The following is a 57671-nucleotide window of genomic DNA, read 5'->3' on the forward strand; positions in this document are numbered from 1 at the left end:
ACCAAGACGTCGCAGATGCCGATTTGGTCTTTATACAATGCCTGCTGCGCGTAATCGGGGTTGATGAACTGGCGCGGATCGACGACGGTGAAAACGGCGCCGATTTCCAAAAGGCTGTCCAGCGGTTTGGCTTTCAATTCGTCGATGACGCTGGCGGCGTGCGCCAGTCCGCTTGCTTCAATCATCAGGCGGTCGGGCTTGGCATCGCGCAGCATTTTCTGCACGGTTACGCCCATTTGCGGGCCGGCGGTGCAACACAAACAGCCGCCGGCGATTTCTGCCACGGGGATGCCGTTGTCGCTCAATACCGCGCCGTCAATGCCGATTTCGCCGAACTCGTTGACGATGATGACCCATTTTTCGTTCGGGTCTTTCTGTTCCATCAGGCTTTTGAGCGCGGTGGTTTTTCCTGTTCCCAGAAAACCCGAAATCAGGTGGACTTTGGTTTTTTTCACTTCTGACATTTTTTACAGATTCCAGTTAAAACAACGTGTTCTTCTTTCAGTGCAAAGCCGCTTTCGGCAACGCCTGCGCACAATGCCGCCCACTCGTGGCTCAGGGTTTGCTCGTCCGCCGTGCCGCATTCGGTGCAGACCAAAATAAACGCGCTGTGGTGCGCTTCGGCTTCTTCGTGGTCGTGGCAATGGTCGTCGCACTCGTGCTGCGCGTGGCTGCACAAAATATAGCCGTTGACCGCCGCCACTTTGTGTAAAACGCCCTGCTCCGCCCAAAAATCAAGGGCGCGGTAGGCCGTCGGCGGCGCAACCACGCCCTCGCTTTGCTGCTGCATCTGCGACAAGACGTTGTAGGCTTTAATCACGCCGCTTTGCTGCAAAACGATATCGAGCACCTGCTCGCGCAAAGCGGTTACCTGTACGCCGTCACGGCGTGCCTGTTCGAGGATTTTTTGTTTGATTGCGTGTTTCATAAAGGCTTTCAGACGACCTTAAAATTCTGAATGGAAAGGATTATATTATAACGTGTTTCCGTTTGGTTCAAACTGCTGTTGTTTTCAGGAGCGAAAAACTTGGGAAAACCCTTGGAAATAACGAATAATAGCCCTCCTTCAAAATCCAAATACCTGAAAATAAACCTATCATTTTACCGAGAGGAATGACTCTTCCCCCTTTGTATCTGTTTAGAGGATTAAAAATTTCAAAACAAAGATCGTCTGAAGTTTCAGGCGACCTTTTTTTGTTGTTTTTCCAACTTATTCATACCAAAACGAAAATTTTTACTTGTACCAAATAATTTGTGTGTTAGTATCAAAACACTAAATTGTTGACAATACAGCCCGATCCCGACTACCGGTTTTGCCGTGTATAGCCGCTTTCGGAGCGGATATAAAAAGTCGGACGGCGATTGCCGACAAAACCAAAAACAAGTCGACCAAAGGAGAAATTATGAACCACGACACATCATATTCCGGCATGCACAAGCCGTCGTCGGACTTTGAAAGCCGTGAGGCGTATTTGGAACACGAGCTGCAAATCATGCAGCCCAAACGCTGGCGGCTCAATCTGCCGTTTCGCGATTACCGCTTCGAACCCGAAGACCTGATTCCTGCTGTGGCGGGAACGATTGGTAAGGTAGTGATGGTCAGCGCGGTGGCGGCGGCGTTTGCCGTGCCATTGGGGCTGCCCGACACCTTTCTGCCACAAAACGTCCGTTACGAGCTGTTGATTGCATCCGTCTTCATCCTGCTGCTTTCCGGCCTCTTTCTTCCCACTTCCAACTTACCCGGTACACACGGACCGTTGATTCCGCTGATTCCCGTCGTCGTTGCCGCGGGCGGACATCCGCTGGCTTTCGGTTTGTTGATTGGTGTATTCGGTTTCTTGTTGGGCATTACCAAGGGCGGCAGTCTGATGGCGAAACTGACGAGCAACGGTGTATGCGGCGGGTTGCTGCTGTATCTGGGCTTCGTCGGTACGACCGGACAGGTCAAGAAGCTCTTTGAATGGGCGGGCAGTTTCGACAAAAGCTATATTGCCTTTATCGTGATCATCGGCACCATCCTGCTATATGCGCTGCTTGAGCATTGGCGCAAGCGTTGGCTTGCCGTCCCATTGGGCTGCGTGCTGGCTGGATTTACCGCCTATCTTTTGGGTGCGCCGTTTTCCTTCCAAACCGCTCCTGGCCTGCCGCCCATGAGTCCTGCCTACTGGTGGGGTGAAAATACCGGCTGGATGATGGGTTTACCGACGATGGACAGCTTTTTGGTCGTATTCCCCTTTGCCGTACTCGCCGTTGCCATGTGGTCGCCTGATTTCTTAGGGCATCAAGTGTTCCAAAAAATCAGCTATCCCGAGCGATCCGAAAAAGCCTTGATGAACATCGACGACACCATGTTCACCTGTTCCGTCCGCCAAGTCGCAGGCTCTATATTGGGCGGCGCGAACTTTACATCTTCATGGGGAACCTACATCGTTCCCGCTTCCATCGCCAAACGACCGATTCCCGCAGGCGCGATACTGACTGCCTTGTTCTGTATCATTGCATCCGTCTGGGGCTATCCCATGGATTTGGCGATTTGGCAGCCTGTATTGAGCGTTGCGCTGATTGTCGGCGTCTATGTCCCGCTTTTGGAAGCAGGCATGGAAATGACGCGCAAGGGTAAAACTACCCAGTCTGCCGCCATCGTTGTGTTCTCCTCTGCGCTGGTCAATCCCGTTTTCGGCTGGTCGCTGACCATGCTTTTGGATAACTTGGGTTTAATCGGATGTAAAGAACGCAGCGCGGAACTCGGCTTTATGGGTCGCGTCGTCGTACCTACCGTCGGCTTTGTCATTCTCTGCGCAGCAATGGGCGCAGTAGGCATGCTGCCCGGTATTCCCGCCTTCCTCGAGCAGTTTAGAAATCTGCATTAACAAAGTAGTGCCAGCGTTTCAGACGACTTTTTTAGAACTAGAGGTCGTCTGAAAACCGCGAATTTCGGATAAATCGTATAATCGGCATTGGTTTGGGTTTTATAGTGGATTAAATTTAAATCAGGACAATGCGACGAAGCCGCAGACAGTACAGATAGTACGGCAAGGCGAGGCAACGCCGTACTGGTTTAAATTTAATCCACTATAAAATAAGCTTTGAAATAAAAGGTCGTCTGAAAAACTGATTTTCAGACGACCTTTCGTTATTTGAGATATTAAGACAATAGATTTGGTAACGCTATTTCAGAAAAAAGTTTTTAGAACGTGTTCATTGTCTCAGCCTCTGCTGTAAACTATCGGCATGAACAGAAAAACCTACCCAAGCGATATCAGTCGCGAGCAATTTGCGCCTCTCCTTCCCCTGCTGGAAAGTGCCCGTAAACGCACAGCGCCACGCCAGGTGGACTTGTACGATGTCTTTTGTGCCATTCTCTACCTGCAACGCACTGGCTGCTCCTGGCGCGCTTTGCCGGGCGACTTCCCCAAATGGCGCACCGTGCATTCCTACTTCCAGAGATGGACCGAACCACGCGAGAGTGGCATCAGCATCCTTGAGGAAGCATTAAAAAAATCAGGTAGTTGCGGAGCACCGCAAGCAGGGGCGCCATGAAGCAACTACTTTCCTGATTATTGATGCGCAGAGTGTGAAGAACACGGATACCGCCATGGAAAAAGGCTACGATGCGGGCAAGAAGGTTAGCGGTATCAAGCGACATATAGCGGTTGACACGCAAGGTTTGCCGCATGCCCTTGCGGTAACGACGGCGGATGTTACGGATAGAAAAGGCTGCCTGGTGGCATTGGAACGTGGGCGGGATAATCTTGGTGCGATACAAAAAATCCTTGCTGACGGTGGTTACACGGGTAAGGCATTTGCTTCGTCGGTACAGGAGTTGATTGGTGCGGAGGTAGAGATTGCCAAACGAAACGAATTGCACCGTTTTGCAGTATTGCCGAAGCGATGGGTAGTAGAGCGCAGCTTTTCCTGGTTGGAAAAGAACAGGCGGCTTTGGAAAAACTGCGAGCGTAAGTTGAGTACCAGTCTGCAAATGGTAGCTTTGGCTTTCTTGGGAGTCCTGCTACGAAGACTATGAACACGCTCTTAGCAACTTACCGGCTGGCTGGCTACGTCTTCCCCTTGTTTAGACACCAAAAGCTGGTCGACTTTCAGATTTTCGGTGTCGATGATTTCAAATTTATAGCCCGCGTAAACCAAAAAATCGGTGCGTTTCGGGATTTTGCGCAGGGAATACATCATAAAGCCGGCGATGGTTTCGTAGTTTTCCGAATTGGGAAATTCCTCAATGTCCAACGCGCGCATTACGTCGGCGAGCGGCGTGGCGCCGTCCACCAGCCAGGTATCTTCGGTGCGGCGGATAATTTGCGGCTCTTCTTCGGTATTGACCAGCTCACCCATGACGATGCTCATCACGTCTTTCAGTGTTACCACGCCGACCACCAGCGCATATTCGTTCACCACCACGGCAAAGTCTTCGCCGGAAGTTTTGAAGGTTTCCAAGACATCGTAAAGCGACAGCGTGTCTGGGATGAACAAGGCTTTGCGCAACACGCGCTTGTCGGTCAGGCGGACGTCTTTTTCTTTTAAAAACAAGGTCAGCAGCGTATGCGACTCGATGTAGCCGATGACGCGTTCCAAATCGCCGTCGCACACCAAGAATTTGTTGTGCGGTTTTTCCGACATCATTTCCAACACGGTATCGCTGCCGTCGTTTTTATCGAAATAGGCGATGTATTCGCGCGTGCTCATGGTGGAAGTTACCGTGCGCGCCTGCATGTCGAAAATATTTTCAATCAGGTAGTGTTCCTGCTCTTTCAACACGCCAGCCTGCGCGCCCGCATCGACCACGGCGTAAATGTCTTCCGAGGTCAGCTGCTCTTGGCGGACGGTGGAAATTTTGAAGAGTTTGAATATCGCGTTCGCCAGTCCGTCAAATGTCCAAACGAAAGGCTTTAGGATAAAAATCAAAAACATCATCGGCCGCACGATGCGCACCGCCACCGCTTCGGGATGGGTCATCGCTATGCGCTTGGGCATCAGGTCGGCAATCAGGATGAAGCTGCCCGTGACCAGTGCAAACGTCAGCAGCGACGCGGCCGTACTGCCCCAACTGCCCGCGTTTGCCAACAAACCGCCAAAATAAGGGCGCACCGCCGCTTCGCCGACGATACCGGCGAGAATGGCGACGGCGTTCAAACCGATTTGGACGACGGTGATGAAGCTGCCCGGCTGCTGCTGCATATTGAGCACATCCAGCGCGCGAGTGTCGCCGCCGTCTTTTGCCATCACTTGCAATTTGATTTTGCGCGCCGAGGCGAGCGCGAGTTCGGAACAGGAAACAAATGCGCTGATGACAATCAGCAGGCACAATAATAATAAGGCTTCGAGGATATTCATGAAAAACGGTGTGTATGGCAAACAGAAGACATTTTAGCATTAAAGGTCGTCTGAAAAATTCAGACAACCTTTTTGCCAGTCATACTTACCAATCGCGCGGGGCAACCAGTTCTTCGATGTCCGCATCTTCAAAGCCGTAGCTTTGGGCGATGTATTCCATATCGGTGGCAATCGTGTCTCTAGCGACAGTCTCGATTTCGCTGTCGTTTTCATCAAACTCTTCAGCCAATTCGTTGAAGCGTTCGGTAGCTGCGTGGGTTAGTTCGTATAGGGCGTCGAGATTTTCGGGCTGTTCGGTTTCGATTTGGCGGCACAGTTCAACCAGGATGTTTTCTCCTTTTTGCACGAGTTTGTGCGGGAAATAATCGTCGTCGTACATATCCTGCAAAAAGGTGTGGTTTGCCAATTCGGTGTTGTTCAGTTGATGACGTGTAGTCATGATTTTCCTTTTCTATTTAGCAGATGGATTTTAAAAAAAGGTCGTCTGAAAGCGCAGCTTCAACGAAGTTAAAACGGTTTTGAGGTTTTCAGACGACCTCTGTGGATTGTGGGCGGCAGATTAGCTTTTTCCTTCAAACATATGGCTTAACTTTTGGCGGTAAAGCGTTTGTTGACGCGCAGGCGTTCGCCGCGGCCGGCTTTTTTGATTTCCAGCCAGTCGGTGTAGATGGCGTGGATGAGGTGGTTTATGGTTTCAAAGCCGTATTGCTGCGGGTCGGTGCCTTGTGCGGCGAGTTGCTTCGATACGTCGCTCAAACGCGCCCAGCCTTGTTCGTCGGCGTGGGTATCGACTGCCTGCTGCACGGCGGGGATCACGCGGGTAACGGGCAGTTTGCTGCTTTTGGTGGCGGGTTCGGGTTTTGCGGGTGTTGGTTGCGCGGTGTCTGCCGCAGGGCTTGGCGCGGTGTTTTCGTTCTTGGCTGGGTTGGGTTGCTTGCCGCGCGTTTTGCGTTTTGGTGCGGCGTTGGGGTCGTCTGAAACGGTTTCTTCTGCTTGATGGCTTGCCACCGGGTTTTCAGACGACCTCTCTGCCGGCTTGTCGACGGATTTACGGCGGCGGACTTGGAGTTGGTTGTTGTCGGTGCGGTGTTCGAAGATGTCGAAGGATTTGATGAGGTCGGAGAGTTTGCCGTAGCCGTACAGCCTTGAGTCGAAATCGGGATTGATTTTGCTGATGTAGCTGCCGATGGGGCCGAGGTTTGCCCAGCCGAGGTCGTCGGCGTTTTCGCGCACGGCGCGTTTGAGCAGGGACAGCGCATCAGGGGCGGCGGCTGGGGTGTTTTTGCCGCTGTTCTTCTCTTTTTCTTGGCGTTGTTTTTCGGGACGGAAGATTTCGGTGTAGATGAATTTGTCGCAGGCTTTGCGGAAGGCTTCGGGCGTTTTCTTTTCGCCGAAACCGTACACGGTCAGCCCGCTTTCGCGCAGGCGGCTTGCCAGTCGGGTAAAGTCGGAATCGCTGGATACGATGCAGAAGCCGTCGAAATTGCCGCTGTATAGCAAATCCATCGCGTCGATGACCAGCGCCATATCGGTGGCGTTTTTACCTTTGGTGTAGGCGAATTGTTGGACGGGGATGATGGCGTGGGGCAGGAGGGCGGCTTTCCATTTGGAAAGGCCGTGGCTCCAGTCGCCGTAGATGCGCTTGACGCTGGCGATGCCGTATTTGGCAACTTCTTCAAGCAGGCGGTCGATGATGTCGGCGGGGGCGTTGTCGGCGTCGATGAGGACGGCGAGTTTTTTGTTGGCCAATGTGGTCATGGGGACTCCGTGGTATTCATGTCAGTCGAGGTCGTCTGAAAACCGGTTTTCAGACGACCTCGATCTTTTAAAGCATATCTTGTATGGCGGCGCGTTCTTCTTCCAGCTCCGCCAGTGTTGCGGCGATGCGTTGGCGGCTGAATTCATCCGACAAGTCCAAGCCTTGGACGATGCGGTAGCTGCCTGCGTCGCAAATGACGGGGAAACCGAAAATCAAACCTTCGGGGATGCCATAAGAGCCGTCGGAGGGGACGCCCATCGTTATCCATTTGCCGCTGCTGCCGAGCAGCCAGTCGCGCAGGTGGTAGATGGCGGCATTCGCGGCGGAGGCGGCGGACGACGAACCGCGCGCGGCGATGATGGCGGCACCGCGTCCGGCGATTTTCGGCATGAAGACTTCGGTGTTCCAATCGGGTTCGGTAATCATGTCTTTGACGGACTCGCCGTTGCTGGTGGCGTAGCGGTAGTCGGCGTACATGGTCGGGCTGTGGTTGCCCCAGACGCACATTTGCTCGATGGAAGGAATCGGGCGGTTGATTTTCTCGGCGACTTGGCTGACGGCGCGGTGGTGGTCGAGACGCATCAGGGCGGTGAAGTTTTCCGGCGGGATGTCGAGCGCGGATTTCATGGCGATGTAGGCGTTGGTGTTGGCAGGGTTGCCGACGACGAGGACTTTGACGTCGCGATGGGCAACTTTGTTCAATGCCGCGCCTTGTACTTTGAAAATTTCGGCATTGGCGTGCAACAGGTCGGCGCGTTCCATGCCTTGCGTACGCGGGCGCGCACCGATCAAGAGGGCGATGTCGGCATCTTTGAAGGCGATTTCGGGGTCGTCTGTGGCGAAGATGTCGGCAAGGAGCGGGAAAGCGCAATCCTGCATTTCCATAATCACGCCGCGCAATGCCTGCTGCGCCTGTGGCAGATCGAGCAGTTGCAGGATAACGGGTTGGTCGCGTCCGAGCATAATGCCGCCGGCGATACGGAACAGGGTCGCATAGGCAATTTGCCCTGCGGCGCCGGTAACGGCGATTTGGACGGGGGGCTTAAGCGTCATATTTTTCCTTTTGAAGTCGTTGTTTTACTTGGTTTGCGGATTATAACAGCATTGAGTATTAGAGAATGAAAAGGTCGTCTGAAACTGGGAATAGATTTTCAGACGACCTTGGATTCGGATTTCAAGTGCAACACTAGGGTACCAGTGGTTGGAACAGATTTAAGAATAAAACACTTGGCGTTTCGTAGCCAAGTGTTTTTCTCGGCCGGTGGTTCAACTCATCTTGAACCCTGCGTATCTCCCGATCGCTGATGTTTCGGAAATCGGTTTGTTTGGGGAAATATTGCCGGATGAGTCCATTGGTGTTCTCATTCAGCCCTTTCTCCCAAGAATGGTAAGGGCGGCAAAAATAGGTTTTCGCCTTCAAGGCTTTGGCTATTTTGGTGTGTTGGTAGAACTCTTTGCCGTTATCCATGGTGATGGTGTGGACTCTGGCTTTATATGCCTTTAATACCCTAATGGCCGCCCGGGCAGTGTCTTCGGCTTTTAAGTTCTTTAATTTGCAGATGATGGTGTAGCGGGTAGTGCGTTCGACCAAGGTCAATAACGCGCTTTTCTGATTTTTGCCGACGATGGTGTCGGCCTCCCAATCGCCGATGCGGGTTTTCTGGTCGACGATAGCAGGTCGGTTCTCTATGCCGACGCGGTCGGGCACTTTGCCTCTGGTCCATGTGCTGCCGTAGCGTTTGCGGTAGGGTTTGCTGCATATTCTGAGGTGTTGCCACAAAGTGCCGCCGTTGCTTTTGTCTTGGCGAAGGTAGCGGTAAATGGTGCTGTGATGGAGTGTGATCCCGTGGTGTTTATGCAGGTAGGCACATACTTGTTCGGGACTGAGTTTGCGGCGGATAAGGGTGTCGATGTGTTGAACCAGCTGCGAATCGAGCTTATAGGGTTTTCGCCGGTGCTGTTTGGTCAGCCGGCTTTGCTTCTGTGCTTTTTCGGCGCTGTATTGCTGTCCTTGGATGCAGTGCCGCTTGATTTCGCGGCTGATGGTGCTTTTGTGGCGGTTGAGCTGTTTGGCGATTTCGGCGATGGTGCAGTGGCGGGACAGGTATTGGATATGGTATCGTTCGTCTTGGGTCAGTTGTGTGTAGCTCATGGCAATCTTTCTTGCAGGAAAGGCCGTATGCTACCGCATACTGGCCTTTTTCTGTTATGGAAAGTTGCACTTCAAATGCGAATCCGCCGACCTTTTCGATTTTGGCAAATACTGAAATATTGCTTACGGCAGGAGTTTGCCCGGATTCATGATGTTGTGCGGATCAAGCTGGGCTTTGATGGCGCGCATCAGGGCGATTTCGGACGGGGTGCGGACGCTGGGGAGCCAGTGTTTCTTGATGGTGCCGATGCCGTGTTCCGCCGCGATGGTACCGTGGCAGGCGAGGATGTGTTCATAGACGATGCTGTTGACGGCATCTTCGTAGCAGTAAGCATCGTTGCTCAAGACGTCGGGCAGGAAGGTGTTGTAATGCAGGCTGCCATCGCCCAAATGTCCGAAGCAGACAATTTGTATACCCGGAAAACGGGTTTCTAAGGCGGGGGCGCATTGATGGACAAAGGTGGCGACTTGGGCAATTGGGACGGCGATGTCGTGTTTGATGCTGGTGCCGAGCTTGCGCTGGGAGGCAGAAATGTTTTCACGCAGCGTCCACAGATCGAGGCGCTCTTGTTCGGATTGCGCGATGATGCTGTTTTCTTGGCCGTTTTGATAGAGGAACTCGGCAAGTTTTTCGTCGAGCGCGGCATCGGGAACGGAATCGGTCAGTTCGAGCAGGACGTGCCAGTTTGCATCGGTCGGCTGTTTGAGATGACTGAACTCGGAAGACAATGCCAAAGCGTAGCGGCTGATCAGCTCGAAACTGGTCAGTCGTTCGGCAAAATGCCCTTGTACGGCTGTTAAAAGCTGTACGGCAGATTCGATGTCATCCAAACCTACCCACGCGGTGGCTGTGGTTTGCGGACGGGCGAAGAGTTTGAGCGTGGCGGCGGTGATAATGCCGAGCGTGCCTTCGCTGCCGATAAAGAGGTGGCGCAGGTCGTAGCCGGTGGTATTTTTGTGCAGCGGTTGGAGATGGGAAACAAGTTCTCCATTAGGTAGGACGACTTCCAAACCCAATACCAAGTCGCGCATACTGCCGTAGCGTAAAACGTTTAATCCGCCGGCGTTGCAGGCGATGTTGCCGCCGATTTCGCACGAGCCTTCGCTGGCAAGACTGAGGGGGAACAGTCTGCCTGCTTCGGCTGCCGCTTTTTGGACGTTTTGCAGGATTACGCCCGCCTCAACGGTGATGCTGTTGTCGGCAAGGTTGATTTCGCGGATGCGGTTGATTTTGGAAAGGTTGAGCAGTACGCCGCCGGAAGCTACCGCTGCGCCGCACAAACCGGTATTGCCGCCCTGTGGGGTAACGGGGATACGGTGTTCAAAACAAAACCGCATGATTTCTTGTACATTTTCTATGGAATGCGGTTGCAAGATGATGTCCGGTTCGGAAACAAAGCGGCGGCGCTGGTCGTTTAACAGGGCCGGAGTGGCTTCGAGGATTTCGGCGGGGGAAAGGAATTCAAGAAAACGGTCGTACAGATTGGGCATAACGGGCAGCAAGGATGGTTTATGTGTGTACGGAGGATTATATAGCGGATAAGGGAAGCGAAAAACGGTAAAGGTCGTCTGAAAAACAAAAAAGCAGGATACAATCCGTATCCTGCTTTTTTAACTGTAAAAATATTATTTTGCAGCAGAAGCGGCTTCAGTAGCGGCAGAGGCAGCTTCGGTAGCGGCAGAAGCAGCTTCAGTAGCAGCAGAAGCGGCTTCGGTAGCAGCGGCTTCGGTAGCAGAAGCAGCGGCTTCGGTAGCAGAAGCAGCAGCTTCAGTAGCAGCAGAGGCAGCTTCGGTAGCAGCAGATGCAGCTTCAGAAGCGGCAGAAGCAGCAGTGTCAGCAGCTTTGTCGCCACAAGCAGCCAGAGCCAAAGAGAACAAAGCAGCAGCGATCAGAGATTTTTTCATTTTGAGACCTTCTTTAAATCGATTTAAATAAAAACGGAACGATTGAAAACGGCATAAAGCCGTTCCCTTAGAGTAAAAATTCATTGCTGAATTTCCTGCATTATGCCCCACAGGATGGCTCGGCGCAACGATACAGACGAATTAGTAATCTTTTAGTAACTTCTAATCAATCCGGAATGGACGAAAGTTGTGGAAGAAACTAATCCACATAGATTGTTACCTAGGGTACATTTGAAATAAACTGTATAGTAAAATTTATTGATTTCATGTATTTATAATTAAATAATGCACAATCTGCCTCTATTTCTGATTTGTTTGAATAACCTGCATAAAACCATTATGCATAGAAATACAAGTTGTAAAAAAGTTACACAATTATAAAAATTATCAAAATTTACACTTCCGTCTGTCGCAGGTTAAATATTATTTATCTGAATTAACGATTGTTAATTTGTGAATATTAGGATAAATCTCCGTACATGACGGCGGTGTGTTAAAATGTTTTGGATTTGTTGGCAGAGGGTTGTCAATAAAGCCTGTTTTGATAAACGGTCATGATAAAGGATAAAGAATGGCTATTAAAAAAAATTCCGTGGTTTCGCTTCACTATGAAATGTACGATGCGGATAACCAACTGCTGGACAAAACCGAAGAACCCATCGCCTATCTGCACGGCGGATATGACGGCATTTTCCCTTTGGTGGAAGAAGCTTTGCACGAGAAAAACGTCGGTGATACCGTTGAAGTCGCGCTGTCTCCCGATGATGCGTTCGGCGAACAAGATCCCGGCCTGGTGCGTATCGAAGATGTCAGCGTATTCCCGGTTGAAGTGGAAGTCGGCATGATGTTCGAAGCCGATGATCCTGAAACCGGCGATGTCTTGGTTTATCGCGTAACCGATGTAGCAGACGGCAAAGCCGTAGTAGACGGCAACCATCCGCTTGCCGGCATGAAAATCTTGTTCAAAGCGACAGTTGACAGCGTGCGCGATGCGACTGAAGAAGAAATCGTACACGGCCACGTTCACGGTCCGCACGGTCATCATCACTAATTAATCTAATTTGAAACAATAAAAGGTCGTCTGAAAACAGGATTGGGTTTCTGTTTTCAGACGACCTTTTTATATCCTGCAAACCCATACCCAAATATAGATGAAACATTCCGACAACCATCAAAATTGAGCTGCCCCTATCGCCCAAAAATTTTGGGATAAGTCAAACTAAGCAGGGAAATTCTGGTCTGAACGGTTGTTTTCTCTGAATTATGGGAAACATTCAATCTTATTTATATTAAGATTCGGTTTATTGTAAACAGGCGAATTGTGTCATGAGCGAACATTTGGAAGAGCAGGCTGCAGGCTTGGGTATTGATTTGGGTTTCCACGACATCGGTGGAATTTATCATGCGGCCAAGCCCGAGGTTTTGGAAGGGATTATTAAGGCTTTGCAGCAGGACGGTTTTTCAGACGACCTTTATGCGGATACTTTGGTCGCGCATGAAAACGGTCGGGAATCTTTGCGACTGCCTGCTGAGTTTCATGGTGCGGCTGAAGTTTGCTTGGAAGACGAAGCGGGCGGACGGCAGGTTTTGCCGTTGAACTATGGCGAAGACGGCGTGCTTTGGGTTGCGCTGCCGGCTTTGGCTTGCGGCTATTACACTTTGTCTGCGGAAGCGGAAGGCGGCGTCCGCAAGGTGCGGCTGGTGGTTGCGCCGCAGTCGGTTTATCAGCCGAAAACGCTGGAACACGGTTTGCGCATGAACGGGCTGACCACGCATTTGTACAGCCTGCGTTCGCAACGGAACTGGGGCATTGGGGATTTTACCGATTTGCTGGATTTGATGGCGTTTGCGGCGGATAAGCAACTGGATTTCGTCGGCATCAATCCGCTGCATGCGCTTTTCAGTGCCAAGCCTGCTTTTGCCAGCCCGTACAGCCCGTCTTCGCGCGAATGGCTCAATCCGATTTATCTGGATGTGGAAAAGGTCGGCGCGTTTACTTACAACGAAAAGCTGAAAAACTGGCTCAAGCAGCCGAATATCTGCCAGCGCATTGCGGCGTTGCGGATTACGGAAACCGTCGCTTATACGGCGGTTTGGGCGTTCAAGCGCGATGCTTTGCAGAGGGCGTTTGACGCGTTTGAAAACGACGGATGCGAAGCCGCCGAACAAGAGCGGGCGGCATTTGACGCCTTTGTCGAAGAACGCGGCTGGGCTTTGGAAGGCTTCGGTTTGTTTGAGGCGTTGGATCAGTATTACAACCGCTCCGGTGAAGTGGGTTGGCTGTCTTGGCCGGCGGAGTTTCATGATCCGCATGGTGAGGCAGTTCAAAGATTTGCACAGGGCCATCGCCGCGAAATCCGTTTTTATATGTGGCTGCAATGGCTTTGCGCGGAGCAGTTGCGCGAAGTGAACGAGACGGCTGCGGCGCGCGGCGTGAAGCTGGGGATTTACGGCGATTTGGCGGTCGGCGTAGCACGCGGCAGCGCGGACACTTGGCTTAACCGCGCCGATTACTGCATGGATATGGCGGTCGGTGCGCCGCCCGATCCATTCAGCCCGACGGGACAAAACTGGGATTTGCCGCCGCTCAATCCGATGATGTTGAAGCACACGGGCTATGAGAAGTTCGTCCGCCTTTTGCGTGAAAATATGCGGCTTTACGGCATCTTGCGCATCGATCATGTGATGGCTTTGTGCCGTCTGTGGTGGGTTGCGGGCAAGACGGCGGACTTTGGCGCGTATGTGCATTACGACGCGGATGTGATGTTTGCCATCCTGGCTTTGGAAAGCCGGCGGAATCGATGCGTGGTCATCGGCGAGGATTTGGGAACGGTACCCGACCAAGCGCGGTATTTGCTGAACCGTTATCAGGTGTTTTCTTATAAGGTCGTGTATTTCAGCAAAGGCTGGCACGGCTTTGAATTACCCGAAGAATATCCCGAACAGGCGATTACGGTGGTCAGTACGCACGATGTCGCGCCCTTGGCAGGCTATTGGACGGGCAAGGATTTGGATTTGATGTTCCGCTTGGGTACGATTCCCGATGCGGAAACTTTTCAGACGACCTTGGAAGCGCGCGAACACGACAAGTCGGATTTGTTCGATAAATTGAAACACGCAGGCTGCCTGCCTGCCGACGCCGAGATGTCCTCTGAAATTGACGAAACGCTGTTAACCGCCTTGCACCGGTATGCCGCCATGAGCCGCAGCAAACTGTATGCGGTGCAGCTGGAAAACCTGCTGGGTATGAGCGACAACCTGAATGTGCCGGGCGTTTCCGAGGGTTATCCCAACTGGGCGCGCAAAATGCCCGTCGCGCTTGAAGATTTTCCCCACAACCGCCTGATGGGCGGCCAACTTGCCATGATTGGAGAGGTACGCATGAAGAAAAACAGCCGGATGAAGCCTTATCACGAGCTTGACCAAGTCGAACGCGACACGGTCGAAAGCCTGTTTCTTGCCACCCACAGCGATTTGTTCGCCTATTTGGGACGACACCGCCTTGCCGAAGGCGACGAGGTCGTGCGGACCCTGATTCCGAACGCTTCGGGCGTGGATATTGTCAACCGAGAAAGCGGCGAGGTGATTACGTCGTCTGAAAAAGTCGATGAACGCGGATTCTTCGTTGCCGTGCTGCCCGAAGGCGCGCCCGACTATGCTTTGAACGTCCGTTATACCGAAGATGCCGAGCCTGTGCGCGAAGAAGACCCATACCGCTTCGGCTCCGCCTTGAAAGACATGGATTCTTGGTTGCTGGCGGAAGGCAAACACCTGCGTCCGTATGAAACTTTAGGCGCACATTTTGCCGAAGTGGACGGCGTGAAAGGCGTGAGCTTTGCCGTATGGGCGCCGAACGCGCAGCGCGTTTCTGTCATCGGCGAATTCAACCACTGGGACGGCCGCCGCCACGTCATGCGTTTCCACCGCGACAACGGCATTTGGGACATCTTCATCCCCGCCGTCAAACTCAACGCCCTCTACAAATTTGAAATCCGCGATGCCAACGGCAATGTACGGCAAAAAACCGACCCGTATGCCTTCGGCGCAGAATTGCGTCCGAATACCGCGTCTGTCGTGCGCGGTTTGCCGGAAAAAGTGGACACACCCGACTTCCGCGCCCGCGCCAACGCCATTGATGCGCCCATCAGCATTTACGAAGTGCATTTGGGTTCGTGGAAACGCAATCCCGAAAACAACTTCTGGCTGACTTACGAACAGCTCGCCAAAGAATTGGTCGCATACGTCAAAGACATGGGCTTCACCCATATCGAATTCCTGCCCGTTTCCGAATACCCGTTTGACGGCTCGTGGGGCTATCAGGCGACCGGATTGTATGCGCCGACCAGCCGTTTCGGTTCGCCCGACGAGTTGCGCGCCCTGATTAAAGCCGCCCACGACGAAGGCATCGGCGTCATCCTCGACTGGGTGGTCGGACACTTCCCGACCGACGACCACGGGCTTGCCAAGTTTGACGGCACCGCGCTGTACGAACACGCCGATCCACGCGAGGGCTACCACCAAGACTGGAACACCCTGATTTACAACTTCGGCAGGAACGAAGTCAAAAACTTCCTGCAAGGCAATGCCCTGTATTGGATAGAGCGTTTCGGTTTCGACGGCATCCGCGTGGACGCCGTCGCCTCCATGATTTACCGCAACTACTCGCGTAAAGACGGCGAATGGATACCCAACCAATACGGCGGCCATGAAAACCTCGAAGCCATCGCCTTCCTGCGCGATACCAACACCATGCTGAAAGAGGTTGTCCCCTCCGCCACCGAAATCGCCGAAGAATCCACCTCGTTCGCCAACGTAACCCGCCAAGAAGGCTTGAACTTCAGTTACAAATGGAACATGGGCTGGATGAACGACACCTTGCGCTACATGATGGAAGACCCCATCAACCGCAAATACCACCACAACAAAATGACCTTCGGCATGATGTACCAATACAGCGAAAACTTCGTTCTGCCACTCTCGCACGACGAAGTCGTACACGGTAAACGCTCGCTGCTCGGACGGATGCCCGGCGACTGCTGGCAGCAATTTGCCAACCTGCGCGCCTACTACGGCTTCATGTACGGCTTCCCCGGCAAAAAACTCCTGTTTATGGGCAACGAGTTCGCGCAAGGCAGGGAGTGGAACTACAACGAAGGGCTGGATTGGTTCCTGCTCGACCAAGAAGGCGGCTGGCACAAAGGCGTACAAAATTTTGTGCGCGATTTGAACCGCGTCTATAAAGACACCGCGCCGCTTTACCAGCTCGACCAATGGCCGGAAGGCTTCGAATGGCTGGTCGCCGACGACGGCAACAATTCCGTCTTCGTCTTCGAACGCCGCGACCGCGAAGGCAACCGCGTCATCGTCATCAGCAACTTCACGCCCGTCGTCCACGACAGCTACCGCTTCGGCGTGAACGAAGCCGGCGAATACCGCGAAATCCTCAATTCAGACGACCCCGGTTACAACGGCAGCGGCGTATCCGCCGGACAAACCCTGCAAACCGAAGAAATCTGGTCGCACGGCAGACCCAATTCGCTCGCTGTCAAAGTACCGCCGCTGGCAACGGTTTACCTCTACAAAGCCGCCCAGCCGAGTGCAACGGACTCAACCGATCAGGCAGAAGGCGAAGCGTAAGTTTGGGCTGAACTTGTTTTTTTGAACACAGAAAGACAGGTTCAAACCAACCGCTTTGTCTGTTTCAGACGACCTTTTGAGATGAAGGGGTCGTCTGAAATTTTTTTGGATGGCAGATAAAGGTTGATATGCCCGATTACATCGGTTTTGACTGGTAAGGGATGTTGTGTAACGACAAACAGGTATAACAAAAGGTCGTCTGAAAATACTTTCCTCTTCATTGAGGCTGAGTTTTCAGACGACCTCCGTTCAAACTGCTACACCCGCCAGTTTGCCGATCATACCCGTAACCACCAACGCCGCCACACCCCACAGGCACACGCGCAGGACGGCGGGAGCGACGGGTGCGCCGCCGAGTTTGGCGGAGGCGTAGCCCAGCGCGGCGAGTCCGAACAAAGTGGTCACCGCCAGCGTAGGGATCAGGGCGGTGGGGGCAGTCAGCGCGATCAGCAGAGGCAGTATGGCGCCGGCGCAGAACGAACCGGCGGAGGCAAGAGCGGCCTGCATGGGCTTGGCAGCGGAGGTTTCGGTGATGCCGATTTCGTCGCGGGCATGGGCGGAGAGCGCGTCGTGTTCCATCAATGCTTGCGCGACTTCGGCGGCAAGCGCGTCGGACAAACCGCGGCGGCGGTAGATTTCAGTCAGTTCTGCCAGCTCGGCATCGGGGTTGGCTTCCAATTCGTAGCGTTCTTTGTGCAAGTCGGCTTTTTCTGTGTCCGACTGGCTGGATACGGAAACGTATTCCCCCGCCGCCATCGAAACCGCGCCGCCGATAAGGGCGGAGACGCCCGTCAGCAGCAGGGTTTGGAAATCGGGGGCGGCGGCTGCGACCCCCGTCAGCAGCGAGGCGGTGGAAATCAGGCCGTCGTTCGCGCCCAATACGCTCGCGCGCAGCCAGTTGTTGCGGTTGCTGAAATGGCGTTCGCTGTGTTGTGAATACATGGCAGTGTTCCGGCGGTGTTTTGTGTTATGGTAGCACCGTATCGGTTTATCGGGGCGGCGTAATCATATGTTGGCGCGCTGAAAATCTGTCCACACTTGATAATCATTGTCGCTTAAACGGGTTTGTGGTATAAATCCTAGAAATTTAGCTCTAAACTCTAATAACTGCCGATTAACCGAGAATCATGATGACACACACCGAATCAAGCGCGCAGCCGTCAACTATGGACACGGCTGCTTTTTTAAAGCACATCGAATCCGCATTCCGCCGCATTTTTTCAGACGACCTCAACCTCATGCAATACCTGCCCGAAGACAAATGGCTTGCCTTGAAGCAGGCGGGTTTGCTGTTGCCCTTCCTCGACAAAAAACACGGCGGCCGTAAGGGCAGTCAGTTTGAAATCCAAGAAGTCCTGCGGATTGCGGGGCATTACGGCGTGCCCGTTACCTTGCGTACCGGCATCGAAGGCGCGCTGGTGTTGCAGCCTCTGCAAGAGTTTGGCGACGAAGCGCAAGTCGCGCAAGGTTTGGACATGGTTTTCAAAGGCGAGGGCGGCGGTTTGGGTATTACCGAACCCGAAACCTCCGGCGCGGCGATTGCCCGCGAAATGCAGTCCTACTACGAATACATCGACGAACAAACGATTTACGTCAACGCCGCGAAATATTGGCAGGGCAACTCGCAGAGCGACTTTCTCCTCGTTGCCGCCAAAGAGCGCAAAAACGGCAAACTCTCCAAAGTCATCAACCTGCTGCTCGTTCCCAAACAATACATCCGCTACGAAGCCCTCGCATCCGAAGGCCTGCGCGCCGTCCGTTACGCCGTCAACCGCATTGATGCCCAAATGCCCGCCGCCGCCATCATGAAACTCTCGCAGAGCGACGCCGCCGGTTTGCGCGCGTTCCAAAACATCTTTATCCGCAGCCGCCTGCAACTGATCGGCATGACGCACGGCATCATGGAATACATCCTTGACAACCTGAACCGATACGTCCGCCACGACATCAAATTCGTTGATTACGAACGCCGCGAAATCCAACGCCGCCATCAGGTTTCCGAGATTCTTTACCGCTACGTCTGCCATTGCGTTTCGCCCGTTGCCCCCGTCGCCCATCAGCTGATGGAGGCAAACATCATCAAAACCCTCGCCACGGAATACACTTACGCCGCAGCCCAAATGTTGCAAAAACTTTTGGGCGCGAAGGGTTTTGAACGCGGACACACCGCCAGCAATATCGCTATCGACATCCGCCCCTTCACCATCTTCGAAGGTCCGAACGATATGCTTTATGCCGAAATTTACGACCAGTTCGTCCGCGCTACCGCCGAAGAAAAAGAAGCAGGCATTAAGTTGGACAAAAACCAAACCCTGCTCAATCGTCTGCAAACCGATGCCCGCTTTGCCGCCGTTGCGCGCGACTACACTTTACCCGAAGATATCCGCAGCTTCCTGCAGGAACGCACCCTGACCGACGCCTGCGCCTTGCAAAAAGTCTTTATCGGCAAAATCATCGCCCGACTCTTCGCCTTCGTACAGGCGGAACACGAAGACACCGCAGCCTTCCTGTTGAACGACATCCGCAAAGATATATTGGATTGCCGATATTGCGGTTGATGTACTAACACACACGGGGATGAAGAGGCAATATTGTGTGAAAATGACATAGCCTCTTCATCCCCGTTTTCTATTTATTTGAGAGATTAGAGTGGAATCCAGCAAAGAAGGCATTGGTTGATGGTCAGCCTTAAATTACGATATATTGGGTTTCTTAGTATTTTCAGACGACTTTGTTTTTAAAAATTCATTTTAGGATTAATTAATGAGAAATTTTTTGTGGATACTTTATACAACATAGAGATTTGAGAAAAATCGAATGTAAATCTAAAGAAATATTGGAGGAATTTAAGGATAATGCCAAGCACCCTGAACGTAAACTTTAATTTTTACAGCAGATAATAAGGAATAGTTGATGAAGTATTTTACCGTAAAAAAATTATATGCCGCCTTCTGCCTGTTGCCGTTTTTAATCGCTTGCAATCCGCCACAAAAAAACGATGCACAGGCTGTATTTGATCAAAAAGAGAGTCGTTATCCCTATCCGCATCATGATACGGTCGGCAATTTTGGGGGAATCCCTATCCGTTTTTCGTCATACATTACACCCGGTCCCGTTGTCAGTTACGAAGACACGCCGAGTGGTTTGTCGAAGGAATGGGAAACCTATGATCCGCCGCCTCGAACCTTAGAATCGCCTCTGACCGGATTTTTAGTTATATGGAACCTGAAAACGGACGAGATTTTCGATTTGCGAAATCAGACGGGATTTGATTATTATGATGCCATGGATTATCCGGAAAACCCTTGGGTGGAGTTCAGCTATCATGCGGATAAAACGCCTTGGTCATTGGACTTTTTGACCAAGAAACTGGAGAGGGATTTAAGGTATAAACCTACTCTTCCAGAATATAGTTTTAAGTCTACGGGTGAAAAACTATACGGATTGGAGGTATATAAACAACTTGAACCCAACACCAATACAAAAACAACTGATACGCTTTTTATAGGTAGGGATAAGAATGGGAACGTAACAACTTATATTTCCTGTTTCGATAACAACAAAAATGAATCGATTAATCCTCCATGCAGCCACAATTTTCTGTCAGGCAATAATCCGTATATCACATTTGATGCCTCATACAGCAGGTTTTATTTGAAAGACTGGAGGAAAATCGAAAGTCAGTCCAAAAAAATATTGGAAGAATTTAAGGATAATGCCAAGCATCCAGAACGTAAACTTTAACTTTTACAATAGAAAAGAAAGGAATTGAAAATGCCTGCAACCATTAGATTAAACGATATTGAGCGCTATCAGAATATGATTAAAACACAAGGCGTACAAGGTGCTATCCGTGTTTACGAAGAACTTTTGTCCAAAGGCTACGACTATGCGGGTTGGGCAAAAGGCGTTGCCAAAGGCGATACCGTAACGGGCGAAGCCGCCATTCTGTTTATGGAGGAAACCTCGGGACGGAAATTAAGTGAAAGTAAGCTGAATGAAATCCGTGTCGATATGGCTAAGGGGTATCTTGATGCATTAACAGTTCAAATGAGCAAAACGGGTCAAACCGATACCGATGTTAAATTTGAAAAAATCCGCGATTTCCACGAAAAAGCGTTCATTAAGCACAAATTGAGCTTGAAGAACTGGACACTTGAAGAGCCTATGCGCCTGCTGGGTAAATACGGACACGGTAAAGCGACGCAGGAAAGAGTATGGCAGGATCTTGCCAAGACTCAGGGAGACGGGCCGGATGCGGTGGCGGCAAGTGCTGTGTTATACCTGACCGTTGCCGATTTTGCCGACGGTATGATCGAAGTCGATAAAAACGGCAAGTATTTTCCCAGACCGCAGGCAGTTACGCCTTATTCCCTGCCTGTTTATGGATATGCGGAGGGTTTCCATCGCGTTGACGTGGAAGACCAAAAGCGGGCGTTAGGCTGGCTGAAACATGCGGCACAATGGCGTTCGCTTTCCAAAACGTTTGCAGATGCCCAAGACGCTGTCGAACAAAAGGAGTGGCTGGCAATGAGCACCTCTTTAGAGCAAGGAATTTACGCAGGAATGGACAGTCAGGATACGGGGAAAAACAGTATCGAAGTTGCGGAATCAAACCGCTCCCAATCTGCGGAAGAAAGATTTAAGCATATCGTTAACGGATTGCTGAACGATACAGACGGTTCGTTTGCCAAACAGTTGTTGGCAGAGAATCCGAGCAGCAGTGAAATATATGAGAAGGGAGTGGCGGCATACAGAGAAGAAGTCCGTCAGGCCGAACTGGCTTCAGTACAACAGCAGGAAATGGTGCAGCAGGAACGCTCCCGAGGAATCAGTCTGTCTTAAATAAATACTTGAATAAGTCGTCTGAAACTAAATATTTTGTTTTTCAGACGACCTAAGCGATAGTGAAGTCTATTGTTTCAACTGTCAGAATAATATAAAGCGATTGTGTAGCGTGGGCTTTGCCCACGAATAAATTAAATAAACATTGCAGGAAAGAAGAAAATGGCAAAATTTTTAAATACCAGCGGTACAACGTATTACTTGGAGGAGTTAATTAAAAATGCACAGGAACGGCTTTATTTGATTAGCCCTTATCTAAAATTAAACGATAGGGTAAAAGAGCTTTTAGAAGACAAAGACCGCATGAAAATCGATGTGCGGATTGTAATGGAGAATATAAATTACTTGAAACTATAGCACAGCAACTCGGAAATAATCGTAATGTATCAGGTAGAATTGATCTATTTACAGAATTAAAGGCCTGTCAATCTTGCAGCAATGTTATTTTAGAGTTTAGAAATCGCTATCCAAATATTCAATTAAATATTTTTACAGGAAAATAGAATCATGGGAAAAATAAAAAATTATATAGAATTCAAGAAATTATTTAAAAATATAACGGAAAAATTTGTCAGAGATTTAGATATAACATTAATTGAAGCAGCTGAATATTCTATAATTGAATTCGAAATTTATTTATCTGAATATCCGGAAGATAGTACATTTATTTTTACAGCATGGGCAATCTATCTGTTAGAAAATAACTGTCTCAATGAAAGAGGAAAAGATAATTTTTTCATCGCGGAAATGAAAAAATGTTATCAACAAACTAATTTGGATAGAATAAAATCTATCTATTCTTCGAGTGACTATCATATTTTTGCTAAGGATGTAAACAAGATTCAACAAACATTTAAATTAAATCTTGCCAATATCATGCAGCAAGAGTAGCAACTGTATTTTTAACCCCGTCGGGCAAAAATACCAAAAACGGTAAATCACTAAAAATACTTTTATACCGCCGCAGCAGCAAGCTGTAGCCTGCATGAAACCTAAAATCCATGCGTAAGGTGTGTGCTCCAGCACACACGCATTCCATGATTTACGGCTCAATGCCGTCTGAAAAGCTCACAATTTTTCAGTATGGTAAAAGTGAATTGCAGCCATCAGAGGCAGCTTGGTTGAAAAATTTAAATTATGTTCGTACAAGCTATTGTCCGAATCTTCATGCAAAATGTTACGTCAGCGAAGATGCTTGCATTATTACAAGCCTGAATTTATATGAATTCAGCCAAGTAAATAATAATGAAATGGGTATCTTGCTGAAGCGTAGTGAAGATGGGGAAGTCTATCAAGATGCTTATAGCGAAGCGCAGCGTATTATCCGTATTAGCGATGAAGTTAAGATTTCAGTTGACGTCGTAGAAAAAGAGCAAGTGGCGCAGAAAAGTCAAAATGCAGAAATTGCTAAAAAATACGATACATTGACTGTCGCTAAGCTGGCAGAAAAATGGGGAGTAACGACGGAAGAATGCAATGCGAAACTGTGTCATGCAGGTTTGCAGGAAATAGACGGTAAGTTCTACCGTTTGACAGATACAGGTAAGAAAGCCGGTGCACTTATCAAAAAAGGACGTTACGGATATTTTATTGTGTGGCCGGATAGTTTGACATTGGAAATGGTCGAAGCGGCTGGCAATAATCAGAAAGATTTGCTGGATAGGTTTATTAGCTGGCTTATCAGTTAAATTTTTTACAAGTATTCAAAGTATAGGTCGTCTGAAAGCAATCCGTACTTTTCAGACGACCTTCAAACCCAAATAGAGGAATACCCAAGCATGTACCGTTACATCCTCCACCGCCTATTACTCTTAATCCCCACGCTGTTGGGGATTTTGGCGATTACTTTTGCCGTTATCCAATTCGTGCCGGGCGGGCCGGTGGAGCAGATGGTGCAGCAGTTGACGCATGGTGCGGTCAGCGGCGAGACGGCGAATGCGACGGCGGGCAATATCATGAAAAACGGCAACCGCATCAGTCCGGAAGATTTGGCGGCGTTGAATGCGCTGTACGGTTTCGACAAGCCGCCGCTGACGCGGTTTGCGGATATGGTGTGGCGGTTTGCCCGTTTTGATTTGGGCAAGAGTTTTTTCCATCATGAAACCGTGTTCGAGCTGGTCAAACAGAAAATGCCGGTGTCGATGAGTTTGGGCTTGTGGACGTTTTTCCTGACTTATCTGATTTGTATCCCGTTGGGCATTGCCAAGGCGGTGCGCGACGGCAGCCGTTTTGATGCGGTAACGGGGATGGTGGTGCTGGTCGGTTATACCATACCGCCGTTTGTGTTGGGTTTGGTGCTGCTGGTGTTGTTCGGCGGCGGCAGCTTTTTTGCGTGGTTCCCGCAGGGCGGTTTGGTCGGCGATGATTTCGACACGCTGTCGTGGGCAGGCAAAATCAAGGATTATCTGTGGCACATGGCGCTGCCGATTACGGCTTCGGTGGCGGGCAGTCTGGCGGTAACGACGGTGTTGACGAAAAACGTGTTTCTTGAAGAAATCCGCCGCCAATATGTCTATACCGCCCGCGCCAAGGGTTTGCCGGAAAAGCAAATTTTGTGGAAACACGTTTTCCGCAACGCGATGATTCCGCTGATTACCGGCTTTCCCGCCGCCTTTATCGGCGCGTTTTTCACCGGCAGCCTGCTGATTGAAACCTTGTTCTCGCTCGACGGGCTGGGGCTGCTTTCCTACGAGGCGGTGATGAAGCGCGATTATCCGGTGGTGATGGGGACGCTGTATGTGTTCACGCTGATGGGTTTGCTGGCGAAATTGGTGTCGGATATTTCTTATTCGTGGGTCGATCCGCGCATTCATTTCGGCGGACAGAAATAGGTCGTCTGAAAAATATGTTTCTGAATCATGACTGATAAACCTTTCCAAACCATGAAAACACACACCTCAAACCCCACTTGGCAGGCATTCAAACAACACAAACGCGGCTGGTTCGCGTTGCGGGTTTTAGCCGTTTTGTTCGCCGTCGCGCTGCTTGCGCCTTTGTGGAGCAACGACAAGCCCTTGTGGATACGTTATCAGGGCGAATATTATTTTCCGCTGGTAAACGAATACAACGAAACCGTGTTCGGCGGCGATTTCGACACGCCTGCCGATTACCTCGATCCGCTGATACGCGGCAACATCACGTCAAACGGTAATTACGCCGTTTATCTGCCCAATCCCTACGACGCCGATACGCTCAATGATTTCGACACGCAGCCTGACCCTGCAAGTCCGTCCGAAAGGCACTTGCTCGGCACGGACGACCGCGGTCGTGATGTCTTGGCGCGTTTGGTTTACGGATTCCGCGATTCCCTGTTGTTCGCCCTTGCGCTGACTTTGGTAACGACCGTAATCGGCGTGATCACCGGCGCGGTGCAGGGTTATTTCGGCGGCAAGACCGACCTTTTGATGCAGCGTTTTATCGAAATCTGGGGCGGGATGCCGGAGCTTTACCTCTTGATTATCCTGTCTTCGTTTTTTAATCCCAGTTTGTTGATTTTGCTGGCGTTGCTGTCGCTGTTTGGTTGGATGGGGCTGTCCGACTACGTCCGCGCCGAGTTTTTGAAAAACCGTCAGGCAGATTACGTTTTGGCGGCGCGTTCGATGGGCGTGGGCAACCGCGCGATTATGTGGCGGCACATCCTGCCCAACAGCCTGACGCCCGTATTGGCGTTTCTGCCTTTTCGTATCTCCGGCGCGGTGCTTGCGCTGACCAGCTTGGATTTCCTCGGTTTGGGCGTTCCCGCGTCGCAGGCGAGTTTGGGCGAACTCTTGGCGCAGGGCAAGGACAACTTAGACGCTTGGTGGATAGGCTTGTCCACCGTCGGTACGCTGACGGTTATGCTGCTTTTGCTGGTGATGATAGGCGAGGGCTTGCGGCAGGCGTTTGACGTGCGCGCTAGGGGATAGTATAAGCACGGAAATTCTGAGGGAGCGCCCATTGATGGGCAACCCGTGCCTTTAGAAGTTTCAGACGACCTCTATAATATTTTACTCACTTCATTTTTAAAGAATTTCAATGAACCAAACACACAATACAAACTTCTACGAAATGCTGACCGCTGCCTGCCGTAAAAACGGCAAAGGGACTGCGGTGTTCAATGATAAAGAAAAAACCACTTACCATGCACTCAAGCAGGAAGTCGATGCCGTAGCCGCATATCTGCAAAATATGGGCGTCAAATTCGGCGACAAAGTGGCTTTGGCGGTATCCAATTCGCCGGAGTTTATCAGCGCCTATTTTGCCGTCTCCGCCATCGGCGCGGTTGCCGTACCGATGAATACGTTTTTGAAAAACAACGAATACGCGTATATTTTGAACGACTGTAAAGCGCGGTTTATGTTTGCTTCGGCAGGTTTGCAGAAAGAATTGAAGGGGCTGAAAAAACAGACCCGCGTCGAGAAAATCATTTGGATAGGAGAAGCGAAAGCAGCGGACGAAGCCGATGTGCGTTTTGAAGAAGCGCGCCGTTTTTCGGGTACGCCCGATTTGAGCCACCAGCCGAAAATCGATGATTTGGCGCATATTATTTACACTTCCGGCACGACAGGCCACCCAAAAGGCGCATTGATCAGCTATGGCAACCTGTTCTCCAACCTTGAGGGCATCGAGCGCATCTTTAAGATTACCAAACGCGACCGCTTCGTCGTGTTCCTGCCGATGTTCCACAGCTTTACGCTGACGGCCATGGTGTTGCTGCCGATTTATATGGCGTGTTCGATTATTTTGGTGAAATCCGTTTTCCCGTTCTCCAATGTTTTGAAACAGGTTTTATTCAAACGCGCGACCGTGTTTTTAGGCGTGCCCGCGATTTACACCGCCATGAGCAAGGCGAAAATCCCTTGGTATTTCAGATGGTTCAACCTCGTCCGTCTGTTTATCAGCGGCGGCGCGCCTTTGGCGGAACAAACCATCCTCGACTTTAAAGCGAAGTTCCCGCGTGCCAAGCTTTTGGAAGGCTACGGCTTGAGCGAATGCTCGCCCGTCGTCGCCGTCAACACGCCCGAAAGGCAAAAAGCCCGCAGCGTCGGCATCGCCTTGCCCGGATTGGAAGTCAAAGCCGTCAACGACGAATTGGTCGAAGTACCGACGGGCGAAGTGGGCGAACTCATCGTCAAAGGCGGTTCGGTCATGCAGGGCTACCTGAATATGCGCGATGCCACGGACGAAGCCATCGTCAACGGCTGGCTGAAAACAGGCGATTTTGTCACGATAGACGAAGACGGCTTTATCTTTATCGTCGACCGCAAAAAAGACCTGATTATTTCCAAAGGGCAAAACGTTTATCCGCGCGAAATCGAAGAGGCGATTTACAAACTTGACGCCGTCGAAGCCGCAGCCGTCATCGGTGTGAAAGACCAATATGCCGACGAAGAAATCATTGCCTTTATCCAACTCAAAGACGGCGAAACGTTGGACGAAGCCGACGTGCGCGCCCATTTGCGCGGACATTTGGCGAATTTCAAAATCCCCAAACAGATTTACTTTAAAGACGAACTGCCGAAAAACGCCACGGGCAAAGTGTTGAAACGGGTGTTGAAAGAGCAGTTTCAGAAATAATAAGCGTTCAGACGACCTCGGTTTGCGGGTTTGAATCAGAGGTCGTCTGAAAAGCAGAAAGCAGATGTTTGTTGGGCGCGATTTTTGTTCATCATCAGATATGGCTTACTGCTTCGTAAAGATTTCTGCCCGTGCGGCGGGTATTGCCGATTTGATTCCACCCGTTTTCCGTTTTCAGACGACCTCGATACCATGACAAAACCCATCCTTGAAATTGAAAACCTAAACGCCTTTTTCCCCGGCAAGCAAGTCCTGCACAATGTCAGCCTGAGCGTACAGACCGGCAGGAAACTGGCATTGGTCGGTGAGAGCGGCAGCGGTAAAACTGTGTTGGCGCAGGGCATTATGCGGCTGAATCCGCTGGTGTCGTTTGACGGTCGTCTGAAATTTGACGGCAACGATTTGCTGACCCAATCCGAACGTGCCCTGCAAAAGCTGCGCGGGCGGGAAATCGGCATGGTGTTCCAAGAACCGATGACCGCGCTTAACCCCGTGATGCGCGTCGGCGCGCAGATTGCCGAAGTGCTGACCCTGCATCTGGGTTTGGACAAAAAACAGGCATGGGCGAGGGCGGTCGAACTCTTGGCGGAAACCGGCATCCGCGAGCCTGAGCAGAAAGCCTTTGCCTATCCCTTCCAGCTTTCTGGCGGACAGCGGCAGCGGGCGATGATTGCGATGGCGGTTGCCGCCGAACCCAAGCTCTTGATTGCCGACGAACCGACCACCGCCTTGGATGTCGCCGTGCAGGCGCAGATTCTCGATTTGTTGGCGCGCTTGCAGCAGGCGCACAACATGACCATGCTCTACATCACCCACGACCTGAACCTTGTCTGCCGCTTTGCGGACGACGTCGCCGTGATGCGCGGCGGACGCATTGTCGAAACGGGCGCAGCGGCGGAAGTGTTCGCCCGTCCGCAACACGAATACACGCAAATGCTGTTGAACGCCGGCGCCGCGCGCAAGGTCGTACCTTTGGCGGACAACCCCGCCACCGTCTTGCAGGCGGAGCAGCTTTCCGTCGCCGTCAAAGAAACGGCAGGCTGGTTCAAAAAACGCAGCAAAACCCTGCTGGAGCCGGTTTCCTTCGATTTGAAAGCGGGCGAAACGCTGGGCATCATCGGAGAAAGCGGCTGCGGTAAAACCACGCTGGCAAAAGCCGTGATGCACCTTATCGATGCGGAAGGCCGTCTGAAAATCAACGGTGAAGCTTGGACGCGCGAATCGAGACGCGACATCCAAATGGTGTTCCAAGACCCGTTCGGCGCATTCAACCCGCGCATGAACGTCTTTAACATCGTTTCCGAAGCCTTGCGCGTCCACGAACCCGATTTGTCCCGCGCAGAAATGCGGCAGCGCGTGCAAGACGTATTGCGGCAGGTCGGACTGCCCGAAGACGCGCTCGAACGCTATCCACACGCCTTTTCCGGCGGACAACGCCAGCGGCTCGCCATTGCCCGCGCCATCATCGTCCGCCCGAAAATCCTCGTTTTGGACGAACCGACCAGCGCGCTCGACGTACAATGGCAGCAACAGATTCTGGAGCTGCTCGCCGATTTGCAGAAAAAACACGGTCTCAGCCTCATCATCATCAGCCACGACCTCGCCGTCATCCGCGCCCTGTCGCACCGCGTGATGGTGCTGAAAGACGGCAAAATCGTCGAAGAGGGCGGCTGCGAAACCGTATTTGCCAACCCTTCCAGCGATTACACGCGCCATCTGATGAGCTTTAGGGCAGGCTGAACTGTCGGATAGGTCGTCTGAAAAACATTAGCCAATCCCGATGGCAACCTTACAAAAAAGCTATTACACTTTTGCGACACTTGAAATTTTCAGCCCCAAGCCCTATCCTGCACAACATCTGATTCAATTTGACACAAAAAGGAAAAACTCATGAGCAGCGAACTGATTATCCACACCACCGATGCAAATTTCGAACAAGACGTTTTGAAATCCGACGTTCCCGTATTGCTCGACTTCTGGGCACCTTGGTGCGGCCCTTGCAAAATGATCGCTCCGATTTTGGACGACATCGCCGCCGAATTTGAAGGTCGTCTGAAAGTCGTCAAACTCAACATCGACGAAAACGAAGCCACCCCTGCTAAATTCGGCGTACGCGGTATCCCGACGCTGATGGTGTTCAAAAACGGCGAAAACGTCGCCACCAAAGTCGGCGCTTTGGCAAAAGGTCAATTGACTGCATTTGTAAACGCTTCTTTGGCTTAAGTTTCAACAACGCAAAAGGTCGTCTGAAAATTTTCAGACGACCTTTTTGCTATAATTCTCCATTTCCCCGAACCAAAAACAGGCGGCAATATGGAAGTCATCCAATACCCAAATTCCCCCTTCAAACTCCACCAACCCTTCCCACCCGCTGGCGACCAGCCCACTGCCATTGCCGGCCTGCTCGAAGGGCTTTCAGACGGCCTGGCCTATCAAACCCTGCTCGGCGTAACCGGTTCGGGCAAAACCTACACCATGGCCAACGTCATCGCCCAAAGCGGCCGCCCCGCCATCATCATGGCGCACAACAAAACCCTTGCCGCCCAGCTTTATGCCGAAATGCGCGAGTTTTTCCCTGAAAACGCGGTGGAATATTTCGTCTCCTACTACGACTATTACCAGCCCGAAGCCTATGTGCCCAGCCGCGATTTGTTCATCGAAAAAGACAGCGCGATTAACGAACACATCGAGCAAATGCGCCTTTCCGCCACCAAAAACCTGATGACGCGCGACGACGTGATTATCGTCGCCACCGTGTCCGCCATTTACGGTATCGGCGACCCGACCGAGTATCAACAAATGGTGTTGTCCGTCAAAGAAGGCGACACCATCGAGCAGCGCGACATCATCGCCACGCTCGCTTCCATGCAGTACGAACGCGGCGATTTGGACTTTAAACGCGGCAGCTTCCGCGTGCGCGGCGACGTGATTGACGTGTACCCCGCCGAAAGCTCCGAAAACGCCTTGCGCATCAGCCTGTTCGACGACGAAATCGACCGCCTCGATATGTTCGACCCACTTTCAGGCAGCCTGCACCAGCGCGTCGGCCGCTACACCGTCTTCCCGTCCAGCCACTACGTTACCCCGCGAGACACCGTCTTGCGCGCCTGCGAGTCCATCAAAGAAGAATTGCGCGAACGCATCGAATTTTTCGCCCGCGAACAACGACCCGTCGAACAACAACGCATCGAACAGCGCACCCGCTTCGACCTCGAAATGCTCTACGAAATGGGCTTCTGCAAAGGCATCGAAAACTACTCCCGCCACTTCTCCGGCAAAAAAGAAGGCGAACCGCCGCCCACACTGATGGACTACCTGCCCGACAACGCCATCATGTTCATCGACGAAAGCCACGTTACCGTCACCCAAATCGGCGGCATGTACAAAGGCGACGCCTCGCGCAAGCAAAACCTCGTGGACTACGGCTTCCGCCTGCCTTCCGCCCGCGACAACCGCCCACTCAAATTCCACGAATTTGAAAAAGTCATGCCGCAAACCGTCTTCGTTTCCGCCACCCCCGCCAAATACGAAGAAGAACACGCCGGACAAGTGGTCGAACAAGTCGTCCGCCCCACAGGGCTGGTCGACCCCAAAATCATCATCCGCCCCGTCGCCACCCAAGTCGACGACTTAATGAGCGAAATCAACGACCGCATCCAAAAAGGCGAACGCGTACTCGTTACCACCCTCACTAAACGCATGGCGGAGCAACTCACCGACTATTACAGCGAACTCGGCATCAAAGTGCGCTACTTACACAGCGATATCGACACCGTAGAGCGCGTTGAAATCATTAGAGATTTGCGGCTCGGACTGTTTGACGTACTCGTCGGCATCAACCTCTTGCGTGAAGGCTTGGACATCCCCGAAGTCTCCCTCGTCGCCATCCTCGACGCCGACAAAGAAGGCTTCCTGCGCTCCCACCGCAGCCTGATTCAAACCATAGGCCGCGCCGCGCGCAACGTGAACGGCGTTGCGATTTTGTACGCCGACAAAATCACCGACTCCATGAAAGCCGCCATCGACGAAACCGAACGCCGCCGCGAAAAACAGATTAAATTCAACGAAGAACACGGCATCATACCGCAGCAGATTAAAAAACAGGTCAAAGACATCATCGACGGCGTGTACCATGAAGAAGACGGCGGCAAAGGTCGTCTGAAAGGCAAAAACAAGGTCAAAGTCGGAGAAATCCACAACGAAGAAGACGCGATTAAAGAAATCGCCAAACTGGAAAAAGCCATGCAGCAAGCGGCTAGGGATTTGCAGTTTGAAGAAGCGGCTGTTCTTCGTGATAGAATTCGGGGGATTAAGGAAGGGTTGTTGTTTGGGGCGTAAAATTTATGCTTTTGATTTTATATAGTAATTATTGAGGTTTCAGTTATGTCCAATTTTGATGAAGTTGTTAGTACATATCAAAAAAATAAAGAGAGAGTAGAATCACTAATTCAGATTTATAAAAATCTAGGAACAGAAAAGAAAAAGGGGAGAAAGTCTGTTTTACATACAGATATATTACGTTCTTCAGTTGTATTTTTGCATGCATCTCTAGAAGAAGTAATGCGGGGTTTAGCAATTATTATATGGCCCACGAAAGATGCTAAATTTATTAATGATAGAGTGCCGTTATGGTCAGAGAAAAAAAAAGATAGATCTGATAAATTTTATTTAGGGGAATTACTTAATTTTGAACCTGACACAACAATTAGGGAGATAATCCAAGACTCTGTCAAACAATATATAGATTCAAAATTCACAATTAATAATGTTGGTCAACTAAAAAAAGAAATAACAGATTTAGAAATTTTTGTGAATATTTCTGACTCAGAAGCTCAAATATTAGAAGGTTTTTTTCAAAGAAGACATTCTATTGTCCATCATGCAGATAAAAATAATAATATTGGAGGAAGTGGAAACCATAGTACAAAAACAATTAAACCTAAGGATGTTGAGAAGTATATAACAGAAGTAGATAAGGTAATTCAGGCGTTATTTTGCGAAATGCAAAAGCAAGCGTAGCCCGTGTAAGGTATGTAGCAAGCGTAGGGTGGACACTTGTTGCCCACGTGTTCTTTGCTTGAGGCAGCCTGCATCTGCGTAAGCATAAATGCCCACCCTATATCCTAAAAAAGCAGCCTGCACTTTGAAACATCTCCAAAGTGCAGCAAGCCGTAGCCTGCATCCCTACCAACCGCGTGCGTGGCTGCGCCACATACTTTACCTGCGGGCAGCAAGCGTAGGTTGGGTCAAGACCCAACAAAACTGTTAAATTTCACAAAATGTTGGGTTTGCAACCCAACCTACATTTTGCTCAAGTGGCACATAATAAAAAGGTCGTCTGAAAACCGTGAATCTGTTTTCAGACGACCTTTGTTTCATTTCAGCAAGCGTAGGTTGGGTCAAGACCCAACAAAACCGTTAAATTTCACAACATGTTGGGTTTGCAACCCAACCTACATTTTGCTGTCCCTCATATCAAATATTCTCTTATTTTAGCACCTCACCAAAAATTTTCGGAATAAATATTGACTTTAACCTTAGGTCAAAGTTTATGATTTGTGCTCCTTCAGTTATCACATAGGCGAAAAACATGAAAAAACTTATGACTTTTATCACACTTAGCGCTATTGCAATTTCAAATTATGCCCAAGCTAATGAACAACCGCATCAAGCACACATGAATATGCCAATGTCGACAGATTCTGCAATGCAACAAGAATTAATGCAAGGCATGGATCAAATGAATCAAGACATGATGGCAGCTGCGCAATATAAAGATCCTGATGTTGCTTTTGCAGCAGGTATGTTGCCACACCATATTGGCGCAGTAAAAATGGCGGAAGTTGAATTAAAATACGGAAAGGATCCTGAAATGCGTAAGCTTGCTGAGGATATTATTAACGCACAACAAGCGGAAATTGAACAAATGCAAAAATGGCTTAAAGCACACAACAAAAAAGCAAGCCGTAGCCTGCATCCCCGCTAACCGCGTTCGTGGCTGCGCCACACACCCCACCTGAGGATGGCACAAACTTTAAAACCAAGGTGTAGGGTGTGTGCGGTACGCACGCACGCGTTCTTTGTCGTTCAAACCATTGTTTCAAACTTTCAGACGGCCTCAAACGTCGTCCGAAAACCTCTAGCATAAAGGTCGTCTGAAAACTGATTTGGCGTTTTCAGACGACCTTTTGCTGATTTTAGGCTGTCGATACAGTTATTTAAGAGCTAATTTCCTCCAGCGTCCTGCCTTTCGTTTCTTCGCCTAAAGCCAAAATTACCAATACAATCAGCATCATCACGCCGGCGAACATCATGAATATATTGCCGAATCCGCCGCTGCCGCCAATCATCGCGGCAACCGCCATCGGTGCAAGAATGCCGCCCGCCCGTCCGATTGCGCCTGCCCAGCCGGAGGCGAAGGCACGGAAGCGGAGAGGGTAGAGTTCGGGTGTGTAGGTGTATAAAACGCCCCATGCGCCGAGGTTGAAGAACGACATCAGGCTGCCCCACGCCATGACTTCGGCGGCGCTGCTGCTTTGCCCGAAAAACCACGCGCAGACGGCGCAGGCGGCGAGAAAGCCCGCCAAAGTCGCTTTACGCCCGATTTTTTCCACCAATGCCGCCGCCGCGATGTAGCCGGGCAGTTGCGCGACTATCATCACCAGCACATATTCAAAGGTTTTGACCACCGTATTGCCTTGTTCGACCAAGAGTTTCGGCAGCCAAGTAAAAATGCCGTAATAGGAAAAGACGATGCCGAACCAAACCAGCCAAAGCATCAGCGTGCGTCGTGCGAAAGGCTGTTGCCATAGTTGCATAAAACGGATGCGCTGTTTTTCCTGTTGCGGCGGTGCTACGGCTGTTGTGGCGGGCGTAATCCCCGCTTCCTCTTCCAAGCGGCTGACCAGCCGGTGCGCCTCGTCGGTTTTGCCTTGCGAGAGGAGGTAGGGTACGGATTCAGGGATGAATTTCAACACCAGAGGGATATACACAATCGGCAACGCGCCGATTAAAAACGCGCTGTGCCAGCCGAATTTTGGGATAAAGAAATAGGAAGCGAGTGCGGCGGCAAGCCAGCCCAAGCCCCAAAAACTTTCCAGCAACACGATGAACCGACCGCGTACTTTCGGCGGGGCGTATTCGCTGACCAATGACACCGCGACAGGGAGCTGTCCGCCCAGTCCTACGCCGACAAAGAAGCGGCAGGTAAGTAGTGTTGCAATGTCAGGTGCAAAGGCGCATAGGCCTGTCGCCGTGCTGTACACTGCCATGGTCGCGGCAAATACGGTTTTCCTGCCGAAGCGGTCTGCCAGCCAGCCGCTCGCTACCGCCCCCAGTGCCATGCCGATAAAGGCGATGCTGACTATCCAGCCCAGTTGCGCCGGCTGCAAACCCCATTCTTTGCCCAATGCGGGCAATATAAACGACACGATGCCGGTATCCATTGCGTCAAACAGCCAGCCGATGCCGACCAATACCAATAATTTGTAGTGGAACCTGCCCGGCGGCAATGCTTGCAGGCGGGAAAGAATGTCCATCTTGATTCTCCTTTGGGGTTTTGAGGAAGTATATATAGCAGATTCGCTTGATTTTTGATACGGTATTTGCCGGCGGCCGTCATTCCCGCGCAGGCGGAAAACCGTCGAAAACTTTGAACAACAGATGTTTGAAAAACGGTTGCCGAAATTCAAAAGTGGATTCCTGTCTGAGCGGGAATGACGGCATGGATGCTTTTGATTTGGTCTTACATTAGAGTTTTTGCGAAATTGGGTGTTACCGGAAAGCAGACCCGGTGCTTGAGCGTGTACTGAAAACGTTTGAGGCCGTCTGAAAATTTTCAGACGGCCTTTTCTAAACATCCATACCGTTTTGTGCACAATGCTCCCTTACCCGCGCTTTGCCGTCCGCGTCCAAACGGCGGTAAAGATTGATGACTTCCTCGGCGGAGGTGGTGTTTTCCGGCTGCGCCGTGCCAAACAGGGAGCGCACATAATCATCCGCCGGATGGTTTTGAATATCCTGCGGCGTATCGACCTGCACCAGCCTGCCTTGGTGCATCACGCCGATGCGGCAGGCGAGTTTGGCGGCTTCGTTCATGTCGTGGGTAACGAAAACGATGGTGGTGCCGAGTTTTTTGTGAATCAACGACACGGTTTCTTGAAGGGAAGCACGGGCGAGCGGGTCGAGGGCGGAAAAGGGTTCGTCCATCAACAAGATGTCGGGTTTGGCGGCGATGGCGCGCAGGATGCCGATGCGTTGCTGTTCGCCGCCGGAGAGTTCGTGCGGATAGCGGTTTAGGTAGGTTTCGGGCGGCATACCGACCAGCTCGAGCAGTTCGTTCACGCGCGATGTGCGCTTCGGTTTGTCCCAGCCCAAAATATCGGGCATCAGCTCGATGTTTTGCCGAACGGTCATGGTCGGGAACAGGGCGATTTGTTGCAGCACATAGCCGATGCGGTGGCGCAGCCCGCGGATGTCGTAATCTTTGATACGCCTGCCGTTGAAATAAACATCGCCGTCGGTCGGCTCGGTCAGCGCGTTAATCATGCGCAGCGTGGTCGATTTGCCGCTGCCCGAACCGCCCACCAACACGAAAAACTCGCCTTGATAAATGGTCAGATTCAGTTCGTTCACAGCGGTGTGGTTGTCGTAGCGTTTGCTGACGTTTTTGAATTCGATCAGCGGGGTATGTTCAGGCTGCATCATAAATATCCTTTGCAACTTCGACAAAACGGCGCGGCTCATGTTCCAATAATTTCGGCAGGTCGTCTGAAGCGGTGGCAAGTTCGCCTTTGGCAATGGCGGTGTAGGTGGAAACCCATGCTTCAATCTGCCAGTCGGGCGTATCAGGGTACGCGGCTTTGCGGCTGGCAAAGGCTTCTTCCATGGTTTCATTGTGGTAGCGGTGCGGTTTACCGGTGATTTTGGTTAGGACGGCGGCTATTTCAGTAAAACTTAATGATTGGGAACCTGTCAGCGTGTAGGTTTGATTATCGTGGCGGTGGTTGCCGCATGCGATGTCGGCGATGACGTTTGCCGCCGCTTGGGCAACATCGCGCTGCGAAACGCAGGCAACGCGCCCATCGTCGGCAGGGCCCGCGATGATGCCGTCTGCGTTGACAATCGTTGCCATCATCTCGCTGTAAAAATTGTCGCGCAGAAAGGTGTAACGCATATTTGTTTGCCGGATCGCATTTTCGGTAACCGCATGGGTGCGCGCCAGCGTGAAGGTGCTGTCCAACGCCGCCTGTGCAAAAGAGAGATAAACCATATGTTGCACGCCCGCTTCCGAAGCAGCCTGCACCAAAGTCAAATGCTCTTGTTCGCGCGTCGGGCTCTCGGCAGCGGACACCATAAACAGCACGTCCACCCCGTTTAACGCCTGCTTGGCAAGCTCCAAATCGTCATAGGCAAACCGCCGCGCTTCGCAGTTCGGCAGGGCGGGCGCTTTGGTGGGGTTGCGCAGCGGCAGAATCAGCGGCAGTCCGCGTGTGTTCAGATGACGGGCGACCATGCCGCCGATGTTGCCGCTGGCGCCGGTGATGGCGATGTTCATGGGGAACTCCTTGGGAAGTGGAGAGAAATAATAGGGGAAGGGTAGCTGAAAAAGAGGCTTTAGGGTAGACGGGTTTTCAGACGACCTTTTAGAAGTAGTAAAGGTCGTCTGAAAACCGATATGAAGATTTTTCAGACGACCTTCGAATCACAGAACTCATTTCTCCCGTTTCTGCTGCATCAGCCAGTCACGGGCGGGTTCGAGCAGGTAGGCATAATCAAACGAATACATATGCTCCGCGCCTTTGTTGGCGGTGTTTGCGGGAATTACTGTATTCGGCGTGAAGCGGATGAAGTTGATGCGTCTGCCTTGGGCAAGTATTTGTTGGACTTTTGCGTTTTGTTCGGACTGCGGCAGTTTGGCGGAAAACTCGGTTTCGGCGTAGGCGACTTTGTTTTGTCGCAGCATTTCGCCGACTTGCGCCATGCCTGCCGATGCCTTAGGGTCTCCGGCAGAAACGGTGTAGATGAATTTCGCCCGCGTTAACGGTTTCAACACGTTGATGTCCCATTGGCTGCCGACGAACATGGAAGCGGCAAAAAGATTCGGCTCAATGCTGTTGAGATAAAAGGAAATCATGCCACCCATGGATTGGCCCGTGGTGTAAACACGGTCGGGGTCAATCGGTTTTTCAGCCATCAGGCTTCTGACAAGGCGCAGGGTCATGCCGACTTCGTTCGTGGTTTGCCATTGGTCGTTTACCGCCGTTTCGGTGTAGGACGGCACGAGGACGAACGCGGGGTGTTTCGCCTGCGCTTCGTCGGTAGCCCAAATAATGCCGCCGTAGCCCTGCATCAGCGGGGCTTTCACGCCTTTGCCTGCGGTGCTGGCATCAGCGATGAACATCACCAGCGAGTATTTGCGGCCGGGTTCGAGGTTTTTCGGCGTGTAGAGGTTGTACTGCATTTCTTTACCCGTTTGCGGGTCTTTGAAGGTCAGCACTTCAAAACGCGGGGCGATTTGCTCGCGCAGGGCGAGCAGGCGGCTGTCGTAGGCTTTGTCCGCTCCGCCATACTGTTTGTCCCAAGCGGGATTTTGTGTGCTTTGGGCGGCGGGGCTGTTTTCAGCGGTGTTTTGCGTGGCGGTGCAGGCTGCCAGCAGCAGGCCGGCGGCGATGACGGTGGCGGTTTTTTTCATGAGATTACTCCTTAAAAGGTTGAGGGAAACAGTTAATTTGCTTTCACGCCCAAGCGGTTCAGCGCGTCAATGGCAGGCTGGGAAACATGGTCGCCACGTGCGACGGATTTCTGATACCAGCGCACGGCCTGGGTCATGTCTTTTGCCGTGCCGATACCGTTTTCGTAGCAATAGCCCAGCCAGTATTGCCCCGTGATGTCGCCCGCTGCGGCAGCCTGCGTGAAGTAGGCGAAAGCGGTTTGTGCATTTTTGGCGACGCCTTCGCCGTTCAGATACATCAGTCCCAGATAACGCGGCGCTTTCATATGCCCCGCCTGCTGCGCCTGCTCAAAGTAGGGCTTGGCGTGTCGGTAATCCTGTTTTTGATACAGGACGATGCCTTCGTCCAGCAGGGCTTTCGCCTGCTCGTTATGATGCGGAACGGCAGAACAGGCGGCCAGAAGGGCGGTAGCGGCAAGCGCGGATAGTTTGGATTTCATGGGTGTTTCCTTAAAGTGAGGGAAATGGGGATTTTAGGAATATCATGCGGTTACAGCAAGCGGCGGGGTGCAACAGGCGTAAATTGCGTCGAGATCCAACAAAACCGTTTAATTTTTCTAAAACGTTGGGTTTATCAACCCAGCCTACTTGTTTGGGAGGCGAAATTGTCTAAGTCACCGTCAGATTGGCTGTAAAGGTCGTCTGAAAAGTAAAAAAGCAGTCCGCAACTTCATTTTGAAGGTGCGGACTGCTTTTGTTTGGACTCAGTTAAGGTTGTGCTTTCAAGCTGCCTTGCATCTACGACCGTTTAGCGGAATTCAAACAACTCCAAATGTTGCGACCGCGTTTTTAGGCTGCCTGAGATGCTGCGAGTGAAATTGCGGTTGCCACAAAGCCATAGGCTGCGGTTTGCACTGTCGCGGACAGTCTGCCCGATATGTTCGGCGGTGAGCCTTTGGGTTTCGGAGGGGATATAGTGGAAATTGACATTGGCTTGTTGTGCTAAATTTTGCCAGTGGGCGAGCGTTTCGGCAGGTAGGTTTCTATCGGCATGAAACCAGTCTATTGGCTGGGTGGCGGGCTGTTTGGCCAGTTCATTGAGTCGTGCGAGAAATGGGGTAAAACCGATACCGTTGCTGACCCAGATTTGCGCTTGTCCATCGGAAAAGTCGAATCGTCCGTATGCGCCGTCGATTTGCACGGTGTCGCCGATATTCAGGCGCTGCGGCAGGCGGCGGGTGTAGTCGCCCAAGTCTTTGATCACGAGCGTGAGCTGTTGGTTATCAGGCTGCCAGTCGGAGGCGATGGTAAAGGGGTGGCTTTCTCCGTGTGCGCGTAAAAAGAGGAATTGTCCTGCGCGGTGTCCTTGCCATTTCGGGGTGTTCAGGGTCAGGGAGAGCAGATTGCCGTTTTGATTTAGGGCGGATACGGTGGCGTTTTGCGGATTGCCGATGCGCTTGAACAGGGCAATCAGCGAGCAGGCGATGCCTGCAAGTAAGGCTGCGATGAGCAGCCATCCCAGCGGTTGCGACCAATAGGCAAAATTTGCCAGTACGATGGTGTGCCACACGAGCGCGAGATAAACGGGGACGATAAGTATGTGGAGTTTGGCAAACCAGCGGTAGGGTATACGTTTGATGAGGGCGGCGACAAGCAGGACGATGGCGACATAAAAAGCAATTTCGCCAACTTCTTCGGCAAAGTGGCGTTGGGTAGCCAGCCAATCTTTTAACGTCAATATTTCCTGCATCGGCGGGCGTGGCGGACGTTTTCCGTCAATCAGACCAAGTTCGATAAGCCATTTGGGGAATTGTTTGCAGGTCCAATGTAGGATGCTGCCTGAAAGGGCAATGATGCCGAGCCATTTGTGCAGGCGGTACATTTTGTCCAGCCCGCCGAGCGGCGTTTCCAGCATTTTGGGACGCACGGCAAGTATCAGACAGCCACTCATGGCCAGTATGCTGATGGTGCCAGTTAGTTGCAGCAATAGGTTGCGTACCGGAAATACGCCCCACTGGTCTGGAAATGATGTAGCAAGCAGCCATAAAGCGAATATGCCGCCGAAAAATATGGCTAGGGTAAATTTAATGTTTTTCATGGTAGTGGTCCTTACGGATGGGAATATGAAGCGGTCTGCGCTGTTTGTGGGGATTGTATGTGGGGAAAATTAGATGGAAATTATTGGTGTGGGTCAGGGTGGGAAGGGTTTACCTGTTGAGGTCGTCTGAAAAGTTTAAAACAACCTGACCTTTTCAGACGACCTGAAAAGCAGCAACCCGTTTCATTGGCCATGATTCCGTTGTCCAAACGCGTTCAAATTCTTCGGCGAAACCGTGTTGTGCGGCGTAGGTTTGCAATTGTTGCAGCCAGGTTTTCGGGGCGATGTCGGCGGCGGCGCGGGTGGTGTGCAGCAGGTAGGGGCGGGTATCGAAAGCTTGGACGATGTGCTGGCTGACGGCGTTTAAGGCTTGGGGATTGTGGTCGGTTTGTCGGGCGATTTTTTCGTATTGCGACAGGGCGGCGGTTTTTGCGGTTTCGTGTTCGGCGACGGTTTGCGGGCTGTTTCGGGCGGTGGTAGCTTGGATGGTAATCAGGGGCGGCAGTTGCCCTTCGGTAAGCGCGGCGGCGAGGCGCAGGTGTCCGTCTAAAATCAGCCAGCGGTCGGACAGGGCGGGAAGTTCGTACACCAAGACGGGCGGCAGTTGGTTTTGCTGTGCGTGTTTGCGCCAATATTTCAGACGACTGTCTTCGGCGTAGTGGGTTTCAGTGCGATGAAGCGTTCGGCTTGGGTATAAAAATTGTTGTCCAGTACGTCGAAACGGCTGCCTGAAAACAGCCATTGGGCGTAGTTTTCGTCGGTTTCGGGCTGCCCTAAGGCGGTGTCGTGCCAGCATTCGCCCCATTGCGGCGGCAGGGGTTGGGCGGGGCGGTAGTCGAAGTGCCATTCGCCGATGCCGAGCAGCCCTGCGTTGTGGGTGGCGAGTTGTTCGATGAAATATTTGTTCCAAAACAGGCCTTGCTTTGCGGCGGGTTGGCGGGCGATGTGTTCGTTTACGCGGCTGCCGATGTGCCCGACGGGTTGGTATGCCTGCCAGCTTTCGGCGTAGCTGCGGATGAGGTAAACGTCGTATAAATCGTGGCTGAAGAACGACCAGAACATGGGTTCATCGTTGTAAGTCAGGCTGAGGCTGATACCGTCAGGCGTGTGGAGTTTCAGACGACCTTGCGTTTGACGGTCGATATGCAGGGCGAGTCTGTTTGGGGAGGTGGGATTATGGGTCAGGTTGCCGCTGTATTGTTCCAGCGCGGCGGTTAGCGATTGGTAGTGCATGGGGTGTCCTTTGTGAGGCGTTCAGCGATAACTGATGACGATCATCGTACTGCCGTCTTTATTGTGGTAATACGCGCCCGCATTGCCCCAGGCAAATTGACGGCATTTGCCGGATAACGATGCTTTAATGGAACAAGGGGCATCGCCCAGTTGTTTATTCAGCCATCGATCAAACTGTTTTCTGCGTTGTAATTCGCGCTCCTCCGACCATGCTGCCCAGCTGTTGTCCTCGCCTATCGGGCAGAAGAATATGGATAAGCGCTCCAGCCGCTGCTGCTCGAACCGAGCGGTAAGGGTGTATTGTTCAGACTGTTTGGTAAATGACAAACTGAAAAATGTTATTCCCGCTTGCAGATGATTCGGGCTGGATTTTGGGAAGGATGCAATCCAGTCATCAAGCGTGGTGCGTGCGCTAATCATGTTGCCGTCCGGCAGGGTAATGCTGCCGTTTTCAGGGTTTATCTTCATCGGTTTGAATGTCCAAATGTAGTTTTCAGACGACCTAAGACCATGTTCGTTTTATCACGCCTTTAAGCCGCACGATTTTTCATTTCACCAACAACCGTCCCTGTCTCGCTAAATTCAAAGTCGCCAGCAACAGCAGCATCACCAAGCCGGAGCCTGCGGTGGCGAGGAAATAGCCTAAAAACAGTAAACGCTCTTCGGCAATCAAATGGAAGCCGCAGCCTGTCATTGCCGCCAAACCGAACGAGAAACCCCAAAAGCTGGGGCTGAATCCTTTTTCCAGCATCCAAGGCAGAAGGCGCAGCAGCAACAGGAATTGCAGGCAGCCGTAGCCGATTAAAAGCAGCGCGAAGGTGTCGATGTTCCCGCCCGATACGGCGAAATAGGCGCCGCAGCCGACAAAAGCGGGCGCAAGCTGAATGCCGACAATACCGCGCACAGGGGCGTTGACGGGTGTGCCGGTGCGCAAACGGCTCAATATGGCGGCTTCCAAGCTAAGCCATGAAAACAAACCCGCGCCCAAAAACAGCCAGGCGTAATCCGACCAACCCAATACCGCCATTGCGGTCGCGCTGACAAAATTGGTGGCAACGGTGGGCAGGTAAACAATCGGCGTGGTGGCATCAAGGGTATGGACGCCGCGCCACAAGCCGCCTGCGCGGTACATGGCAAATGCCAACTGCCCCGCCGTTCCCAGCAAAATCAACCCTTTTGCCGGTAGCGTTTGATAGGGTAAGGCTGCCAAACCTGCCAGCATCGTGGTAATCGGAATCGCGCTGATGAAACAGCATTGCACCAAATCCTGCAAATCCTGCAAAAATTCGGGGCGGAAAAAACGGATTTTGATGATGTAGGCAATGACCAGCAGCAGCCAAAGCACAAAGGCAGCGGCTAACAGCGTTTCCGCAACCCAATTTGGCAAAAGCCCGATATGCGCGCCGTAACGCCAAGACAAACCGAGCGCGAAAAGTCCCAACGGCATACTGAAATAGCTTAGTGGGACGGGAAATTTTTTGGTACTCATGACAATGTGTGTGTTAAGGAAAGGCGGTAGTATAGCCGATTCAAATCGGTAAGCGCAGCTTGGGTCGAGACCCGATAAAGACGTTAAATTTGCCTGAGACATTGGGTTTTAGCATGAGCCGTTTTGGGTATGGATATGCTGATATTTGAGTTTATAAATTCGGTTTTCAGACGACCTTGTCAGATTCCGAGGTCGTCTGAAAAAGTATAGTGGATTGACTTTAAAGCAGTACGGCGTTGCCTCGCCTTAGCTCAAAGAGAACGATTCTCTAAGGTGCTGAAGCACCAAGTGAATCGGTTCCGTACTATCCGCCCTGCCTGGGCGGCGGCGCGGTTTTTTAGTACGCGCCCCACAGCATCAGCAGGGCGCACAATAAAAACAATATCCACTGGCCGAGTAGGAAATAATTTTTGCCGCGCGCACCGGCCATTTTAAGCTGTATCAGCCACACGGTGCACCACAGGCCCAGATAAACAGCAACAAAACGGGCAGCGGCGGCTTCCATACCGTCGAAAATCCGTGTGAACGCAAGCAGGCAGGCTGTGGCGGCCAGCAACAGCAAATCTACACTGACCAACTGGAAGACGCACACAGCCTGCATCCAGTTGCGCGTACCCTGTTGCGTGCTGTTTTCTGCATCGGGTTTCAGGCTTAAGGTTTCGCGGGTGCCGACAAAAAGATGGGCAAAAAATGCCACGGCCAACAGCAGGGCGGCGGCCGCAAAGGGAATGTTCATGTTATGCTCCGATTTTGATGGTTTGGCATATTTCTTCTCGATTGCGTTTATGGCGTTTTTCAAACAGGTTTGCGGAAGGTAATGCAGTAAAAGCGGTTGCTCCACAGCAGCCGCGTTTTCTTTTCCTGAGACCTTTGCAAAATTCCCCAAAATCCCCTAAATTCCCATCAAGACATTTAGGGGATTTCCCATGAGCACCTTCTTCCGGCAAACCGCACAAGCCATGATCGCCAAACACATCGACCGCTTCCCATTATTGAAGTTGGATCAGGTGATTGATTGGCAACCGATCGAACAATACCTGAATCGTCAAAGAGCCCGTTACCTTCGAGACCACCGCGGCCGTCCCGCCTATCCACTGTTGTCCATGTTCAAAGCCGTCCTGCTCGGACAATGGCACAGCCTCTCCGATCCCGAACTCGAACACAGTCTCATCACCCGCATCGATTTCAACCTATTTTGCCGTTTTGACGAACTGAGCATCCCCGATTACAGCACCTTATGCCGCTACCGCAACTGGCTGGCGCAAGACGACACCCTGTCCGAATTGCTGGAACTGATTAACCGCCAACTGACCGAAAAAAACCTAAAAGTAGAGAAAGCATCCGCCGCCGTCATTGACGCCACCATTATTCAGACCGCCGGCAGCAAACAGCGTCAGGCCATAGAAGTCGACGAGGAAGGACAAGTCAGCGGCCAAACCACACCGAGTAAGGACAAAGATGCCCGTTGGACAAAGAAAAACGGCCTCTACAAACTCGGTTACAAACAACATACCCGTACCGATGAGGAAGGCTATATCGAGAAACTGCACATCACTCCTGCCAATACCCATGAGTGCAACCATCTGTCCCCTTTGTTGGAAGGCATTGCCGAAGGTACGACCGTCTATGCCGACAAAGGCTACGACAGCAAGGAAAACCGGCAACATCTGAAAGAGCATCAGTTGTTAGACGGCATTATGCGCAAAGCCTGCCGCAACCGTCCGCTGACGGAAGCGCAAACCAAACGCAACCGATATTTGTCGAAGACCCGTTATGTGGTCGAACAAAGCTTCGGTACGCTGCACCGTAAATTCCGCTACGCCCGGGCAGCCTATTTTGGTCTGCTCAAAGTGAGTGCGCAAAGCCATCTGAAGGCGATGTGTTTGAACCTGTTGAAAGCGGCCAACAGGCTAAGTGTGCCTGTTGCAGCCTAAAAGGCGGCCCGGATGCCTGATTATCGGGTATCCGGGGAGGATTAAGGGGGTATTTGGGTAGAATTAAGGAGTGATTGGGGGCGGAAACAGCCGAAAACAGCCGAAAACCTGTGTTTGGGGTTTCGGTTGTCGGGGGAAAAGGAATTTTGCAAAGGTCTCTTCCTGTACGGTTTCGGGGATGCAGTTTTCGATTTGTGTCAGGTCGAAATCGGTGTCTTGGAAGTAGTTCCGCGTGAATAGGCTTTTTTTGTATTGTTGTTGGATGAAGTCAGTGGTTTCGTCTGCGATCATGATTTTGGTACAGGGCTTGGCGAAGCGCAGCATTTCGTTGATGGCTTTTTGTTTGTCGCTGAAAAAATTAATGCCGCCCACATGGAATACGACATCGAACATATTGTCGGCAAAAGGTAAGTCTTCGGCGTTGCAGTGTACCAAGTCCAAGCCCGTCGCTTTTTTCCGCCATACGTTGCGGCAGCGTGCCAACATGCCGAGCGACAGGTCGGCACCGGTCAAATCCAGCTTGGCGGGGTCGATGCTGGCGGGCAGGTGGTTCAAATCGACGCCTGTGCCGATGGAGACGTAGAGCGCGGTGCAATCCTGCCGCCATTCCGGTTCGTTCATCAGGCTGCGCCGCATTTCGTTGATGCTGTTGCCGTATTTGAGGCGGGCTATCCAGCGTTCGCCGAAATCGTACCAACGGGCGAGGCGGTTGTACATTTTCATGTATTTGGCGTTGTCGCCTGTTACGTTGTCGGAATCGAGGAACAACAAGATGCCGTCTTGTTCGGGCGGAAGCGGGTTTTGCAGGGCGGGTTTGAGTTTTTGGATGAGTTTGGCGGAAGGCATGGTGCTTCTCCTGTTGAGGGTTGAGCGATGCGTATCTCGAGTCGGGATTCGACAAGGCCGTTAAAACATTGGATTCATCTGTCCGATTTATTCGGCGGGGTCGTCTGAAAGTTTGATGGGATGGGGAACAGGCGATTTTAGGGTGGCTGCGCCGTTGCTATGTTGATTGAAATAAAGGCCGTCTGAAATCGTGTTTCAAACGGCCTTTTGACATAGTTTAAGACAAGAGGGGATTAGAACTTGCTTTTGATGTCGTCAATCAGGTTTTCGGCTTTTTCTTTTGCCTCGTCAACCAGATGTCCTGCTTCTTCTTTGCCTTTTTTCAATACGTCGCTTGCTTTTTCCTCAATGTCGGCGGCAACTTCTTTGACTTTGCCGATGCCTTGTTGGATTACACCTTCTGCTTGGAGTTTGGAGTCGTTTAACAGTTCTCCGGCTTTTTCTTTTACATTACCGCTGATTTGGTCTAATTTGCCGCTCATGATTCATTTCCTTGATGTTTATATTGATCGAGGATCCACTATAGTCTAATCAACGGCTTATTGCAACTTGAGGGGTCGTCTGAAAATCTGTTTCAACAAAATGAAAACCGTTTTTCAGACGACCTGAATCATTTGCCCTTATCGTTTATCAAACCGTTTTTCTGTAAATAATCCCGCGCTACGTCCGCCGGTTTTTCTCCGCCCACTTTCACGCGGTAGTTCATTTCAGTCATTTCGGCTTCGCTGATTTTGCCTGCCAGTTTGTTTAATGTGTTCACGACGTCGGGATGCTGTTCGGCAAACTCAGTTTTCATCAGCGGCGCGCCTTGGTAGGAGGGGAAAAGGGCGATGTCGTCTGAAAGGACGGCGAGGCGGTATTGTTTGAGGTCGCTGTCGGTGGAATAGGCTTCGACGAGGTCGATTTTGCCGTTTAGGAGGGCGGTGTAGCGCAGGGCGGGTTCGAGCGTCGAGAGGTGGTTAAACTGTATGCCGTGTTGTCGCAGACCTTTGTAGCCGTCGGCGCGGTCGGTAAATTCGAGGGTAAAACCGACGCGGATTTGGTTTTGCACGCGCTTGAGGTCGGATATTTTGTGCAGGTTGTGCGCGGCGGCGTAGTCTTGACTGACGGCGAGGGCGTAGGTGTTTTGGTATGCCATCGGCGGCAGAAAAGTCAGCCGGTGTTGTCGGGCAAGCAGATCTTTGGCGGTTTGGTAGGTCTGTTCGGGAGAAAGGCGGCGGTTTTGCTGTTCGGCGGGGACTTTGACCAGACTTTCAAGGACGGTGCCGGTAAATTCGGGGTAGATGTCGATTTCGCCGCTGTTTAAGGCGTTGAACAGGAATGAGGTTTTGCCGAAATTGGGTTTAAGCATCACTTGCGCGCGCGGATTATTTTCTTCAATCAACTGTTTGTACATATTGATGAGGATGTCGGGTTCGCTGCCGAGTTTGCCTGCGATGGTGATTTTTTGTGCGGATGGGTTCGTTTGAAAAATCGGTGCCAAACCGATGGCGATAAGGATGGCAAGCAGGGCGGCGGTAATCGGCATTTTGCGCTTGGACTTCTGCAGTATGCCGATGCCGCCGCTGACCAATACGGCGAGCAGGGCGGACAGCAACGCGCCGGTAAACGTCATCGCCATATTATTACGGTCGATGCCGAGCAAAATCAGGTTGCCCAAGCCGCCCGCGCCGATGAGCGCGGCGAGTGTTGCCGTGCCGATAATCAATACGGACGCGGTGCGGATGCCGGAAATCATGGCGGGCAACGCCATCGGCAATTCAATACGCCACAACGCCTGCCATCGGGACAAGCCGAACGCGGTGTGCGCTTCTTTGATGGCGGGATCGATTTGGCTCAAACCAAGATAGGTGTTCTGAAAAATCGGCAATAGGGCGTAGAGCGTCAGCGCAATCAAAACCGGCGGCGAACCGATGCCGACAAAGGGAATCAGCAAACCGAGCAGCGCGAGGGACGGAATGGTTTGCAGGATATTGGTCACTTGCAAAACACCTTCCGCCCAACGCCGTTTGTCCGCCAGCCACACGGCCAGCGGTACAGCAAGCGCGACGGCGTAAAGCAGGGCAATCAGGGAGAGGCGGAGGTGTTCAAGCGTCGCCTGCCACAGTTCGGCAGGTGGGACGGGAAGGAAATCGGGCATAAGGTGCAAATCAAACAAAAAAGAACTTCACTACAGCAAAAGGTCGTCTGAAACATTTTCAGACGACCTCGGAGGATTATAAGACAGCGTCAAAGCCCCCATCTTCCACCGCCTCAATCAATGCGGCAGGATTGGTTTTCGCAGGGTCGAATTCAATGACCGCATTTTTGTTTTCCAAACTGACTTCGGCTTTGGCAACGCCTTCCGTGTTTTCCAAAATACGGGTAACGCTTTTCACGCAGCCTCCGCAAGTCATGCCGCCGATATTGAGGGTAAGGGTTTCCATAGGATTTCCTTTCTGTAAACGAATTGAGCCTAAAAGCGAATAAAATGTGATGGATTAACAAAAATCAGGACAAGGCAGAGAAGCGTACCATAGTTCAAATTCAATCAACTATAACCCCAAATGTAGGGGAAAAGTCAAGCAGGTCGTCTGAAAACCTGCCATCGTTTATCTGCATCATTTGAATCATCACGCTACCTTTGATTTGTCCCATTGCTCACAAAGAGTCAAATTGATATTGTTATTTATTACAAATGCTGTATTATGTTCGGGTAATTATAACAAATAAAATAATAACATCATAAGTTCCTAACTATCTCCTTTATCCGTCATTCAGACGACCTCATTCCACAGATTTTCGATTTTTCAACACTTCAAGCCATTTATATGGCTTGTTCGTTAAATTTTGCGCGTTTTAAATTTGGAGAATCGATGTGAATTTCGACTATATAGCCCACGCTCGCCAGGACTCATCAAAAAATTGGCATTCCCATCCCCTGCAAAAACATCTACAAAAAGTCGCCCAACTCGCCAAGCGTTTTGCAGGGCGTTATGGAGAGTTGTTTGCCGAATATGCGGGGCTTTTGCACGATTTGGGGAAATTTCAGGAAGCTTTTCAGAAATATATCCGTAATGCATCCGGCTTTGAAAAAGAAAATGCCCATTTGGAAGATGTCGAATCTACCAAGTTGCGCAAAATTCCGCATTCCACTGCCGGTGCCAAATATGCAGTAGAGCACCTTAATCCGTTTTTTGGGCATTTGCTGGCGTATCTGATTGCCGGGCATCATGCTGGGCTGGCAGATTGGTATGACAAAGGCAGTCTGAAAAACCGTCTGCAACAGGCGGATGACGAGTTGGTGGCATCTTTGTCGGGTTTGGTGGAAAGCAGTTTGTCCGAAGATTTTTTCCGGTTATCAGATGATGATCTGAAGCGGGATTTTTTTGCATTTTGGAAAGAAGGAGCAAAGCTGGAAGAATTGCATATTTGGCTGCGTTTTCTCTTTTCCTGTTTGGTGGATGCCGATTTTTTGGATACCGAAGCCTTTATGAACGGCTATGCCGATGCGGATACTGCGCAGGCTGCCGGATTGCGGCCAAAATTTCCCAGTTTGGATGAGTTGCACCGACGATATGAGCAATATATGGCGCAACTTCATGAGAAATCAGATAAAGATTCATTCTTAAACCAAGAACGCCATGCCATTTTGCAGCAATCTTTTTCTGCCGCAGAAACCGACCGCACTTTGTTTTCTTTAACCGTGCCGACCGGTGGCGGTAAAACTTTGGCGAGCTTGGGGTTCGCTTTGAAGCACGCGCTGAAATTCGGCAAAAAACGTATTATCTATGCTATTCCTTTCACCAGTATTATCGAGCAGAACGCCGATGTTTTCCGCAAAGCATTGGGCGATGACGTGGTATTGGAACACCACAGCAATTTGGAAGTGAAAGAAGACAAGGAAACTGCGAAAACCCGCCTTGCCACGGAAAATTGGGACGCGCCGCTGATTGTTACCACCAACGTGCAACTGTTTGAAAGCCTGTTTGCGGCGAAAACCAGCCGCTGCCGCAAGATTCACAATATTGCCGATAGCGTGGTGATTTTGGATGAGGCCCAGCAGCTTCCGCGCGATTTCCAAAAGCCGATTACCGACATGATGCGGGTGCTGGCGCACGATTACGGCGTTACCTTTGTGTTGTGCACGGCGACTCAGCCCGAACTTGGCAAAAATATCGACGCATTCGGGCGCACTATTTTGGAAGGCCTACCGGACGTGCGCGAGATTGTGGCGGATAAAATTGCCTTATCGGAAAAACTGCGCCGCGTCCGCATCAAAATGCCGCCGCCAAACGACGAAACACAAAGCTGGCAGGAAATTGCCGATGAAATTGCTGTCCGTCCGTGCGTTTTGGCAGTAGTCAATACGCGAAAGCACGCCCAAAAACTCTTTGCTGCCCTGCCTTCTGACGGCATCAAACTGCATTTGTCCGCCAATATGTGCGCCACACACCGTAGCGAAGTGATTGCGTTGGTTCGCCGATATTTGGCACTGTATCGCGCAGGCAGCCTGCACAAGCCCTTGTGGCTGGTCAGCACGCAGTTGATTGAAGCCGGCGTAGATTTGGATTTCCCTTGCGTGTATCGGGCGATGGCAGGGCTGGACAGCATTGCCCAAGCGGCGGGGCGGTGCAACCGCGAAGGCAAACTGCCACAGTTGGGCGAAGTGGTCGTGTTCCGTGCCGAAGAAGGCGCGCCCAGCGGCAGCCTGAAACAGGGGCAGGACATTACCGAAGAGATGCTGAAAGCAGGGCTGCTTAACGACCCACTTTCCCCGTCGGCATTTGCCGCATATTTTCGCCGGTTTAACGGCAAAGGCGATGTGGACAAACACGACATTACAAGACTTTTAACGGCAGAATCATCAAATGAAAATCCGCTGGCAATTAAATTCTGCACCGCTGCCGAACGTTTCCGCCTGATTGATAACCAAGGCGTGACACTCGTTGTGCCGTTTATCCCATTGGCTCATTGGGAAGAAGGCGGCATTCCGCAAATTATCAAAGCAAACGAGTTGGACGATTTTTTCAGACGACATTTGGACGGCGTGGAAGTTTCAGAATGGCAGGATGTTTTAGACAAACAACACTTTCCTCAGCCAGCCGACAATTCCTTTGGGCAAACTGACTGCCCGCCGCTGCCTGAGCCGTTTGAAAGTTGGTTCAAATTTTTAGAAAACGATCCACTCAAACACAAATGGGTTTACCGCAAATTACAACGCTACACGATTACCGTGTATGAACACGAACTGAAAAAGTTGCCTGAACATGCCGTTTTTTCCAGAGCGGGGTTGCTGGTGTTAGATAAGGGCTATTACAAAGCCGTGCTTGGCGCGAATTTTGATGATATGGCTTGGCTGCCTGAAAATTCGGTTTTATGAAAAATGCCCCTATTTCTAGGGGCATTTTGCCATTTTTAACATGGCATTATAGTTTCAACACACAGCCGCCCAAAAGCGACTGACCGCTAATAATCCATTTAATCAATTGTATGGAAAGAGGTTTAGCGTAGGCATATTTTACAGTTTATTGAAAAAATAAGCGAATCACACTTGACATGAGTAGCATGGTAATACTAATATGGCTTTATAGAATTATTAATGAGGAGTCGATATGAGTTTCATTTTAGAAATTAGCGGTGAGCTGGCGTGCTTTACCAGGCCTGAGCTCAAGGTGGAACGGGTTAGTTATCCCGTAATTACACCATCAGCAGCACGAAATATCCTAATGGCAATCTTGTGGAAACCCGCCATTCGATGGCAGATACAGAAGCTCGAGATTCTCAAACCGATTCAGTGGACGAATATCCGCCGTAACGAAGTGGGAATCAAAATGAGTGAACGCAGCGGCTCGCTCTATATTGAAGACAACCGCCAGCAGCGCGCATCCATGCTGCTGAAAGACGTTGCCTATCGCATCCACGCCGATTTTGACATGACAAGTGAAGCAGGCGAGGGCGACAACTACGTCAAATTTGCCGAAATGTTCAAACGGCGCGCAAAAAAAGGGCAGTATTTTCATCAGCCTTATTTGGGTTGCCGAGAGTTTCCCTGCCATTTCAGGCTGCTTGAAAAGGTTGAAGACGGTTTGCCGCGCGAAGACATCACCCAAGATTTCGGCTTTATGCTGTACGACATGGATTTCAGCAAATCCGACCCGCGCGATTCCAATAACGCCGAACCCATGTTTTACCAATGCAAAGCGATAAATGGCGTAATTACCGTGCCCCCAGCTAATAGCGAGGAGGTGAAACGATGATTCTGCACGCACTCACCCAATACTACCAACGCAAAGCCGAAAGCGATGGTGGTGTTGCCCCGGAAGGGTTTGAAAACAAAGAAATCCCGTTCATTATTGTTATAGACAAACAGGGTAATTTTATTCAGCTGGAAGATACCCGTGAGCTGAAAGGTAAGAAGAAAGTTGGCCGCACTTTTTTGGTGCCGAAAGGTTTAGGCAGGAGCGGTTCAAAATCCTACGAAGTAAGCAACATTTTGTGGGATCACTACGGTTATGTGCTTGCCTATGCCGGAGAAAAAGGGCAGGAGCAGGCGGATAGACAGCATGCCAGCTTTACCTCCAAAGTAAACGAATTGAAACAGGCGCTGCCCGATGATGCAGGTGTTGCCGCCGTTGCCGCCTTTTTGGCTTCTGCGGCAGAAAAAAGCAAAGCCATGCAGGCTCCAAATTGGGTGGAATGTGCCAAAGTCAAAGGCTGTAATCTCAGCTTCCGCCTAGTGGATGAAGCGGTAGATTTGGTTTGCCAGTCAAAGGCGGTTCGGGCATATGTGAGTCAAGCCAATCAGGCGCAGTCCGATAACGTCCCAAAAGGCATTTGCCTGGTAACGGGCAAGCCTGCGCCGATTGCGCGGTTGCATAACGCCGTGAAAGGCGTGAACGCCAAGCCCGCCCCGTTTACATCGGTAAATCTGTCGGCTTTTGAATCATACGGCAAAGAGCAGGGCTTTATCTTTCCCGTGGGCGAGCAAGCCATGTTCGAATATACCACCGCCTTGAACACTCTGCTTGCCGGTAAAAACCACTTTCGTATCGGCGATGTAACGGCTGTATGTTGGAGCGCGAAACCGACTCCGTTGGAAGAGAGTCTTGCTTCGCTGATTAGCGGCGGCGGCAAAGACAATCCCGATGAGCATATCGATGCCGTTAAAACCCTTTATAAAAGCCTGTACAACGGCCAATACCAAAAACCTGACGGCAAAGAAAAATTCTACCTTTTAGGCTTATCGCCTAATTCCGCGCGCATTGTCGTCCGCTTTTGGCATGAAACCACCGTTGCCACCTTATCAGAAGGTATTGCGGCGTGGTATGACGATTTGCAGATGGTGCGCGGCGAAAACTCGCCGTATCCTGAATATATGCCGCTGCCGCGCCTGCTGGGAAATTTGGTGTTGGACGGCAAAATGGAAAACCTGCCGTCTGATCTAATCGCCCAAGTAACCGATGCCGCACTTAACAACCGAGTTTTACCCGTCAGCCTGTTGCAGGCTGCTTTGCGGCGCAACAAGGCGGAACAGAAAATTACCTATGGCAGGGCAAGTCTGCTTAAAGCCTATATCAATCGCGCAATCCGCGCGGGTCGTCTGAAAAACATGAAGGAGCTAACTATGAGCTTAGATAGAAATCGCCAAGACATCGGCTACGTGCTAGGGCGGCTGTTTGCCGTGCTGGAAAAAACACAGGATGAAGCCAATCCCGGCTTAAATGCCACTATTGCCGACCGCTATTTCGGTTCGGCAAGTAGCACGCCGATTGCCGTATTCGGTACTTTGATTCGTTTGTCTAAACATCACCTGAGTAAACTGAATACGGAAAAATACAGGGGAAAACGAATTTTTTTAGAAAAACTTTTTCAAGAAATTATCGGAAAAATAGATAATTTCCCCAATCATTTGGATATTAACCATCAAGTTTTATTTGGGATCGGTTATTACCACCAAAAACAAGATTTTTTCCAATCCAACTCAACTGAAACAATTAAACAGGAGCAAACGCTATGACTATTGAAAAACGCTACGACTTTGTCTTTTTATTTGATGTGCAAGACGGTAATCCTAACGGCGACCCCGACGCAGGCAACCTGCCGCGTATCGACCCACAAACCGGCGAAGGCTTGGTAACCGATGTTTGCCTGAAACGCAAAGTCCGCAACTTTATCCAAATGACCCAAAATGGCGAACATCACGACATCTTTATCCGCGAAAAAGGCATTTTGAACAACTTAATTGACGAAGCCCACGAGCAAGAAAACGTAAAAGGCAAAGAAAAAGGCGAGAAAACCGAAGCCGCCCGCCAATACATGTGCAGTCGTTATTACGACATCCGCACATTCGGCGCAGTGATGACCACCGGCAAAAATGCAGGACAAGTGCGCGGTCCCGTGCAGCTGACCTTCTCTCGTTCCATAGACCCTATCATGACCCTAGAACACAGCATTACCCGCATGGCGGTTACCAACGAAAAAGATGCCAGCGAAACCGGCGACAACCGCACTATGGGTCGCAAATTCACTGTCCCCTACGGCTTATACCGCTGCCACGGCTTCATTTCTGCCCATTTTGCCAAACAAACAGGCTTTTCCGAAAACGATTTAGAGCTGCTTTGGCAGGCACTTGTCAATATGTTCGACCACGACCATTCCGCCGCACGCGGACAAATGAATGCACGCGGGCTTTATGTGTTTGAGCACAGCGGCAGCTTGGGCGACGCACCTGCTGATAGCCTGTTCAAACGCATTCAGGTAGTCAAAAAGGGCGGAGTGGAAGTGGTAAGGAATTTTGACGACTACCTTGTCAGCGTGGACGATCAAAATCTTGGCGAAACCAAGCTGCTGCGTAAATTAGGCTGAAAATGACCAAACTTTCAGTCGAAAACCCAAGGGGAATTCAGGACACGCGCCTGATTCCTCTTTCTGCCTTGCAACACTATGCCTTCTGCCCGCGCCAATGTGCGTTGATTCACAACGAGCAGGCGTGGGCGGAGAACTATTTGACCGCGCAGGGCAAGGTGCTGCATGAGCGAGTGGATTCGGGCGAGCCGGAAACGCGCAAGGGCGTGCGCTTTGAGCGGACGGTGCATGTGTCGGCGGAGAAACTGGGCATCAGCGGCGTGTTGGATTTGGTAGAAATGGAAACGAAAACAGGTCGTCTGAAACCTGTGGAATATAAGCGAGGCAAGCCCAAACCCGACCCGATGGACGAAATTCAGCTTTGCGCCCAAGGCTTGTGCTTGGAAGAAATGACGGGGCAAACCATCTTCGAGGGCGCGCTGTGGTATATGCAAACCCGCCATCGCGTCCCCGTCGTGTTTTCAGACGACCTGCGCGCCCAAACACTCGCCACCATCGCCGCTGTGCGCGAACTCCTAAACAGCGGCCAAACGCCGCCGCCCGACTACGGCAAACGCTGCAAAGCCTGCTCGTTGCTGGAAATTTGTCAGCCGGAGTTGTTTGGGAAACGGGATAGGAGTGTGGGGTATGTGGAGGGGTTGTTTGGGGAGTGAATCTTTTACTTTTATTAGTCTAATGACGAGATTACATATTATTTGAGTTTTAGAAAATGAGGAACATATGTCTATTAAAATAGATAAATTTAATAATGAAATTATACCGTTATGGAATGAGGTTCAGAACGTTGTTAATGGAATTAATGAAACACTTGTATCTGAATCATATATAGAAAATTTTGCTTATCTAAAAAAAATAACTGCTTTTTTGTCAGAAGCAATGTTTTGTATTGATGCAGATTATTTGCCTACGAGTTTGTTAAGTAATGTTAAAGCCTATTTAAATGAACTAAAAAATAATCTAAATTACAGCCAAAATTATTCAAACTCATATGTTCAAAATATAGAAAATAATTTAGATAATTTGTTGCAAATAGTATTCCCTTTTGTTCTACATAAAGGAAAAGCGATTAAAGGGCTGAGAGTAGGTTTGAATGAATATTCAAAAACTATAAATGAACATGTGGAAAATGGATTTTCAGAAATAAAACTAACTCAAGAAAATGCAATTAAAATTAAATCTGAATTAGAGAATGAGTTAGATGAGTTTCAGAGAGTTAGAACTGAAATAGAAGAATATAGGGATTCAATATTTTCTAAGGATGGTATAAAAGATAATGTTGAAAAATTATTGAGTGATTCAGAGTCAAAATTATCTGAGATAGATGAGCTTCATAATTCAATTTATGAAGAAGATGGATTAAAACAAAAAATTGATGAGTTCTATTCAAATATTTCTGATAAAAATAAAGAAATTAATGAATTGAAAGAGGATAGTTCAACTACTTTGCAAGGGCTATCGAATTTTTACGATAAAATTTTTGGCAAAGATGATGGGAATGGAAAGAAAGCAGGTGGTTTAAAGCAAGAAATTGACCAAAGAAGAAGTGATTTAGATGAGTTCAAACAGAAACAAGAAGAGAGATATAATGAGCTTAATAAACAAATAGAAAATTTACTTCCGGGCGCAACTTCTGCTGGGTTATCTAGTGCGTATAGTGAAATGAGAAATAAATTTAGTAAAAATGCAGGATGGTATGGGTGGGCATTCTATTTCTCATTGTTCGTTTTGTTTATTACTGTTTTGTGTATAAAAGATGTAATGTTAGTAAGAGATATTCCTTTAGATAAAGGAATTTGGATTAGTCTTCTTGTACTATTAGGAAATTTTGCCGTGAAAATGCCGTTTATAATTCCGGCATTATGGCTAGTAATATTCATATCAAGAAGACGAAGTGAGGCAGAAAGATTGTCACAAGAGTATGTGCATAAAGAGGTTTTAGCTAAGTCATATGATAGCTATAAACAGCAAATTGAGAAACTATCTAAAAAAGAACAAGAAGAGTTATTGCCTGTGCTAATGGAAGGTATGATTAAGGCTATTTCCTTAAATCCAGCAGAAACATTAGATAAAAAACATCAAAGTGATAGTCCTATTTCAGAAGTTTTAAAAGATAAGAACTTTATAGATTCTATTGTGGATAAAATAAAAGGTTCTTCTTCCAAATCCTAATAAAGTACGGACAAACCCCAAGGAGTTTTTCCCATGCGCAAACTGCAAAACACGCTCTATATCACCACCCAAGGCAGCTATCTGCATAAGGAGCGGGAGACGTTGGTGGTGGAGCAGGAGCGTAAAAAGGTGGCGCAGTTGCCGGTGCATTCCATCGGGCATATTTTCTGTTTTGGCAATGTGCTGGTGTCGCCGTTTTTGCTGGGATTTTGCGGTGAAAATAATGTGAATTTGACGTTTTTTACCGAAAACGGACGTTTCTTGGGGCGGCTTCAGGGGCGGCAGAGCGGTAATGTGCTCTTGCGTCGGGCGCAGTATCGGGTGTCGGAGCAAAATCCCGTGCCGATTGCGCGCAATATCATTGCGGCGAAGATTCAGGCGAGTAAGCGGGTGCTTCAGCGGCAGATTCGCAATTACGGCGAGAATGAGGCGATTCAAAGTGCGGTCGATGCTTTGAACATTTCGCTGCGGCAGTTGAAGGGCGCGGCGGAGCTGGACATGGTGCGCGGCATTGAGGGCGACGCAGCGGCGCGTTATTTCGGCGTGTTCGGGCTGCTTTTGAGCGAAAAAAGCGGCTTTTCTTTTGACGGGCGTAACCGCCGTCCGCCCAGAGACGGGGTGAACGCGCTCTTGTCGTTTGTGTACAGCATTCTGGGTAAGGACATCAGCGGCGCGCTGCAAGGCGTGGGGCTGGACCCGCAGGTGGGTTTTCTGCACGCCGACCGGCCGGGGCGCGACAGTTTGGCGCAGGATATTTTGGAAGAATTCCGTGCGTGGTGGGCGGACAGGTTGGTGTTGTCGCTGATTAACCGCGGGCAAATCAAACCGCAGGATTTTGTTACCGAGGCAAGCGGTGCGGTAAACCTGAAAGCCGAGGCGCGTAAGCTCTTGTTTCAAGCCTTGCAGGCGAAAAAGCAGGAGAAAATTGTGCATCCATTTTTAGGCGAGGAAGTGGAAATCGGGCTGCTGCCGTATATTCAGGCGATGCTGTTGGCGCGGCACTTGCGCGGGGATTTGGTGGAATATCCGCCGTTTTTGATGAGATAGGTTTGCAGGTCGTCTGAAAACGGGCTGGACATTTTCAGACGACCTCTGAAGCAGCCTGCACATGGGAATACAAAATGCTGATGCTGATTACTTACGATATTTCGCTGGAAGATGCCGAAGGGCAGGCAAGGCTGCG

At 50.7% G+C, this 57671-nt stretch carries 52 protein-coding genes and 1 pseudogene (2 of these 53 running past the window's edge); 28 read left to right on the forward strand and 25 right to left on the reverse strand.

All coding sequences use genetic code 11. The features are described from left to right. Window positions 1–464 carry the 5' portion of a CobW family GTP-binding protein gene (locus tag MON37_RS04000; RefSeq protein ID WP_003744588.1) on the reverse strand. Its footprint begins 466 nt before the window's first position, so the window shows 464 of its 930 coding nt (coding positions 1–464); it begins with the start codon at window positions 462–464; its stop codon lies off the left edge, out of view. Further along, window positions 452–928: a Fur family transcriptional regulator gene (locus MON37_RS04005; protein ID WP_019271482.1), complete on the reverse strand. Its 477-nt coding sequence runs from the start codon at window positions 926–928 to the stop codon at window positions 452–454. The genes MON37_RS04000 and MON37_RS04005 overlap by 13 nt, the downstream gene beginning before the upstream one ends. Before the next feature lie 475 nt (window positions 929–1403). Between MON37_RS04005 and MON37_RS04010 the strand changes: the two genes are divergently transcribed. Together MON37_RS04010 and MON37_RS04015 are read left to right on the forward strand one after the other, a co-directional pair. Further along, complete coding sequence (locus MON37_RS04010; RefSeq protein WP_039407310.1) at window positions 1404–2870, forward strand: DUF3360 family protein; 1467 nt, start codon at window positions 1404–1406, stop codon at window positions 2868–2870. Window positions 2871–3231: 361 nt separating this feature from the next. Continuing rightward, window positions 3232–4024 (forward strand): IS5 family transposase gene (locus MON37_RS04015; protein WP_234403659.1). Its coding sequence is split into 2 segments (ribosomal slippage): window positions 3232–3495 and window positions 3497–4024, totalling 792 coding nucleotides; the frame shifts between segments, so codons are not numbered across the junction. 8 nt (window positions 4025–4032) lie between these two features. Here the strand turns inward: MON37_RS04015 and paeA are convergent. The 7 genes from paeA to MON37_RS04050 all read right to left on the reverse strand — a co-directional run bounded on the left by paeA (window position 4033) and on the right by MON37_RS04050 (window position 11162). Next, on the reverse strand, window positions 4033–5346 hold the full coding sequence (gene paeA / locus MON37_RS04020) for a polyamine export protein PaeA (RefSeq protein ID WP_039407430.1): 1314 nt from the start codon (window positions 5344–5346) through the stop codon (window positions 4033–4035). Window positions 5347–5431: 85 nt separating this feature from the next. Beyond that, complete coding sequence (locus MON37_RS04025) at window positions 5432–5785, reverse strand: DUF5713 family protein (protein WP_039407434.1); 354 nt, start codon at window positions 5783–5785, stop codon at window positions 5432–5434. A gap of 146 nt (window positions 5786–5931) precedes the next feature. Continuing rightward, a complete protein-coding gene (locus MON37_RS04030) occupies window positions 5932–7104 on the reverse strand; it encodes an NYN domain-containing protein (protein WP_039407438.1) in 1173 nt (390 codons plus the stop codon). A 67-nt stretch (window positions 7105–7171) separates the two neighbouring features. Beyond that, window positions 7172–8158: a malate dehydrogenase gene (locus tag MON37_RS04035; RefSeq protein WP_039407440.1), complete on the reverse strand. Its 987-nt coding sequence runs from the start codon at window positions 8156–8158 to the stop codon at window positions 7172–7174. A gap of 133 nt (window positions 8159–8291) precedes the next feature. Then, complete coding sequence (locus tag MON37_RS04040) at window positions 8292–9257, reverse strand: IS30 family transposase (protein WP_242883583.1); 966 nt, start codon at window positions 9255–9257, stop codon at window positions 8292–8294. Between the two features lie 123 nt (window positions 9258–9380). Then, entirely contained in the window at window positions 9381–10748 is a 1368-nt protein-coding gene (locus MON37_RS04045) for an FAD-binding oxidoreductase (RefSeq protein WP_039405299.1), read from the reverse strand. A 135-nt stretch (window positions 10749–10883) separates the two neighbouring features. Next, entirely contained in the window at window positions 10884–11162 is a 279-nt protein-coding gene (locus MON37_RS04050; protein ID WP_039405296.1) for a hypothetical protein, read from the reverse strand. Between the two features lie 571 nt (window positions 11163–11733). On the opposite strand from MON37_RS04050, the gene MON37_RS04055 reads away from it, so the two are divergent. Then, window positions 11734–12213 (forward strand): FKBP-type peptidyl-prolyl cis-trans isomerase, encoded by a 480-nt coding sequence (locus MON37_RS04055; protein ID WP_039405294.1) that lies wholly within the window; start codon window positions 11734–11736, stop codon window positions 12211–12213. A 275-nt stretch (window positions 12214–12488) separates the two neighbouring features. After that, the gene (gene glgB, locus MON37_RS04060; protein WP_039405292.1) at window positions 12489–16799 is read left to right on the forward strand and encodes a 1,4-alpha-glucan branching protein GlgB; all 4311 of its coding nucleotides are present in this window, start codon (window positions 12489–12491) and stop codon (window positions 16797–16799) included. A gap of 249 nt (window positions 16800–17048) precedes the next feature. On the opposite strand, the gene MON37_RS04065 is transcribed toward glgB, so the two are convergent. Next, on the reverse strand, window positions 17049–17741 hold the full coding sequence (locus MON37_RS04065; RefSeq protein ID WP_039405288.1) for a VIT1/CCC1 transporter family protein: 693 nt from the start codon (window positions 17739–17741) through the stop codon (window positions 17049–17051). Between the two features lie 188 nt (window positions 17742–17929). On the opposite strand from MON37_RS04065, the gene MON37_RS04070 reads away from it, so the two are divergent. The 15 genes and pseudogenes from MON37_RS04070 to copM all read left to right on the forward strand — a co-directional run bounded on the left by MON37_RS04070 (window position 17930) and on the right by copM (window position 33186). Then, window positions 17930–19357, forward strand: coding sequence for an acyl-CoA dehydrogenase family protein (locus tag MON37_RS04070; protein ID WP_141752698.1), 1428 nt, complete (start codon window positions 17930–17932; stop codon window positions 19355–19357). A gap of 355 nt (window positions 19358–19712) precedes the next feature. Further along, window positions 19713–20543, forward strand: a complete 831-nt coding sequence (locus tag MON37_RS04075; RefSeq protein WP_039405286.1) for a hypothetical protein — start codon at window positions 19713–19715, stop codon at window positions 20541–20543. A gap of 30 nt (window positions 20544–20573) precedes the next feature. Next, complete coding sequence (locus tag MON37_RS04080) at window positions 20574–21644, forward strand: hypothetical protein (protein WP_039405284.1); 1071 nt, start codon at window positions 20574–20576, stop codon at window positions 21642–21644. 162 nt (window positions 21645–21806) lie between these two features. Next, on the forward strand, window positions 21807–22001 hold the full coding sequence (locus MON37_RS04085) for a phospholipase D-like domain-containing protein (RefSeq protein WP_003757858.1): 195 nt from the start codon (window positions 21807–21809) through the stop codon (window positions 21999–22001). After that, a pseudogene (locus tag MON37_RS04090) lies at window positions 21971–22147 on the forward strand (deaminase domain-containing protein); the annotation flags it as partial. The gene MON37_RS04085 and the pseudogene MON37_RS04090, both read left to right, overlap by 31 nt. Window positions 22148–22151: 4 nt before the next feature. After that, window positions 22152–22535, forward strand: a complete 384-nt coding sequence (locus tag MON37_RS04095; protein WP_039405281.1) for a hypothetical protein — start codon at window positions 22152–22154, stop codon at window positions 22533–22535. A gap of 146 nt (window positions 22536–22681) precedes the next feature. After that, window positions 22682–23332, forward strand: coding sequence for a phospholipase D-like domain-containing protein (locus tag MON37_RS04100; protein WP_039405280.1), 651 nt, complete (start codon window positions 22682–22684; stop codon window positions 23330–23332). Between the two features lie 90 nt (window positions 23333–23422). Then, window positions 23423–24475, forward strand: a complete 1053-nt coding sequence (locus MON37_RS04105; RefSeq protein ID WP_016687013.1) for an ABC transporter permease subunit — start codon at window positions 23423–23425, stop codon at window positions 24473–24475. 27 nt (window positions 24476–24502) lie between these two features. Next, window positions 24503–25549, forward strand: a complete 1047-nt coding sequence (locus MON37_RS04110) for an ABC transporter permease (RefSeq protein ID WP_039405278.1) — start codon at window positions 24503–24505, stop codon at window positions 25547–25549. 109 nt (window positions 25550–25658) lie between these two features. Further along, the gene (locus MON37_RS04115; RefSeq protein WP_039405276.1) at window positions 25659–27200 is read left to right on the forward strand and encodes a fatty acid--CoA ligase; all 1542 of its coding nucleotides are present in this window, start codon (window positions 25659–25661) and stop codon (window positions 27198–27200) included. A 192-nt stretch (window positions 27201–27392) separates the two neighbouring features. Then, window positions 27393–28940, forward strand: a complete 1548-nt coding sequence (locus tag MON37_RS04120) for an ABC transporter ATP-binding protein (RefSeq protein ID WP_039405274.1) — start codon at window positions 27393–27395, stop codon at window positions 28938–28940. A 150-nt stretch (window positions 28941–29090) separates the two neighbouring features. Next, the gene (gene trxA / locus MON37_RS04125) at window positions 29091–29423 is read left to right on the forward strand and encodes a thioredoxin TrxA (protein ID WP_009312060.1); all 333 of its coding nucleotides are present in this window, start codon (window positions 29091–29093) and stop codon (window positions 29421–29423) included. Between the two features lie 90 nt (window positions 29424–29513). Beyond that, on the forward strand, window positions 29514–31538 hold the full coding sequence (uvrB, locus tag MON37_RS04130) for an excinuclease ABC subunit UvrB (protein ID WP_039405272.1): 2025 nt from the start codon (window positions 29514–29516) through the stop codon (window positions 31536–31538). Window positions 31539–31583: 45 nt separating this feature from the next. Then, window positions 31584–32219: a HEPN domain-containing protein gene (locus MON37_RS04135; RefSeq protein ID WP_039405269.1), complete on the forward strand. Its 636-nt coding sequence runs from the start codon at window positions 31584–31586 to the stop codon at window positions 32217–32219. 571 nt (window positions 32220–32790) lie between these two features. Beyond that, entirely contained in the window at window positions 32791–33186 is a 396-nt protein-coding gene (gene copM / locus MON37_RS04140) for a CopM family metallochaperone (RefSeq protein WP_039405266.1), read from the forward strand. 232 nt (window positions 33187–33418) lie between these two features. On the opposite strand, the gene MON37_RS04145 is transcribed toward copM, so the two are convergent. From MON37_RS04145 to MON37_RS04195, 11 genes are all read right to left on the reverse strand, one after another. Next, complete coding sequence (locus MON37_RS04145; RefSeq protein WP_039405263.1) at window positions 33419–34738, reverse strand: MFS transporter; 1320 nt, start codon at window positions 34736–34738, stop codon at window positions 33419–33421. A 313-nt stretch (window positions 34739–35051) separates the two neighbouring features. Continuing rightward, complete coding sequence (locus MON37_RS04150; protein ID WP_082013582.1) at window positions 35052–35906, reverse strand: ABC transporter ATP-binding protein; 855 nt, start codon at window positions 35904–35906, stop codon at window positions 35052–35054. Next, complete coding sequence (locus MON37_RS04155; protein ID WP_039405258.1) at window positions 35893–36756, reverse strand: SDR family oxidoreductase; 864 nt, start codon at window positions 36754–36756, stop codon at window positions 35893–35895. The genes MON37_RS04150 and MON37_RS04155 overlap by 14 nt, the downstream gene beginning before the upstream one ends. A gap of 156 nt (window positions 36757–36912) precedes the next feature. Beyond that, window positions 36913–37893, reverse strand: coding sequence for a carboxylesterase family protein (locus MON37_RS04160; protein WP_039405256.1), 981 nt, complete (start codon window positions 37891–37893; stop codon window positions 36913–36915). A gap of 32 nt (window positions 37894–37925) precedes the next feature. After that, window positions 37926–38372 carry a tetratricopeptide repeat protein gene (locus tag MON37_RS04165; RefSeq protein WP_039405254.1) on the reverse strand — a complete coding sequence of 149 codons (447 nt, stop codon included), beginning with the start codon at window positions 38370–38372 and terminating at the stop codon, window positions 37926–37928. A gap of 308 nt (window positions 38373–38680) precedes the next feature. Further along, complete coding sequence (locus MON37_RS04170) at window positions 38681–39970, reverse strand: ferredoxin reductase family protein (protein WP_039405251.1); 1290 nt, start codon at window positions 39968–39970, stop codon at window positions 38681–38683. Between the two features lie 154 nt (window positions 39971–40124). Continuing rightward, a complete protein-coding gene (locus MON37_RS04175) occupies window positions 40125–40712 on the reverse strand; it encodes a hypothetical protein (RefSeq protein ID WP_242883770.1) in 588 nt (195 codons plus the stop codon). After that, a complete protein-coding gene (locus MON37_RS04180; RefSeq protein ID WP_242883771.1) occupies window positions 40607–41203 on the reverse strand; it encodes a hypothetical protein in 597 nt (198 codons plus the stop codon). The genes MON37_RS04175 and MON37_RS04180 overlap by 106 nt, the downstream gene beginning before the upstream one ends. A 21-nt stretch (window positions 41204–41224) precedes the next feature. Beyond that, window positions 41225–41671, reverse strand: a complete 447-nt coding sequence (locus MON37_RS04185; protein ID WP_039405248.1) for a hypothetical protein — start codon at window positions 41669–41671, stop codon at window positions 41225–41227. Between the two features lie 79 nt (window positions 41672–41750). After that, entirely contained in the window at window positions 41751–42692 is a 942-nt protein-coding gene (gene tehA / locus MON37_RS04190; protein ID WP_039405246.1) for a dicarboxylate transporter/tellurite-resistance protein TehA, read from the reverse strand. A gap of 337 nt (window positions 42693–43029) precedes the next feature. After that, complete coding sequence (locus MON37_RS04195) at window positions 43030–43428, reverse strand: hypothetical protein (RefSeq protein ID WP_040668368.1); 399 nt, start codon at window positions 43426–43428, stop codon at window positions 43030–43032. 190 nt (window positions 43429–43618) lie between these two features. On the opposite strand from MON37_RS04195, the gene MON37_RS04200 reads away from it, so the two are divergent. After that, window positions 43619–44626 carry an IS5 family transposase gene (locus MON37_RS04200; protein ID WP_242883637.1) on the forward strand — a complete coding sequence of 336 codons (1008 nt, stop codon included), beginning with the start codon at window positions 43619–43621 and terminating at the stop codon, window positions 44624–44626. Between the two features lie 63 nt (window positions 44627–44689). Here MON37_RS04200 and MON37_RS04205 read toward each other — a convergent pair whose 3' ends face one another. The 4 genes from MON37_RS04205 to MON37_RS04220 all read right to left on the reverse strand — a co-directional run bounded on the left by MON37_RS04205 (window position 44690) and on the right by MON37_RS04220 (window position 47898). Further along, window positions 44690–45472 carry a class I SAM-dependent methyltransferase gene (locus tag MON37_RS04205; protein WP_242883772.1) on the reverse strand — a complete coding sequence of 261 codons (783 nt, stop codon included), beginning with the start codon at window positions 45470–45472 and terminating at the stop codon, window positions 44690–44692. Window positions 45473–45705: 233 nt separating this feature from the next. Continuing rightward, window positions 45706–45954, reverse strand: a complete 249-nt coding sequence (locus tag MON37_RS04210) for a CsbD family protein (RefSeq protein ID WP_003763541.1) — start codon at window positions 45952–45954, stop codon at window positions 45706–45708. Between the two features lie 128 nt (window positions 45955–46082). Next, entirely contained in the window at window positions 46083–47612 is a 1530-nt protein-coding gene (locus MON37_RS04215; protein ID WP_039405456.1) for an ABC transporter permease/substrate-binding protein, read from the reverse strand. A gap of 76 nt (window positions 47613–47688) precedes the next feature. Then, window positions 47689–47898, reverse strand: coding sequence for a heavy-metal-associated domain-containing protein (locus MON37_RS04220; protein WP_019271082.1), 210 nt, complete (start codon window positions 47896–47898; stop codon window positions 47689–47691). Between the two features lie 431 nt (window positions 47899–48329). Between MON37_RS04220 and MON37_RS04225 the strand changes: the two genes are divergently transcribed. The 8 genes from MON37_RS04225 to cas2 form a co-directional block, all read left to right on the forward strand. Further along, on the forward strand, window positions 48330–50834 hold the full coding sequence (locus MON37_RS04225; RefSeq protein ID WP_039405448.1) for a CRISPR-associated helicase/endonuclease Cas3: 2505 nt from the start codon (window positions 48330–48332) through the stop codon (window positions 50832–50834). Window positions 50835–51066: 232 nt separating this feature from the next. Continuing rightward, window positions 51067–51711: a type I-C CRISPR-associated protein Cas5c gene (gene cas5c / locus MON37_RS04230; RefSeq protein ID WP_039405445.1), complete on the forward strand. Its 645-nt coding sequence runs from the start codon at window positions 51067–51069 to the stop codon at window positions 51709–51711. Beyond that, a complete protein-coding gene (gene cas8c / locus MON37_RS04235; protein WP_039405443.1) occupies window positions 51708–53471 on the forward strand; it encodes a type I-C CRISPR-associated protein Cas8c/Csd1 in 1764 nt (587 codons plus the stop codon). Before cas5c ends, cas8c begins: the two co-directional genes overlap by 4 nt. Further along, window positions 53468–54319, forward strand: a complete 852-nt coding sequence (gene cas7c, locus MON37_RS04240) for a type I-C CRISPR-associated protein Cas7/Csd2 (protein WP_039405441.1) — start codon at window positions 53468–53470, stop codon at window positions 54317–54319. Before cas8c ends, cas7c begins: the two co-directional genes overlap by 4 nt. Before the next feature lie 2 nt (window positions 54320–54321). After that, window positions 54322–54972 (forward strand): CRISPR-associated protein Cas4, encoded by a 651-nt coding sequence (gene cas4, locus MON37_RS04245; protein WP_039405438.1) that lies wholly within the window; start codon window positions 54322–54324, stop codon window positions 54970–54972. 67 nt (window positions 54973–55039) lie between these two features. Next, the gene (locus MON37_RS04250; RefSeq protein WP_039405435.1) at window positions 55040–56488 is read left to right on the forward strand and encodes a hypothetical protein; all 1449 of its coding nucleotides are present in this window, start codon (window positions 55040–55042) and stop codon (window positions 56486–56488) included. 33 nt (window positions 56489–56521) lie between these two features. After that, window positions 56522–57535 (forward strand): type I-C CRISPR-associated endonuclease Cas1c, encoded by a 1014-nt coding sequence (gene cas1c, locus MON37_RS04255; protein ID WP_039405433.1) that lies wholly within the window; start codon window positions 56522–56524, stop codon window positions 57533–57535. Between the two features lie 74 nt (window positions 57536–57609). Continuing rightward, window positions 57610–57671 carry the 5' end (the start) of a CRISPR-associated endonuclease Cas2 gene (cas2, locus tag MON37_RS04260; RefSeq protein WP_003685729.1) on the forward strand. Its footprint extends 232 nt past the window's final position, so only the first 62 of its 294 coding nucleotides appear in the window; its start codon is at window positions 57610–57612; the stop codon falls past the right edge of the window.

The sequence above is a fragment of the Morococcus cerebrosus genome (assembly GCF_022749515.1).
Lineage (GTDB): Bacteria > Pseudomonadota > Gammaproteobacteria > Burkholderiales > Neisseriaceae > Neisseria > Neisseria cerebrosa.

Bases quoted from the DNA above. Each gene is read 5' to 3' on its own strand.
- MON37_RS04005 (WP_019271482.1), bottom strand. From the start codon at position 928: ATGAAACACGCAATCAAACAAAAAATCCTCGAACAGGCACGCCGTGAC.
- MON37_RS04010 (WP_039407310.1), top strand. From the start codon at position 1,404: ATGAACCACGACACATCATATTCCGGCATGCACAAGCCGTCGTCGGAC.
- paeA (WP_039407430.1), bottom strand. From the start codon at position 5,346: ATGAATATCCTCGAAGCCTTATTATTATTGTGCCTGCTGATTGTCATC.
- MON37_RS04025 (WP_039407434.1), bottom strand. From the start codon at position 5,785: ATGACTACACGTCATCAACTGAACAACACCGAATTGGCAAACCACACC.
- MON37_RS04030 (WP_039407438.1), bottom strand. From the start codon at position 7,104: ATGACCACATTGGCCAACAAAAAACTCGCCGTCCTCATCGACGCCGAC.
- MON37_RS04035 (WP_039407440.1), bottom strand. From the start codon at position 8,158: ATGACGCTTAAGCCCCCCGTCCAAATCGCCGTTACCGGCGCCGCAGGG.
- MON37_RS04040 (WP_242883583.1), bottom strand. From the start codon at position 9,257: ATGAGCTACACACAACTGACCCAAGACGAACGATACCATATCCAATAC.
- MON37_RS04045 (WP_039405299.1), bottom strand. From the start codon at position 10,748: ATGCCCAATCTGTACGACCGTTTTCTTGAATTCCTTTCCCCCGCCGAA.
- MON37_RS04050 (WP_039405296.1), bottom strand. From the start codon at position 11,162: ATGAAAAAATCTCTGATCGCTGCTGCTTTGTTCTCTTTGGCTCTGGCT.
- MON37_RS04055 (WP_039405294.1), top strand. From the start codon at position 11,734: ATGGCTATTAAAAAAAATTCCGTGGTTTCGCTTCACTATGAAATGTAC.
- glgB (WP_039405292.1), top strand. From the start codon at position 12,489: ATGAGCGAACATTTGGAAGAGCAGGCTGCAGGCTTGGGTATTGATTTG.
- MON37_RS04065 (WP_039405288.1), bottom strand. From the start codon at position 17,741: ATGTATTCACAACACAGCGAACGCCATTTCAGCAACCGCAACAACTGG.
- MON37_RS04070 (WP_141752698.1), top strand. From the start codon at position 17,930: ATGACACACACCGAATCAAGCGCGCAGCCGTCAACTATGGACACGGCT.
- MON37_RS04075 (WP_039405286.1), top strand. From the start codon at position 19,713: ATGAAGTATTTTACCGTAAAAAAATTATATGCCGCCTTCTGCCTGTTG.
- MON37_RS04080 (WP_039405284.1), top strand. From the start codon at position 20,574: ATGCCTGCAACCATTAGATTAAACGATATTGAGCGCTATCAGAATATG.
- MON37_RS04085 (WP_003757858.1), top strand. From the start codon at position 21,807: ATGGCAAAATTTTTAAATACCAGCGGTACAACGTATTACTTGGAGGAG.
- MON37_RS04095 (WP_039405281.1), top strand. From the start codon at position 22,152: ATGGGAAAAATAAAAAATTATATAGAATTCAAGAAATTATTTAAAAAT.
- MON37_RS04100 (WP_039405280.1), top strand. From the start codon at position 22,682: ATGATTTACGGCTCAATGCCGTCTGAAAAGCTCACAATTTTTCAGTAT.
- MON37_RS04105 (WP_016687013.1), top strand. From the start codon at position 23,423: ATGTACCGTTACATCCTCCACCGCCTATTACTCTTAATCCCCACGCTG.
- MON37_RS04110 (WP_039405278.1), top strand. From the start codon at position 24,503: ATGACTGATAAACCTTTCCAAACCATGAAAACACACACCTCAAACCCC.
- MON37_RS04115 (WP_039405276.1), top strand. From the start codon at position 25,659: ATGAACCAAACACACAATACAAACTTCTACGAAATGCTGACCGCTGCC.
- MON37_RS04120 (WP_039405274.1), top strand. From the start codon at position 27,393: ATGACAAAACCCATCCTTGAAATTGAAAACCTAAACGCCTTTTTCCCC.
- trxA (WP_009312060.1), top strand. From the start codon at position 29,091: ATGAGCAGCGAACTGATTATCCACACCACCGATGCAAATTTCGAACAA.
- uvrB (WP_039405272.1), top strand. From the start codon at position 29,514: ATGGAAGTCATCCAATACCCAAATTCCCCCTTCAAACTCCACCAACCC.
- MON37_RS04135 (WP_039405269.1), top strand. From the start codon at position 31,584: ATGTCCAATTTTGATGAAGTTGTTAGTACATATCAAAAAAATAAAGAG.
- copM (WP_039405266.1), top strand. From the start codon at position 32,791: ATGAAAAAACTTATGACTTTTATCACACTTAGCGCTATTGCAATTTCA.
- MON37_RS04145 (WP_039405263.1), bottom strand. From the start codon at position 34,738: ATGGACATTCTTTCCCGCCTGCAAGCATTGCCGCCGGGCAGGTTCCAC.
- MON37_RS04150 (WP_082013582.1), bottom strand. From the start codon at position 35,906: ATGATGCAGCCTGAACATACCCCGCTGATCGAATTCAAAAACGTCAGC.
- MON37_RS04155 (WP_039405258.1), bottom strand. From the start codon at position 36,756: ATGAACATCGCCATCACCGGCGCCAGCGGCAACATCGGCGGCATGGTC.
- MON37_RS04160 (WP_039405256.1), bottom strand. From the start codon at position 37,893: ATGAAAAAAACCGCCACCGTCATCGCCGCCGGCCTGCTGCTGGCAGCC.
- MON37_RS04165 (WP_039405254.1), bottom strand. From the start codon at position 38,372: ATGAAATCCAAACTATCCGCGCTTGCCGCTACCGCCCTTCTGGCCGCC.
- MON37_RS04170 (WP_039405251.1), bottom strand. From the start codon at position 39,970: ATGAAAAACATTAAATTTACCCTAGCCATATTTTTCGGCGGCATATTC.
- MON37_RS04175 (WP_242883770.1), bottom strand. From the start codon at position 40,712: ATGGCTGTTTTCAGGCAGCCGTTTCGACGTACTGGACAACAATTTTTA.
- MON37_RS04180 (WP_242883771.1), bottom strand. From the start codon at position 41,203: ATGCACTACCAATCGCTAACCGCCGCGCTGGAACAATACAGCGGCAAC.
- MON37_RS04185 (WP_039405248.1), bottom strand. From the start codon at position 41,671: ATGAAGATAAACCCTGAAAACGGCAGCATTACCCTGCCGGACGGCAAC.
- tehA (WP_039405246.1), bottom strand. From the start codon at position 42,692: ATGAGTACCAAAAAATTTCCCGTCCCACTAAGCTATTTCAGTATGCCG.
- MON37_RS04195 (WP_040668368.1), bottom strand. From the start codon at position 43,428: ATGAACATTCCCTTTGCGGCCGCCGCCCTGCTGTTGGCCGTGGCATTT.
- MON37_RS04200 (WP_242883637.1), top strand. From the start codon at position 43,619: ATGAGCACCTTCTTCCGGCAAACCGCACAAGCCATGATCGCCAAACAC.
- MON37_RS04205 (WP_242883772.1), bottom strand. From the start codon at position 45,472: ATGCCTTCCGCCAAACTCATCCAAAAACTCAAACCCGCCCTGCAAAAC.
- MON37_RS04210 (WP_003763541.1), bottom strand. From the start codon at position 45,954: ATGAGCGGCAAATTAGACCAAATCAGCGGTAATGTAAAAGAAAAAGCC.
- MON37_RS04215 (WP_039405456.1), bottom strand. From the start codon at position 47,612: ATGCCCGATTTCCTTCCCGTCCCACCTGCCGAACTGTGGCAGGCGACG.
- MON37_RS04220 (WP_019271082.1), bottom strand. From the start codon at position 47,898: ATGGAAACCCTTACCCTCAATATCGGCGGCATGACTTGCGGAGGCTGC.
- cas5c (WP_039405445.1), top strand. From the start codon at position 51,067: ATGAGTTTCATTTTAGAAATTAGCGGTGAGCTGGCGTGCTTTACCAGG.
- cas8c (WP_039405443.1), top strand. From the start codon at position 51,708: ATGATTCTGCACGCACTCACCCAATACTACCAACGCAAAGCCGAAAGC.
- cas7c (WP_039405441.1), top strand. From the start codon at position 53,468: ATGACTATTGAAAAACGCTACGACTTTGTCTTTTTATTTGATGTGCAA.
- cas4 (WP_039405438.1), top strand. From the start codon at position 54,322: ATGACCAAACTTTCAGTCGAAAACCCAAGGGGAATTCAGGACACGCGC.
- MON37_RS04250 (WP_039405435.1), top strand. From the start codon at position 55,040: ATGTCTATTAAAATAGATAAATTTAATAATGAAATTATACCGTTATGG.
- cas1c (WP_039405433.1), top strand. From the start codon at position 56,522: ATGCGCAAACTGCAAAACACGCTCTATATCACCACCCAAGGCAGCTAT.